General features: G+C 70.3%; 55 protein-coding genes (2 of these 55 running past the window's edge). 20 read left to right on the top strand and 35 right to left on the bottom strand.

What is annotated here, in order from left to right; all coding sequences use genetic code 11:
- The 3 genes from ACFVT5_RS28055 to ACFVT5_RS28045 all read right to left on the bottom strand — a co-directional run.
- Positions 1-1,036, bottom strand: the beginning of a protein-coding gene (locus tag ACFVT5_RS28055) for a SpoIIE family protein phosphatase (RefSeq protein WP_389893700.1). Its footprint begins 1,169 nt before the window's first position; 1,036 of the gene's 2,205 nt are visible here — the first part of the coding sequence; the start codon lies at positions 1,034-1,036; its stop codon lies beyond the left edge, outside the window.
- A 484-nt stretch (positions 1,037-1,520) separates the two neighbouring features.
- Positions 1,521-2,558 (bottom strand): AI-2E family transporter, encoded by a 1,038-nt coding sequence (locus ACFVT5_RS28050; RefSeq protein ID WP_389893698.1) that lies wholly within the window; start codon positions 2,556-2,558, stop codon positions 1,521-1,523.
- A gap of 65 nt (positions 2,559-2,623) precedes the next feature.
- Positions 2,624-3,637, bottom strand: coding sequence for a GlxA family transcriptional regulator (locus tag ACFVT5_RS28045; RefSeq protein ID WP_389893696.1), 1,014 nt, complete (start codon positions 3,635-3,637; stop codon positions 2,624-2,626).
- 104 nt (positions 3,638-3,741) lie between these two features.
- Here ACFVT5_RS28045 and ACFVT5_RS28040 point away from each other — a divergent pair, with 104 nt between their 5' ends.
- Positions 3,742-4,380, top strand: coding sequence for an HD domain-containing protein (locus ACFVT5_RS28040; protein ID WP_389893694.1), 639 nt, complete (start codon positions 3,742-3,744; stop codon positions 4,378-4,380).
- A 44-nt stretch (positions 4,381-4,424) separates the two neighbouring features.
- Here ACFVT5_RS28040 and ACFVT5_RS28035 read toward each other — a convergent pair whose 3' ends face one another.
- Positions 4,425-5,717 (bottom strand): M18 family aminopeptidase, encoded by a 1,293-nt coding sequence (locus tag ACFVT5_RS28035; RefSeq protein ID WP_389893692.1) that lies wholly within the window; start codon positions 5,715-5,717, stop codon positions 4,425-4,427.
- Positions 5,718-6,172: 455 nt separating this feature from the next.
- The gene (locus ACFVT5_RS28030) at positions 6,173-6,607 is read right to left on the bottom strand and encodes a DUF1801 domain-containing protein (protein ID WP_389893690.1); all 435 of its coding nucleotides are present in this window, start codon (positions 6,605-6,607) and stop codon (positions 6,173-6,175) included.
- Between the two features lie 127 nt (positions 6,608-6,734).
- Between ACFVT5_RS28030 and ACFVT5_RS28025 the strand changes: the two genes are divergently transcribed.
- Genes ACFVT5_RS28025 through ACFVT5_RS28015 form a run of 3 tightly spaced genes read left to right on the top strand, consistent with a single transcriptional unit; the run spans position 6,735 to position 8,417 of the window.
- A complete protein-coding gene (locus ACFVT5_RS28025; RefSeq protein WP_389893688.1) occupies positions 6,735-7,169 on the top strand; it encodes a helix-turn-helix transcriptional regulator in 435 nt (144 codons plus the stop codon).
- 20 nt (positions 7,170-7,189) lie between these two features.
- A complete protein-coding gene (locus ACFVT5_RS28020; RefSeq protein ID WP_389893686.1) occupies positions 7,190-7,600 on the top strand; it encodes a VOC family protein in 411 nt (136 codons plus the stop codon).
- 10 nt (positions 7,601-7,610) lie between these two features.
- The gene (locus tag ACFVT5_RS28015; RefSeq protein WP_389893684.1) at positions 7,611-8,417 is read left to right on the top strand and encodes a VOC family protein; all 807 of its coding nucleotides are present in this window, start codon (positions 7,611-7,613) and stop codon (positions 8,415-8,417) included.
- 195 nt (positions 8,418-8,612) lie between these two features.
- Here the strand turns inward: ACFVT5_RS28015 and ACFVT5_RS28010 are convergent, their stop codons facing one another.
- Positions 8,613-10,439 (bottom strand): acyl-CoA dehydrogenase, encoded by a 1,827-nt coding sequence (locus tag ACFVT5_RS28010; protein WP_389893682.1) that lies wholly within the window; start codon positions 10,437-10,439, stop codon positions 8,613-8,615.
- 161 nt (positions 10,440-10,600) lie between these two features.
- Between ACFVT5_RS28010 and ACFVT5_RS28005 the strand changes: the two genes are divergently transcribed.
- The gene (locus tag ACFVT5_RS28005) at positions 10,601-11,089 is read left to right on the top strand and encodes an SseB family protein (protein ID WP_389893680.1); all 489 of its coding nucleotides are present in this window, start codon (positions 10,601-10,603) and stop codon (positions 11,087-11,089) included.
- A gap of 152 nt (positions 11,090-11,241) precedes the next feature.
- Here the strand turns inward: ACFVT5_RS28005 and ACFVT5_RS28000 are convergent, their stop codons facing one another.
- A complete protein-coding gene (locus tag ACFVT5_RS28000) occupies positions 11,242-12,225 on the bottom strand; it encodes an alpha/beta hydrolase (protein ID WP_389893678.1) in 984 nt (327 codons plus the stop codon).
- A 218-nt stretch (positions 12,226-12,443) separates the two neighbouring features.
- On the opposite strand from ACFVT5_RS28000, the gene ACFVT5_RS27995 reads away from it, so the two are divergent.
- Positions 12,444-13,415 (top strand): pirin family protein, encoded by a 972-nt coding sequence (locus ACFVT5_RS27995; protein WP_389893676.1) that lies wholly within the window; start codon positions 12,444-12,446, stop codon positions 13,413-13,415.
- A 56-nt stretch (positions 13,416-13,471) separates the two neighbouring features.
- Here ACFVT5_RS27995 and ACFVT5_RS27990 read toward each other — a convergent pair whose 3' ends face one another.
- The 3 genes from ACFVT5_RS27990 to ACFVT5_RS27980 all read right to left on the bottom strand — a co-directional run bounded on the left by ACFVT5_RS27990 (position 13,472) and on the right by ACFVT5_RS27980 (position 14,921).
- Complete coding sequence (locus ACFVT5_RS27990; RefSeq protein WP_389893674.1) at positions 13,472-13,792, bottom strand: hypothetical protein; 321 nt, start codon at positions 13,790-13,792, stop codon at positions 13,472-13,474.
- A 51-nt stretch (positions 13,793-13,843) separates the two neighbouring features.
- The gene (locus ACFVT5_RS27985; protein WP_389893672.1) at positions 13,844-14,101 is read right to left on the bottom strand and encodes a hypothetical protein; all 258 of its coding nucleotides are present in this window, start codon (positions 14,099-14,101) and stop codon (positions 13,844-13,846) included.
- Between the two features lie 367 nt (positions 14,102-14,468).
- Positions 14,469-14,921, bottom strand: a complete 453-nt coding sequence (locus ACFVT5_RS27980) for a hypothetical protein (RefSeq protein WP_389893670.1) — start codon at positions 14,919-14,921, stop codon at positions 14,469-14,471.
- A gap of 183 nt (positions 14,922-15,104) precedes the next feature.
- On the opposite strand from ACFVT5_RS27980, the gene ACFVT5_RS27975 reads away from it, so the two are divergent.
- The 3 genes from ACFVT5_RS27975 to ACFVT5_RS27965 are packed head-to-tail and all read left to right on the top strand — an operon-like array spanning position 15,105 to position 16,393.
- The gene (locus ACFVT5_RS27975; protein WP_389893668.1) at positions 15,105-15,926 is read left to right on the top strand and encodes a Scr1 family TA system antitoxin-like transcriptional regulator; all 822 of its coding nucleotides are present in this window, start codon (positions 15,105-15,107) and stop codon (positions 15,924-15,926) included.
- Positions 15,923-16,132, top strand: coding sequence for a DUF397 domain-containing protein (locus tag ACFVT5_RS27970; RefSeq protein ID WP_389893666.1), 210 nt, complete (start codon positions 15,923-15,925; stop codon positions 16,130-16,132). Before ACFVT5_RS27975 ends, ACFVT5_RS27970 begins: the two co-directional genes overlap by 4 nt.
- A gap of 39 nt (positions 16,133-16,171) precedes the next feature.
- Positions 16,172-16,393, top strand: a complete 222-nt coding sequence (locus ACFVT5_RS27965; protein ID WP_389893664.1) for a DUF397 domain-containing protein — start codon at positions 16,172-16,174, stop codon at positions 16,391-16,393.
- Positions 16,394-16,507: 114 nt separating this feature from the next.
- Here ACFVT5_RS27965 and ACFVT5_RS27960 read toward each other — a convergent pair whose 3' ends face one another.
- Together ACFVT5_RS27960 and ACFVT5_RS27955 are read right to left on the bottom strand one after the other, a co-directional pair.
- On the bottom strand, positions 16,508-17,041 hold the full coding sequence (locus tag ACFVT5_RS27960; RefSeq protein ID WP_389893662.1) for a VOC family protein: 534 nt from the start codon (positions 17,039-17,041) through the stop codon (positions 16,508-16,510).
- 156 nt (positions 17,042-17,197) lie between these two features.
- Positions 17,198-17,581: a YybH family protein gene (locus ACFVT5_RS27955; protein ID WP_389893660.1), complete on the bottom strand. Its 384-nt coding sequence runs from the start codon at positions 17,579-17,581 to the stop codon at positions 17,198-17,200.
- Between the two features lie 63 nt (positions 17,582-17,644).
- Here ACFVT5_RS27955 and ACFVT5_RS27950 point away from each other — a divergent pair, with 63 nt between their 5' ends.
- Positions 17,645-18,043, top strand: coding sequence for a winged helix-turn-helix transcriptional regulator (locus ACFVT5_RS27950; RefSeq protein ID WP_389893658.1), 399 nt, complete (start codon positions 17,645-17,647; stop codon positions 18,041-18,043).
- Positions 18,044-18,198: 155 nt separating this feature from the next.
- Positions 18,199-18,714: a DUF6879 family protein gene (locus ACFVT5_RS27945; protein ID WP_389893656.1), complete on the top strand. Its 516-nt coding sequence runs from the start codon at positions 18,199-18,201 to the stop codon at positions 18,712-18,714.
- A gap of 24 nt (positions 18,715-18,738) precedes the next feature.
- Here the strand turns inward: ACFVT5_RS27945 and ACFVT5_RS27940 are convergent, their stop codons facing one another.
- Complete coding sequence (locus tag ACFVT5_RS27940; RefSeq protein ID WP_389893654.1) at positions 18,739-19,875, bottom strand: methyltransferase domain-containing protein; 1,137 nt, start codon at positions 19,873-19,875, stop codon at positions 18,739-18,741.
- A gap of 206 nt (positions 19,876-20,081) precedes the next feature.
- Between ACFVT5_RS27940 and ACFVT5_RS27935 the strand changes: the two genes are divergently transcribed.
- Both ACFVT5_RS27935 and ACFVT5_RS27930 read left to right on the top strand, forming a co-directional pair.
- Positions 20,082-21,050 (top strand): ATP-binding cassette domain-containing protein, encoded by a 969-nt coding sequence (locus tag ACFVT5_RS27935; protein WP_389893652.1) that lies wholly within the window; start codon positions 20,082-20,084, stop codon positions 21,048-21,050.
- Positions 21,047-21,838 carry an ABC transporter permease gene (locus ACFVT5_RS27930; protein WP_389893650.1) on the top strand — a complete coding sequence of 264 codons (792 nt, stop codon included), beginning with the start codon at positions 21,047-21,049 and terminating at the stop codon, positions 21,836-21,838. Before ACFVT5_RS27935 ends, ACFVT5_RS27930 begins: the two co-directional genes overlap by 4 nt.
- On the opposite strand, the gene ACFVT5_RS27925 is transcribed toward ACFVT5_RS27930, so the two are convergent.
- The 3 genes from ACFVT5_RS27925 to ACFVT5_RS27915 are packed head-to-tail and all read right to left on the bottom strand — an operon-like array spanning position 21,819 to position 27,407.
- A complete protein-coding gene (locus ACFVT5_RS27925) occupies positions 21,819-25,004 on the bottom strand; it encodes a BTAD domain-containing putative transcriptional regulator (RefSeq protein ID WP_389893648.1) in 3,186 nt (1,061 codons plus the stop codon). The genes ACFVT5_RS27930 and ACFVT5_RS27925 overlap by 20 nt on opposite strands.
- 28 nt (positions 25,005-25,032) lie before the next feature.
- A complete protein-coding gene (locus ACFVT5_RS27920) occupies positions 25,033-26,940 on the bottom strand; it encodes an NHL domain-containing thioredoxin family protein (RefSeq protein ID WP_389893646.1) in 1,908 nt (635 codons plus the stop codon).
- 23 nt (positions 26,941-26,963) lie between these two features.
- Complete coding sequence (locus ACFVT5_RS27915; protein ID WP_389893644.1) at positions 26,964-27,407, bottom strand: cupin domain-containing protein; 444 nt, start codon at positions 27,405-27,407, stop codon at positions 26,964-26,966.
- 52 nt (positions 27,408-27,459) lie between these two features.
- On the opposite strand from ACFVT5_RS27915, the gene ACFVT5_RS27910 reads away from it, so the two are divergent.
- Together ACFVT5_RS27910 and ACFVT5_RS27905 are read left to right on the top strand one after the other, a co-directional pair.
- On the top strand, positions 27,460-28,485 hold the full coding sequence (locus tag ACFVT5_RS27910) for a GlxA family transcriptional regulator (protein WP_389893642.1): 1,026 nt from the start codon (positions 27,460-27,462) through the stop codon (positions 28,483-28,485).
- Positions 28,482-28,976 (top strand): LURP-one-related/scramblase family protein, encoded by a 495-nt coding sequence (locus ACFVT5_RS27905; protein ID WP_389893640.1) that lies wholly within the window; start codon positions 28,482-28,484, stop codon positions 28,974-28,976. Before ACFVT5_RS27910 ends, ACFVT5_RS27905 begins: the two co-directional genes overlap by 4 nt.
- Before the next feature lie 13 nt (positions 28,977-28,989).
- Here ACFVT5_RS27905 and ACFVT5_RS27900 read toward each other — a convergent pair whose 3' ends face one another.
- On the bottom strand, positions 28,990-29,769 hold the full coding sequence (locus ACFVT5_RS27900) for a carbon-nitrogen family hydrolase (RefSeq protein ID WP_389893638.1): 780 nt from the start codon (positions 29,767-29,769) through the stop codon (positions 28,990-28,992).
- Positions 29,770-29,965: 196 nt separating this feature from the next.
- On the opposite strand from ACFVT5_RS27900, the gene ACFVT5_RS27895 reads away from it, so the two are divergent.
- Positions 29,966-30,790, top strand: coding sequence for a maleylpyruvate isomerase family mycothiol-dependent enzyme (locus ACFVT5_RS27895; protein WP_389893636.1), 825 nt, complete (start codon positions 29,966-29,968; stop codon positions 30,788-30,790).
- Positions 30,791-30,834: 44 nt separating this feature from the next.
- Entirely contained in the window at positions 30,835-31,374 is a 540-nt protein-coding gene (locus ACFVT5_RS27890; RefSeq protein ID WP_389893634.1) for a GNAT family N-acetyltransferase, read from the top strand.
- A gap of 58 nt (positions 31,375-31,432) precedes the next feature.
- Here the strand turns inward: ACFVT5_RS27890 and ACFVT5_RS27885 are convergent, their stop codons facing one another.
- Entirely contained in the window at positions 31,433-32,410 is a 978-nt protein-coding gene (locus ACFVT5_RS27885) for a helix-turn-helix transcriptional regulator (protein ID WP_389893632.1), read from the bottom strand.
- A gap of 168 nt (positions 32,411-32,578) precedes the next feature.
- Between ACFVT5_RS27885 and ACFVT5_RS27880 the strand changes: the two genes are divergently transcribed.
- Entirely contained in the window at positions 32,579-32,974 is a 396-nt protein-coding gene (locus ACFVT5_RS27880) for a RidA family protein (RefSeq protein ID WP_389893897.1), read from the top strand.
- A gap of 75 nt (positions 32,975-33,049) precedes the next feature.
- Here the strand turns inward: ACFVT5_RS27880 and ACFVT5_RS27875 are convergent, their stop codons facing one another.
- The 3 genes from ACFVT5_RS27875 to ACFVT5_RS27865 all read right to left on the bottom strand — a co-directional run bounded on the left by ACFVT5_RS27875 (position 33,050) and on the right by ACFVT5_RS27865 (position 36,077).
- A complete protein-coding gene (locus tag ACFVT5_RS27875; RefSeq protein WP_389893630.1) occupies positions 33,050-33,745 on the bottom strand; it encodes a DUF4232 domain-containing protein in 696 nt (231 codons plus the stop codon).
- A 323-nt stretch (positions 33,746-34,068) separates the two neighbouring features.
- Complete coding sequence (locus ACFVT5_RS27870) at positions 34,069-35,385, bottom strand: nitrate/nitrite transporter (RefSeq protein ID WP_389893628.1); 1,317 nt, start codon at positions 35,383-35,385, stop codon at positions 34,069-34,071.
- Positions 35,382-36,077, bottom strand: coding sequence for a GntR family transcriptional regulator (locus tag ACFVT5_RS27865; protein WP_389893626.1), 696 nt, complete (start codon positions 36,075-36,077; stop codon positions 35,382-35,384). Before ACFVT5_RS27865 ends, ACFVT5_RS27870 begins: the two co-directional genes overlap by 4 nt.
- 205 nt (positions 36,078-36,282) lie before the next feature.
- Between ACFVT5_RS27865 and ACFVT5_RS27860 the strand changes: the two genes are divergently transcribed.
- Positions 36,283-37,179, top strand: a complete 897-nt coding sequence (locus tag ACFVT5_RS27860; RefSeq protein ID WP_389893624.1) for a D-alanyl-D-alanine carboxypeptidase family protein — start codon at positions 36,283-36,285, stop codon at positions 37,177-37,179.
- Positions 37,180-37,256: 77 nt separating this feature from the next.
- Here ACFVT5_RS27860 and ACFVT5_RS27855 read toward each other — a convergent pair whose 3' ends face one another.
- From ACFVT5_RS27855 to ACFVT5_RS27840, 4 genes are all read right to left on the bottom strand, one after another.
- Positions 37,257-38,690 (bottom strand): dihydrolipoamide acetyltransferase family protein, encoded by a 1,434-nt coding sequence (locus tag ACFVT5_RS27855; protein WP_389893622.1) that lies wholly within the window; start codon positions 38,688-38,690, stop codon positions 37,257-37,259.
- A gap of 9 nt (positions 38,691-38,699) precedes the next feature.
- Complete coding sequence (locus tag ACFVT5_RS27850; protein ID WP_389893620.1) at positions 38,700-39,680, bottom strand: alpha-ketoacid dehydrogenase subunit beta; 981 nt, start codon at positions 39,678-39,680, stop codon at positions 38,700-38,702.
- Between the two features lie 2 nt (positions 39,681-39,682).
- Positions 39,683-40,849, bottom strand: coding sequence for a pyruvate dehydrogenase (acetyl-transferring) E1 component subunit alpha (gene pdhA, locus ACFVT5_RS27845; RefSeq protein ID WP_389893618.1), 1,167 nt, complete (start codon positions 40,847-40,849; stop codon positions 39,683-39,685).
- Between the two features lie 459 nt (positions 40,850-41,308).
- A complete protein-coding gene (locus ACFVT5_RS27840) occupies positions 41,309-42,865 on the bottom strand; it encodes a protein kinase (RefSeq protein ID WP_389893616.1) in 1,557 nt (518 codons plus the stop codon).
- Positions 42,866-43,199: 334 nt separating this feature from the next.
- Between ACFVT5_RS27840 and ACFVT5_RS27835 the strand changes: the two genes are divergently transcribed.
- A complete protein-coding gene (locus tag ACFVT5_RS27835) occupies positions 43,200-44,855 on the top strand; it encodes a protein kinase (protein WP_389893613.1) in 1,656 nt (551 codons plus the stop codon).
- A gap of 85 nt (positions 44,856-44,940) precedes the next feature.
- Here the strand turns inward: ACFVT5_RS27835 and ACFVT5_RS27830 are convergent, their stop codons facing one another.
- From ACFVT5_RS27830 to pdhA (ACFVT5_RS27785), 10 genes are all read right to left on the bottom strand, one after another.
- Positions 44,941-45,474 (bottom strand): bacterial proteasome activator family protein, encoded by a 534-nt coding sequence (locus ACFVT5_RS27830; protein WP_389893610.1) that lies wholly within the window; start codon positions 45,472-45,474, stop codon positions 44,941-44,943.
- Positions 45,475-45,644: 170 nt separating this feature from the next.
- Positions 45,645-46,202, bottom strand: coding sequence for a PadR family transcriptional regulator (locus tag ACFVT5_RS27825; protein ID WP_389893607.1), 558 nt, complete (start codon positions 46,200-46,202; stop codon positions 45,645-45,647).
- A gap of 107 nt (positions 46,203-46,309) precedes the next feature.
- Positions 46,310-46,804 carry a hypothetical protein gene (locus ACFVT5_RS27820; RefSeq protein ID WP_389893604.1) on the bottom strand — a complete coding sequence of 165 codons (495 nt, stop codon included), beginning with the start codon at positions 46,802-46,804 and terminating at the stop codon, positions 46,310-46,312.
- Positions 46,805-46,945: 141 nt separating this feature from the next.
- A complete protein-coding gene (locus ACFVT5_RS27815; RefSeq protein WP_389893601.1) occupies positions 46,946-47,926 on the bottom strand; it encodes an NAD(P)H-quinone oxidoreductase in 981 nt (326 codons plus the stop codon).
- Positions 47,927-47,961: 35 nt separating this feature from the next.
- Positions 47,962-49,059, bottom strand: a complete 1,098-nt coding sequence (locus tag ACFVT5_RS27810) for a potassium channel family protein (protein WP_389893598.1) — start codon at positions 49,057-49,059, stop codon at positions 47,962-47,964.
- A complete protein-coding gene (locus ACFVT5_RS27805) occupies positions 49,056-50,711 on the bottom strand; it encodes a molybdopterin molybdotransferase MoeA (RefSeq protein ID WP_389893595.1) in 1,656 nt (551 codons plus the stop codon). The genes ACFVT5_RS27810 and ACFVT5_RS27805 overlap by 4 nt, the downstream gene beginning before the upstream one ends.
- Complete coding sequence (locus tag ACFVT5_RS27800) at positions 50,708-51,649, bottom strand: NTP transferase domain-containing protein (protein WP_389893592.1); 942 nt, start codon at positions 51,647-51,649, stop codon at positions 50,708-50,710. Before ACFVT5_RS27800 ends, ACFVT5_RS27805 begins: the two co-directional genes overlap by 4 nt.
- A gap of 183 nt (positions 51,650-51,832) precedes the next feature.
- Complete coding sequence (locus tag ACFVT5_RS27795; RefSeq protein WP_389893589.1) at positions 51,833-53,215, bottom strand: dihydrolipoamide acetyltransferase family protein; 1,383 nt, start codon at positions 53,213-53,215, stop codon at positions 51,833-51,835.
- Positions 53,215-54,219, bottom strand: coding sequence for an alpha-ketoacid dehydrogenase subunit beta (locus ACFVT5_RS27790; protein ID WP_389893586.1), 1,005 nt, complete (start codon positions 54,217-54,219; stop codon positions 53,215-53,217). The genes ACFVT5_RS27795 and ACFVT5_RS27790 overlap by 1 nt, the downstream gene beginning before the upstream one ends.
- Positions 54,216-54,657: the 3' portion of a pyruvate dehydrogenase (acetyl-transferring) E1 component subunit alpha gene (pdhA, locus tag ACFVT5_RS27785; RefSeq protein WP_389893895.1), read on the bottom strand. 707 nt of this gene lie beyond the right edge of the window; the window shows 442 of its 1,149 coding nt (coding positions 708-1,149); its start codon lies beyond the right edge, outside the window; its stop codon occupies positions 54,216-54,218. The genes ACFVT5_RS27790 and pdhA (ACFVT5_RS27785) overlap by 4 nt, the downstream gene beginning before the upstream one ends.

Genomic DNA, 54,657 nt, shown 5'->3' with positions numbered 1-54,657 from the left:
CGACCTGAAGGCCGCCGCCGGTGGGGACATAGCGGGCGGCGACGCTCATGCCCGGGATCTGCGGGGCGAGCGTCGGCAGCATCGAGCGCTGCAGCCCGTCCGTCAGCTCCCGCTCGGTCTCGGCGGCCACCGCCCGCGACAGCGCCTGCGCGAGCATCCGCGCCACCGTCGTCAGTACGGACCGCTCGTCCGGTGTGAAGGTGACCCGGTAGGCGAAGGCGGCCATCCAGGCGCCTATCGTGCGGCCCGCCACGACCAGCGGGATGAACGCCCAGGACTGCCGCCCGAACCGCTGCGCCAGCGGCCAGGCCGCCGAGTAGCGGTTGCGGTACGCGGTCGGCGACGACAGATACACCGCCCGTCCCGTACGGCACACCTCGGCGGCCGGGTAGTCGGTGTCCAGCGGCATCGCCATGAACGGGCTCTCCTCGCCCGGTGCGTGCCCGTGGTGCCCGATGACGGTGAGATGGTCGCCCTCGACACCGAACACGGCGAGGCCGTCCGGCGAGAACCCGGGCATCGAGAGCCCCGCCGCGACCCGCAGCACCTCGGCCGTGGACCGCGCCTCGGCGAGCGCCCGCCCGGCGTCCAGCAGGAACGCCTCGCGCGAACGCCGCCAGTCGCCGGTGACGGGGGAACGGGCGGCGGCCCCCGGCGGCTGCTCGGTGACCTCCTGAAGCGTGCCGATCAGCTCGTACGAGCCGTTCTCGCGGTGGTACGTCGGCTTGGAACGGCTGCGGACGGTGCGGATCACCCGGCCCTGCTCGTCCATGATGCGCAGCCGGGCCTCGGCGAGGGTCTTCTCGGCGACGGCGAGGCTCACGATGCCGTCGATCTCGTTCCAGTCGACGGGGTGGAAGCGGGCCCGTACGGCGGACTCCGTCAGGGTGATGGCGTTGGCGGGCAGCCCGATGAGGCGGGCCGCCTCCGCGTCGAGGGCGACGGTCCCGGCGGCCGTGTCCCAATGCCACATTCCGGTACGGAGCGCGGACAGCACCTCGCCCACCGGGGGTAGGGACGAGGCTTCGGTGCGCATTGCCCCACTGTAGGAATATCCGCGGCGAAACGCCCACCGTGGCCTGGCGCCCAGCCTGACCGGGCCTCGGGCACCCGGTGCCCCCGGGGTACCGCTGCCGCGGAGCCGACCCTGACGGGCCCACGTCGCCGTGACGGCGGACAGGAACCAGGGCTGCGCCCTGAAACCCAGGGACGCGACCCCGTCGCCCCATTCCGCCGGACACTCAACGTCGTGGCTGCGCGCCGTGGCGGCGGAGAGAAGTCAGGGCTCCGCCCCGACACCCGGGAGTGCCACTGGCGTGGGCCCCGTCGTGGCTGCGCGCCACGGCGGCGGCCCCAGCCTGAGTCACGGGCTGCGCCGGGAATGGCCCGCGACCGATGCGCCCCCTCAGGGGCGCGGGGAACTGCGCAACCAGCCACGCACCGGCCCGCACCCGAAAACAAACCGCAACCGACCCGCCCCCTCAGGGGCGCGGGGAACTGCGCAAGACGGTTGCGCAACGTTACGGTCCCTGGCTATAGCGCGCGCGGAGCTCTGTCAGTACCCCGAACGCTGCTGCTGTTACCGGTACCGCGAGGAGCATGCCCAGGATGCCGGCGACGGAGGCGCCGGCGGTGATGGCCAGGAGGATTACCGCGGGGTGTATTTGGACGGTGCGGCTTTGGATCATGGGCTGGAGTACGTGCCCTTCCAGGAGCTGGACGGCGAGGACGACGCCGAGGGCCCACAGGGCGATCACGAACCCCCGGTCGGCGAGCGCGACGAGCACGGCGACGGCACCGGAGATGAAGGCCCCGAGATAGGGGATGTACGCCCCGACGAAGACGAGCGCCCCCAGCCCCACGGCCCCCGGCACGCGCAGCACCAGCAACCCCACGGTGATGCAGACCGCGTCGATGAAGGCGATCACCGTCGTCCCGCGCATGAACCCCTCGACGGCCTCGAAGGCCCGCCGCCCCATGGCCTCCAGGGACTCCCCGCTACCCCGCGGAGCAATCGCGTGCAGGGCCGACACGGCCCGCCCGGAATCCCGTAGAAAGAAGAAGACGAGCAGCAACGCGAGCACCCCCGTGGCGATCAGCTCCCCGACCACACTGATCCCACTGATCACCCCCGACGCGGCGGTCGACCCGAACTTGCCGATCAGATCCTTGGCATTGGTCGCCAGGTCGTCGAGCGAGGTCCCCGCCGCCCCGAAATGCGCGGCGAGCGACTTCGCGGCGTCCTTGAGCGAGGCCACGATCTGGTCCCCGCTGTCGATCAGCGCGGTGACGACGATGTACCCGGCCCCACCGACGACGGCGACGACGGCCGCACAGGTCAGCCCCGCCGCCAGCGACGCGTTGACCTTGGCCGCGACGAGCCGCCGGTACAGGGGCCCGAGCAGCGCGGTACCGAGCAACGCGAGCAGCACCGGCGTGACAGCGGTCTTGAAGGTCACGATCAGCCAGATCCCGACGGCGCCGACACCGCTGATCAGCAGCAACACCACACACCAGGCGGCGGTACGCCGGACGGGTTCGGGCAGCAGGTCGGGCACGCATTCAGACGATCACGCCCCGGGGTGGGCGGCCCGGAATGCGCGGCCGGGTGGGTGACAGACCGTCAGCTGTGGTGTCCGGTGCTGTGGTGTCCGGCGCGTGTGGTGGTGAAGCGTCGGCGGTACTCGGTCGGCGTGGTGCCCAGATGGCGGGCGAAGGCGCGGCGGAGGGTCTCGTCGCTGCCGAGCCCGCTGTGCTGCGCCGCCGAGGTGACGCTGTGCCCGTCGAGGAGCAGTTGCTGAGCGCGGTCGAGACGGACCCGCTCCACCCACCGGGCGGGAGTCGTATCGAGTTCGGTCTGGAAGAGCCGGGTCAGGTGCCGGGTGCTGACGGCGGCGGACGCGGCCATCGCGGGCAGGCTGTGATCGGCGGCCGGGTCGGCGAGCACGGACGCGGTCAGCTCACGCATCAGGCCGTTACGGGCCGGCGGAGTCACCAGTGCCGTCGAGAACTGCGACTGCCCGCCCGGTCGCTGCATGAAGACGACCAGTTCGCGGGCGGCGTCGCGGGCCGCTTCCGCCCCGTGGTCGTCCTCCACCAGCGCGAGGGCGAGATCGATGCCCGCGCTGATGCCCGCGGAGGTGAGATATCGGCCGTCCCGGATGTGCAGGGCGTCCGGCTCGACCTGGATACGGGGATAGCGGCGGGCGAGCGTCTTGGCGTGCCGCCAGTGCGTGGTCGCCCGGCGCCCGTCGAGCAGTCCCAGCTCGGCGAGGACGAACGCGCCGGCACACACCGACGCGACCCGGGGCGCCCGCTCCGCGAGGACGGCGGCTGCCGCCAGCAGGTCCCCGCCCATCGGCTCCTTGGCCAGTGACTCCTCGGCCAGCCGGTCGGCCCCGGCGACCACGAGCGTGTCGACCGGTCCGGCGTCGGCCGCCGCCGTGGTCGCCGCGAGCACCAGTCCCGAGGACGTTGTGACATCGCCCCCTGCCGGGGAGACCAGGACCGGCGTGTAGGGGTGAGCGGGCCGTCCCGCCTGGTGCAGCACCTCCAGGGGACCGCTGACGTCAAGCAGGGTCACCCCGTCGAACACCAGAAACGCGACCCGATGCGTCCGATACATCCGATACGTCATGTCTGAATCTGTGGGCTGTATGGCCTCAAGGACATGGCACCAGGGTACGGCAGCGGGCCACTGTGGAGAGCGAATCAACGGTCGACCAGAGGAGGACGGTCATCATGGGTGAATCGATCGCGGGGGTGGAGATCCCGGACAGCACACTGGCACGGGAGGCGACCGAGCTGGTACGGGACGTCGCCGCGCCACTGCTGTACGACCACTCCCGCCGGGTGTACCTGTTCGGGTCGCTGCGCGGCCAGGAGCAGGGCCTGAAGTTCGATCCCGAGCTGCTCTACGTGGGGGCGATGTTCCACGACCTGGGCCTGACCGAGCGCTTCCGCCGTACCGACCAGCGTTTCGAGATCGACGGCGCGGACGAGGCCCGCCGCTTCCTGCACGCGCACGGTGTGACCGGCGAGCCGGCCGACCGGGTCTGGACGGCCATCGCCCTGCACACCACGCCGGAGATCCCCCTGCACATGGCGCCCGAGGTGGCCCTGGTCACCCGCGGTGTGGAACTGGACGTCCTGGGCCTCGGCTACCACGCCGTCTCCGACGAGGAGCGCGCGGCCGTCGTACTGGCCCACCCGCGCCCGGACTTCAAGAACCGGATCCTCGCCGCGTTCACGGAGGGCATCAAGGACCGCCCCGACACGACCTTCGGCAACGTCAAGGCGGACGTCCTGGCCCACTTCGTCCCCGGATTCGTACCCGGCGACTTCGTGGAGGTCATCAAGAACTCCGACTGGCCGGAGTAACCCGGAGTGATACCGGCGCCGGGGCTGCGGGTCACGGGCCCGGGTCAGCCCTCCAGAAAGGCCGTCAAGGTGTTGGCCAGCATGTGCGGGTCGTCCGCCGCGCAGAGTTCGCGGGCGCTGTGCATCGACAGGATCGGTACGCCGATGTCGACCGTCTTGATGCCGTGCCGGGCCGCCGTGATCGGACCGATCGTCGTGCCGCAGGGCATCGCGTTGTTCGACACGAAGGACTGGTACGGCACCCCGGCCTTCTCACAGGCGGCGGCGAACATCGCACGGCCCGAACCGTCCGTGGCGTAGCGGTTGTTGACGTTCACCTTGAGGATGGGGCCGCCGCCCGCGCGCGGGTGGTGCGTCGGGTCGTGGCGCTCCGCGTAGTTGGGGTGCACGGCGTGCCCGGTGTCCGAGGAGAGACAGACCGTACCGGCGAGGGCGCGGGCGCGGTCCTCCAAGGAACCGCCGCGCGCGAACACCGACCGCTCCAGGACCGAGCCGAGCAGCGGACCGTCCGCGCCGGTGTCCGACTGCGACCCGGTCTCCTCGTGGTCGAAGGCCGCGAGCACCGGAATGTACGGGAGGTCCTCGGTGGCGGACACGGCGGCGAGCGCGGCCGTGGCGGCGTGCACGGACAGCAGGTTGTCCATCCGGGGACCGGCGAGCAGTTCCTGGTCACGGCCCAGATACGCGGGCGGCTCGATCGAGTGGGCCATCAGGTCCCAGCCGGCCACCTCGCCGACGCCGAGGTCGAACTCCTCCTCCAGGAACCGGATCAGATCGCCCTGACGGGCCTCGCCGAGACCCCAGACGGGCTGCGCGTGCCGCTGCTGGTCGAGCTTCAGCCCCTCGGTGTGGACACTGCGGTCGAGATGGATCGCGAGCTGCGGTACGCGCAGCAGCGGCCGGTCCACGTTCACCAGACGGGTCGTCCCGTCCCGCAGGGTGAGCCGTCCCGCGAGGCCCAGATCGCGGTCGAGCCAGGAGTTGAGCAGGGGGCCGCCGTAGATCTCGACGGCGATCTGCCGCCAGCCGTGGTCGCCCATGTCGGGCAGCGGCTTGACCCGCAGATTCGGCGAATCCGTATGCGCGCCGGCGATCCGGAACCCGGTGTGCGGGTCGGCGCCCTCGGGCACGTACCACGCGATGATCGCGCCGCCGCGCAGCACGTACTTTCCGCCTGCCGCGGCGTCCCACGCGTCGGTCTCGGCGACCTGTCGGAACCCGACCTTCTCCAGCCGCTCGGCAGCACTCGCCACGGCGTGGTACGGCGACGGACTCGCCGCCAGAAAGGTCATCAGGTCGTCGGTATGGGCGCGATCGAAGCGGGGGGATGTTCGCATGGCTTTTAGCTTAGCTACGACCGCCGTCAAGCCAGCTGCGCTGCCGCGCGACCGAGGCAGTAGAACCAGGGCTGCGCCCTGGACCCGGGGCTGCGCGGCGACGGCACCGCCGACATCCGCCATCGTGGCGAAGCACCGCTGCGGCGGAGAAAGACCAGGGCTGACGCCCCGGAGCCCCGGGCCGCGCGGCGACCGGCACCGCCGACATCCGGCATCGTGGCGGACCACCGCGACGGAAGAAGAACCAGGGCTGCGCCCTGGACCCCGGGTCGCGCGGCGACGGCACCGCCGACACCCACCATCGCGGCGAAGCACCGCCGCGCCGGAGAAAGACCATGGCAGACGCCCCGAACCCCCGGGCCGCGCGGCGACCGGCACCGTCGCCATCCGCCATCCGCCATTCGCCATCCGCCATCCGCCATCCTGGCGGAGCGCCGTCATCCGGGACCGCGACGTCAGGCCACGGCTGCCTTGACCAAGGTCGTGATCGTCTCCTCTGCCTTGTTCGTCAGTTCTGTCACCGCGTAGGACGTGGGCCACAGGCCGGTCGGGGCGTCGAGGTTGGCCGCGGGGGTGAAGCCGAAGGTGGAGTAGCGCTCCTTGTCGACGTGCCCGCTGCGGAAGAAGCACACGACCTTGCCCTTCCTGGCATAGGCCGGCTGCCCGTACCACAGCTTGGGCGACAGCTCAGGGGCGTTGGTGGTGACGATGACGTGGATGCGCTCGGCCACCGCGCGGTCCGGTGCCTCCATGTCCGCGATCTTCGACAGCACGTCGAGTTCTTCGGCGGCGGCCTTGTTGCCGCGACCACGGCTCGCCTCCTTCCTCAGTTCCGCGGCGCGCTCCTTGATGGCGGCGCGCTCTTCCTCGGAGAAGCCGTCCGTGCTCATCGCTGTCACCCTCCCGGTCGTGATCGGCGTATCCGTGTATCGGTGTGGAGTGCTCCCGACGCTAAGCGCGCCCGCGGGCCCGGCGCTTCTCGATTCGTGACCGATGCGACGTGCGACGATGGCGCGTATGGGCCTGGACCGTGCGGAGGCGCAGCGTTTGCGCGACATCGCCGTGATACGCCGTGTCCGTGACCGGATCGACCGTGAGTACGCCAAGCCGCTGAACCTTGAGGCCCTGGCCCGTGGGGCGCACATGTCGGTCGGGCACCTGAGCCGCGAGTTCCGCCGTGTCTACGGTGAGTCTCCGTACGCGTATCTGATGACCCGGCGGATCGAACGGGCGATGACGCTGCTGCGCCGAGGAGACCTCACCGTCACCGAGGTCTGCTTCGCGGTGGGCTCCTCGTCGCTGGGCACGTTCAGCACGAGGTTCACCGAGTTGGTCGGCGTACCGCCGAGTGTCTACCGGCGCGACCACTCCCAGGCCGGGGCCGGGATTCCGCCGTGTCTGGCGAAGCAGGTGACCAGACCGGTCAGGAATCAAGAAGCCCGCGTCCGGTAGCTCCGCTTAGCGTGATGCCCATGGACATCACGATTCACTACACCTTCCTCCCGCACACCGACGCCGAGGCCGCGCTGGGTTTCTACCGGGACATCCTGGGCTTCGAGGTGCGCAACGACGTCGGCTACGAGGACATGCGCTGGATCACCGTGGGACCGGCAGGCCAGCCCGGCACCTCCATCGTGCTGCACCCGCCGGCCGCCGATCCGGGCATCACCGAGGACGAGCGCCGCACCATCCTGGAACTCATCACCAAGGGCGCGTACACCGGCATCACCCTGGCCACCGACGACCTCGACGGGCTCTTCGAGAAGGTCCAGGCCGGGGGTGCCGATGTGGTCCAGGAACCCATCGACCAGGACTACGGAGTCCGCGACTGCGCCTTCCGCGACCCCGCCGGCAACCTCATCCGTATCAACCAGCTCACCTGAGGAGCCACCGATGGCGCTCACTCTCGACATCATCACGATCGGTGTGCCGCAGGTGGCGGCGGCACGTGCCTTCTACGCGTCCACGTTCTCCGCCGAGGCCACCGGCACGGACGACGGCCACACGGCCGGGCTCGACCTGCACGGCACCGGACAGCTCGACCTCCGCCAGATCGAAGCACTCGCCACCGACTCCGCCACGACCCCGGCGACCTCGGGCTTCCGGGGCTACGTCCTGTCCTCCATCGTCACCCGACCCGCCGAGGTCAAGGCCCTCCTCGACGCCGCCGCCGAACATGGCGCGACGGTGGTCAAGCCGGCGAAGAAGGAGTTCTTCGGCGAGTTCGCCGCCGTCTACCGGGCGCCGGACGGTGCCGTCTGGAAGCTGGCCGCCGCCACGAAGAAGGACAAGGATCCCGTCCCGGACCCTCCCAAGCCGACCGAGACCGCCGTCTTCCTGGGCGTCGCCGAGCCGAAGGCGTCCAAGGTCTTCTACGAGGCGCTGGGCATGCGCGTCGACCGTGACTACGGCGACAAGTTCATCGACTTCACCATCGCCGACGGCGTGTGCCGACTGGGCCTGCTCCCCCACAAGGCCCTCGCCAAGGACGCCGGCGTCGACGACCAGGGCGACGGCTTCTCCGCCCTGGTCCTCACCCACACCGCCACGTCCCGCACCGAGATCGACAACCTCGTAGCCACCGCGACCTCAGCCGGCGCCCACATCACCACCCCACCAACGGAAACCCCCCAGGGCACCTACACAGCCCACTTCACCACCCCGGACAACCACCACTGGAAACTCACCACAGCACGATGACGCACCCCAAGCCAAAGCGCCCCCGTCAGGGGCGCGGGGAACTGCGCGACCAGCCACACCCGACCCGCACCCGAAAACAAGCCGCACCACCCCGATCAGCCGACCGCAGGTCACACCGCGGGGAACTGCGCACCCAGCCACACCCGACCGGCACCCAAAAACGAACCGCACCAACCCCGATCAGCCGACCGCAGGTCAGAACGCTGACTCGTCCAGTTCCATCAGCTCAAGACCCACCCGCTCCGCCAACCCCCGCTGCACCGAAACATCCGGCAACACATTCCCGGCAAAAAACTTGGCCGCGGCGATCTTGCCGCTGTAAAAAGCCTGGTCCTTCACGGAAGCGCCCGGCAGCTTCTCAACAGCCACCGCCGCCCCCCGAAGCAGCAGGTACCCGACGACCACATCACCGGAAGCCATCAGCAACCGAGTCGTGTTGAGCCCCACCTTGTAGATGGACTTGACATCCTGCTCGGTCGCCGCGAGATCCGTCAGCATGACCCCGACGATCGCCTCCAGGTCACCGGCGGCCTGCGCGAGCGACTCCCGTGCCCCGGCCAGCTCCTCGCCCCCGGTACCGACGGCGAGGAACTTCTTGATCTCCTCGGCCAGTGAGTTCAGCGCGGCACCCTGGTTCCGGACGATCTTCCGGAAGAAGTAGTCCTGCCCCTGGATCGCGGTGGTGCCCTCGTACAGGGTGTCGATCTTGGCGTCCCGGATGTACTGCTCGATCGGGTACTCCTGGAGATATCCCGAGCCGCCGAGGATCTGGAGCGACTGCGCGAGCTGCTCGTACGCCCGCTCGGAGCCGTACCCCTTGACGATGGGCAGCAGCAGATCGTTCAGCGCGTGCTCCTGCGCGGCGTCCTCACCCGCCGCCTCCTTCGCGGCGATCGTGTCCTGGACCGACGCGGTGTGCAGGACGAGGGCGCGCATGCCCTCCGCGTACGCCTTCTGTGTCATCAGGGAGCGGCGCACGTCCGGGTGGTGCGTGATGGTGACCTTGGGCGCGGTCTTGTCCATGAACTGCGCGAGGTCGGGCCCCTGGACGCGCTCCTTGGCGTACTCCAGGGCGTTGAGGTACCCCGTCGAGAGTGTGGAGATCGCCTTCGTGCCGACCATCATGCGGGCGAACTCGATGATCCGGAACATCTGCCGGATGCCGTCGTGCCGGTCGCCGATCAGCCAGCCCTTGGCGGGGTGACGGTCACCGAAGGTCAGCTCGCAGGTGTTGGACGCCTTGAGGCCCATCTTGTGCTCGACGTTCGTCGCGTACACACCGTTGCGGTCGCCCAGCTCGCCGGTCTCGAAGTCGAAGAGGAACTTCGGTACGAGGAAGAGGGACAGCCCCTTGGTGCCCGGACCGGCTCCTTCCGGCCGCGCGAGCACGTAATGAAGGATGTTCTCCTCCATGTCGTGCTCACCCGAGGTGATGAACCGCTTCACGCCCTCGATGTGCCAGGAGCCGTCCTCCTGCGGGACCGCCCTGGTGCGCCCGGCGCCCACGTCGGAGCCCGCGTCGGGCTCGGTGAGGACCATGGTGGAGCCCCAGGTCTTCTCGACCGCTATCGAGGCGATCTTCTGCTGGACCTCATTGCCCTCCTCGAAGAGGATGCGGGCGAAAGCGGGGCCCGAGCAGTACATCCAGATCGCCGGGTTCGCCCCGAGGATCAGCTCCGCGTACGACCAGATCAGGGACGGCGGGGCCGTGGTGCCGCCGATCTCCTCGGGCAGACCCAGCCGCCAGTACTCGGAGTCCATGAAGGCGCGGTACGACTTCTTGAAGGTGTCGGGCACCGGCGCCGTGTTCGTCTCCGGGTCGAAGACGGGCGGCGTGCGGTCCGCGTCCGCGAAGGACTCCGCCAGCTCGTTCTCCGCGAGGCGGGTCAGCTCCGACAGGATGGCCCTGGCGGTCTCGACGTCCATCTCCGCGAACGGACCGGTGCCGTACAACTTGTCGCGCCCGAGCACCTCGAAGAGGTTGAACTCGATGTCGCGGAGATTCGACTTGTAGTGCCCCATGGCGACGACTCCGTAAATAGCTCGGGGAACAGGCGTCCTCGATACCAGCAAGTAGCTACGCTGATGATGCTACCCGTCGGTAATAAGACGCAACCCCAGACCGCCCAAGTGTGAGCAGGGTCTATCAACGGGACCCCGCCCGGCTCGGTACTCTTGCGCGCATGTACGGCTACGACCAGCACGCAGGCGGCACCGCCCCTGGGCAGCAGTACGCGCAGCCGCAGCCCCCGCCCCAGCAGCAGCAGATGCCCGGTGGGTACGGGCAGCAGCAGCCGCTCTATCCCGAGCCGTCCCCGCCCTCCCTCGCGGACGCCGTGCGGGCCTTCACCACGGGGTCCATGGCCGCCGAGGACTTCCAGCAGATCTTCGCCACCTCGAAGGTCTACTGCCCGCGCGGCGACAACCCGGGATTCCTCGCGCTGCACAACACCCAGCAGCCGGTGATCCCGATGTTCACCTCGCTCAAGGAGCTGCGCCGGTACGCCGGCAAGGAGTCCAAGTACTTCGTGATCACCGGCGCCGAGGTCATCGACCTGCTGCCCACGGGGTACGGCTTCGTCCTCGACATGGAGGGCGACCACCGGATGGTCTTCGACGCGAAGGCGGTCGAGCAGATGGTCGACTTCGCGATGCGCCGTATGTACGGCTGACCGTTCCCCGTGGGACGCGGTGACGTGCTCGATCGTGTGCCCGGTCGTGTGCCCGGTCGCGTGGTCAGGCGGTACCCAGGGCGGCGCGCAGCACGCTCACGGCCTGCGTGACGGCGGCCTCGGCGACCTCGGCGGCGAACCCTGCGCTGCCTCTACTTCTGCTCCGCCAACCCGTTCCGGAAGAAGCCGGTCAGCTCGGTGACGGCGGGTCCGACGTACTCCTCCTTGTCGTACAGGTCGACATGGCTCGCGCCCTCGATCCAGTGCAGCCGCTTCGGGCCGCCGGCCTTCTGGAACGCCGCGACGCTCAGCCAGGAGGTGACCGCCTCGCGGCCCACGACCAGGAGCAGCGGGCGCGGTGCGATGAGGTCGACGGAGCGGAGGGCGTCGTAGCCTGCCATGCGGTCGACGCTGGACCAGGTGAAGGTCTGCGCCGAGCGGGGGTGCTGGGCGCGGTCGGTGCGGTAGTACTCGAAGCCCTCGGCGCCGTGCCGACCGCCCGCCGCGCGGGCCTCCTCGATCGTGTCGGGGAAGAGCGTGAAGGACTGGTCGCCCTTGTCACCGGCCTCGGCGGTACGCGCCGCACCGGCGGCGTCCAGCATGCCCTGGAAGACAGCGGGGTCCTGGGTGCCGTCCGCGCCGAGGCGGAACTGGCGGGCGATGTCGAAGGCGGAGACGCCGCCGACGGCCTTGATCCGGTGGTCGGACGAGGCGGCGGTGAGGGCGTAGCCGCCGGCGGCGCAGACGCCGAGTACGCCGATGCGGTCGGGGTCGACCTCCTCGCGGGTGGTGAGGTAGGAGACGGCGGCCTTGAAGTCCTCGACCCGGTGGGCGGGGTCCTCCAGGCCGCGCGGCTCGCCCCCGCTCTCGCCCTGGTACGCGGCGTCGAAGGCGAGGGTGACGAAGCCCTGCTCGGCGAGGAGGCGCGCGTACAGTCCGGCGGCCTGTTCCTTGACACCGCCGCCGGGGTGGCCGACGACGATCGCCGGGAGCGGGCCGTGGCCCGCCGCCTCGGTGTCCGGGGTGTCCGGGGCCTCCGGGGTGTAGAGGTGTCCGGCGAGCTTGATGCCGTCGCTGGAGAAGGTGACGTCGGTCCTCATGGTGCTGCTCCATTCGTTCTGTTCCTTCGCGGCCATGTCTTCACGGTGGCGGCGGGGAGGGGGAGCTACCAGGGACGATGTGGCCTATGCGGCCCGGTACCAGGCAGCGCCTTGCCGAATGTCCTGCCCGACGCCTCGCCCGAAGCCTCACCCGACGCCATGCCCGGGGAATGTCCGAGGGACGGGCCGTGTTGTGGGTGGCAAGAAGTTCTACGTTCAACTAAACTCGGACCACGCACTGAGGAGGTACCGACATGCCAGCTGTGACCGTCGAGAACCCGCTGACCCTGCCCCGGGTGACGGCTTCGACCGATGCCGTATCGCGCCCCGTGCTCGCCGTGGTCGACGCGCCGAGCGGTTTCGAGGGAGAGGGCTTCCCGGTGCGCCGAGCGTTCGCCGGGATCAACTACAAGTACCTGGACCCGTTCATCATGATGGACCAGATGGGCGAGGTGGAGTACGCGCCGGGCGAGCCGAAGGGCACCCCGTGGCACCCGCACCGCGGCTTCGAAACGGTCACCTACATCATCGACGGCACCTTCATCCACCAGGACTCCAACGGCGGTGGCGGCACCATCACCAACGGTGACACGCAGTGGATGACGGCGGGCTCCGGGCTGCTGCACATCGAGGAGCCGCCGGAGGAACTGGTGGCGTCCGGCGGCCTGTTCCACGGCCTCCAGCTCTGGGTGAACCTCCCGGCCAAGGACAAGATGAAGGACCCGCGCTACCAGGACATCCGGGGCGGCCAGGTCCAGTTGCTGTCGACGGCGGACGGCGGCGCGCTGCTGCGGGTCATCGCCGGCGAGCTGGACGGCCACGAGGGTCCCGGCATCACGCACACGCCGATCACGATGGTCCACGCGACCGTCCGCCCCGGCGCCGAGGTCACGCTGCCGTGGCGCGAGGACTTCAACGGACTCGCGTACGTGCTCGCGGGGCGCGGCACCGTGGGTTCGGACCGGCGCCCGATCCACATGGGCCAGACCGCCGTGTTCGGTACGGGGTCGTCGCTGACGGTGCGCGCCGACGAGAAGCAGGACGGACACACCCCCGACCTGGAGGTCGTCCTCCTGGGCGGCAGCCCCCTGCGCGAGCCGATGGCGCACTACGGCCCCTTCGTCATGAACACGAAGGCAGAACTCCAGCAGGCGTTCGAGGACTTCCAGAAGGGCCGACTGGGCACGATCCCGGCGGTTCACGGGATGTCGGAGGGTGGTCTGTAACCCCTGGCGTTACGGGGCCCCGTCCGGAACTGGCGAATTCCGGGCGGGGCCCTTCGCTATTCGTACCGCTCCCAGGAGTGGCCGGTGCGGTGGTCGTTGGGCAGCCAGCAGGCGGTTTCGCCGGAGGGGCTCTGGGAGGGGCAGATCTCCAGAACGCTGACGCGGGCCTGAGGCGCGCCTTCCTCGGTCCCCTCGGCTTCCTGGGTCCACGCGATCCATACGGCCCGTGGGGGTGTGCCCTCGGTCTCGTCCACCTCGTCCACGTAGGCGTGGTGATCTCCGTTCGCGTGCTGGTCGAAATCACAGACCAGCCAGTCGAAGAAGAAGGTGTCCGGCGGCAGTTGGGCGAGGATTCCGGCGCGTAGGTCATCCGTCACTCGGATCCTCGCGGGGCATTCGGGCATGGCGTTCTCTCTCCTGCTGGTCGCTTACGCGGCGCCCGGCCACCATTCGGGCATCTTGGGCCGGAGTTCGGTGGGGTGCATTTCGTCGGCGACGGGGCCGATCGGGGCGTCTATGACGTGGATGGGGCAGGCGTAGACACACTCGCAGTCGCCGGTGGGGCTGACGACCTCGTCCCGGATCCGTACGGCGGCTTCGGTGGGCTGCCCGCACACGGTGCAGACGGGGATGGTCGCGGGTGCGGCTCTGTGTCCGGGTCCGAGTCCGGGTCCGGGTCCGGTCATACGGCGGCCTGGAGCCGGGGCGGGTCCCCGCCGGGGGTGAGGTGGATTCCGTGGATCACCGGGGGCCCGGCGTCCAACCCCCTGACGGCCATGTCCAGTTCCCACCGGCGATGCGCCTGAGCCCGCTGCTCCGGGGTGAGACGGGGTCGTGGCGCGGCGTCGAGGTAGGGCCGGACGAGAGGCAGCCGATCAATGAAGGGACGACCGGCTTCCTCGGCGTACGGGCTCTTGTGCGCGGGTAACCGGCGGGGGGTGTGGGGGGTGGTGGCGCCGGGCGGATGCGGGGCGGATTGAGGGCGGCGGCGCTTCCCGGTGGCGGGGAGAACGAGTCGGCACAGAGCCGAAATCAAGCGCGGAACACGACCGTTCACGTGCGTCGGCTCCCTGAGGTCGAGGGACCACGCCCTGTGGCGGTCGGGATCAGGCATGCCGCGAGACCGCCGGTGGGGCACACGGACAGGAAGCGCACTGGTCGGACCGTCCACTCGACCCACGCGTCCGCGCGGTTGAGGGAGAGTCCGCACGGCTCACCCCGGTGCAGCGCCGCCAGCGCCCCCAGGCAACCGCGCTCGTTCGCCCACGCGAAGGCCCGTGCCATCTCGCGTGGCGGGAGAGATGACGCCAACACCCTTACCTCGACACGGATCCTGCGGATGGCCTGGGCCGGGTTCGTGGTGGCGTACGTCGCCATGGACGTGACGGAGTCGACGGCGAGCGACCGATAGGTGATCCGCTCGCACCAGAAGCCCGGTCTCGTCCCCGAAGCCGACGCGTCACCAAGCGCGAGGTCCTGGCCGGCCATCCGGTCGACAGGTGTCATGGCTCTGTCCGTCATAGGTGCTCCGCTTGTCTCCGGCCGCCGCCCTACTCGGGCGGTCATTACGGTGGGTGATTTCAGGATTGCGCTGCGGAATCACGTATGGCCAGGTAGAACGGCATGACAGAGATGTGGTCATGACGGACCGTCATGACTGGCCCATTGTCATGGTGTTGGAGGTTGAACATGACCGTCGAAGCTGACTCCGCGCCCGATCCCACGTCGTCACTCCTGGCCTTCTTCGGCTCGGAACTTCGGCGTATCCGGACCAAACTCGGCCTGACCCAGGAGGAAGCGGCCCAGAAGGCTCACACCACACAGTCGATGCTGTCGAAGATCGAGGCCGCCAAGAGGGTTCCGTCGGAGGATCTGGCACGGGACCTGGACGTCGCGTTCGGTACGGACGGGCATTTCCAGCGCTTATATCCGCTGGTCATCCGGTACGCGTATCCGTCGTGGTTCCTGCGCATCGTGGAGTTGGAGAAGCAGGCGACGTCGATCCGGTCGTTCCAGACCCAGGTCATCCCTGGTCTGTTGCAGACCGAGGGCTACGCGCGGGCCATGCTCTCGGAGGTCCGGCCGGACAACCTCGAAGACCTGATTGCTGCCCGCATGACTCGGCAGGAACTCTTCGAGCGGCAGACGCCGCCCCGGAGCTGGTTCATCATCGATGAATACGTGCTACTCCGGCACATTGGGGGTGCGGCGGTGATGCGCCTCCAGTTCGAACGCCTGCTGAAGGCAGGCCAAGACCCTCGCATCGTGATTCAGGTCGTCCCTCGGACGGCTCCCGCCCACCCTGGACTGGCAGGCCCGTTCATGGTGCTGGGGTTCGACGAAGGCCCTGATGTTCTCCACGTGGACGGCTTCTCGCAAGGGCGAACAGCCCTCGATCACAGCGAGGTGGCGGAAGGGGAACGCGTCTATGATTTGCTCAGGGCGGTAGCCCTATCGCCCGGCGCGTCAGCCGAGTTGATCGGCAGATACTTGAGGGAGCTGGACAAATGATCAGCGCAAGCAAGCTGCCTGTCGCGTGGCGCAAGAGCAGCTACAGCAGCACCAACGGTGGCGACTGCCTCGAAGTCGGGGAAGGACTCACCGCTGTCGTCCCCGTCCGCGACTCCAAGGACCCCCAGGGCCCGGCCCTGGTCTTCGGGCACTCGGCATGGACGGCGTTCGTTTCGGCTGTGAGCGCCGAAGGCGCCGGGGCCTGAACCCTGGCATGTGAGACACCGCCACGAGGAGGCACGCCCATGAACACGTCCGCAGACCTCGGCCACCCGGTCACGGGCTGGCTCAAGTCCTCGTACAGCGACGCCTCGCAGGGACAGTGCGTCGAGTGGTCACCGTCGTACGCGGCAGCCCACGGCGAGGTCCCGGTCCGCGACAGCAAGATCCCTGGCGGACCGGTCCTGATGGTGACCCCCGCCGGCTGGTCCGGACTGCTGGGCCTCGCCCGCCGGTCCGACATCTGACACCAAGGCGACGCGGCCTCCTTCCGACTCTCCGCGCGGGAGAGTCGGCGGAGGCGGCTGGCGTGCACCGCGCCGTCACGGCACTCAAGAACGGTGCCACCCCGACGTCATGGGTCAGCCGGTTGTCCTGACGGGTGCGCTGCTGCGTCCGTGGTGGCGACCGCTGAGTTCGGCGTCGAGCGTTTCCTGAGCCACGCGCATGGCCTCGGCGTATACGGGGTCCTGAAGCCGCTGCCACATCTCGCTCTCGGAGACCTCCTCAACGCGGCTGACCACCCACCAGATATTGCCGAAAGGGTCCTTGATACGCCCTCCGCGCTGCCCGAAGGCGTCGTCCGCCACAGCGGTGACGACACGACCGCCGGCGGCGACGGCTTGGGAGAACGCCTTGTCCGCGTCGGCGACGAACACACGCAGCAGGCTCGGCATGGTGGGCCACTCCGCGCGTCGGTCGAAGGCCAACACGATGGTGTCACCGACTCGGATCTCGGCATGACCGATCAAGCCGTCCTCGGTCGACACCCGCCCGAGTTCCTCGCCCCCGAACGCCTGGGTGACGAAGTCGAGGAAGGCCCCCGTGTCATCAGTGACAACCCAGGGCGCAACGGTGGTGTAGCCCTCCGGCGCGGCGTTGGTCTGCTCGGGCATCGCGGTCCTCTCGCTGATGGCGGCTGCCGACAGCGACGGTAGGTGCGATATAGGTCCCCTCTTGTCCTAGATATCGCCCTCGACGGCATCGCGAGGTGGTGGCCGAGATCGGGACCTCGAATCTGCCACCTCTGGAAACCGCACTCTGGCGGGCCGCTACCGGGAACGCGGGCCGAAAGGGTTGTCGATGACGTACCGCCAGCGGCCGTCCGAGCCCCGCCGCGCGACATCGGTGGCCGTGCCCTCGACATGTACGGTCTCGCCGTCGCGACCGGTGCCTTCGATGGCCCAGTCCACTATCAGCAGTGCCAGGTCGACGTTGCGATAGACGTGTCGTGGGTGGACCGCGATGGGGACTCCGAGCTGCTGCAGGCGGCTGTTCGCGGTATGAACGTCCGGACCGGTCAGGGGAGTTCCCACCGCCGCGACCAGCACCGCCGTGTCCTCGTAGACCTCTGCCAGGGCGATGGCGTCACCGCTGTTGAACCGCTCGGCGAACACCGCCGGTACTTCTTCGGGCCGATCGGCCAGTTCTCGCATGATCGACAGATGTCCTTTCGGGCCGGGACAATCGACGTGTCCCCCACGTTAGGAGGCGACCTCGTGGCTCACCGAACGGTTGGTCACCGGCCCGGACTGCCCGACGACCCGCACACGTCCGTCACGGCGCCCACTCCCGCCTGCCCGGTGGAGATCACGCTGGCAGCCCTGCACGGCCGCTGGACGACACTGGTGATACGCGAACTGCTGCGCGGTGACCGCTCGTACAGCGAACTGCGCGCGGCCCTGCCCGCACTGTCGGACAAGGTGCTGTCCGACCGACTGGCCCACCTCGCCGAGGCCGACGTAGTCCACCGTGACCGCCGCGCGGGCTGGCCACCACGAGTGCGCTACGCCCTCACCGACCAGGGCCGGCGACTCGGCCCCGTCCTCCAAGCCCTGTGGGACTGGGGAGCAGACGCGACGGTCCAAGAGCCAGGGTTGAGACAGCCACCACCTTGACTGGACCGGGGCCGCGCTTGTGAACGGGGTATAACCCTCCGTAGCGTGCTGCCGCACCGGCGAGGCCGACCACTGCGGAAACGGTGAGTCGCTCGTGCTGGTCCCCATGAAGATCCTGAAGGAGGCGACCCGTGTCCGTGGATGACTCTGGTCCGGTGAGTCCCGTACTACTCGACGGTGACGAATGGCAGGCGTATTTCCGGGACTTCACTCGCTCCGCGTTCCGGCTGGAGGTCCACCAGACGTACACCATGCCGGCGGAGGCTGAGACGGTACGGGACTTTCTGGCCAGGGCCGCCATGCCGGAGGGCTTCAATGCCGAGTGGCATCGGACCGTTCGGCGGAATCGGGATTCCGGGCGGACGATGACCCGCGCAAAGATCGTGCGTCGGCCTCTTTCCCCGTACAGCCGCTATCTCTTCGAGTGGTGCATCCCGGGGAACGTCGCGGCCGGTGAGGACTACGAGCTGGTCGACGTGACCGACCGGCCGATTCCCGGGCTGCCCGAACAGGACTTCTGGCTCTTCGACGAAACGACCGTCGTCCACCTCAACTACCGCCCCGACGGGACACAGATCAACCGGGAACTGATTCAGGACCCGGACCTGGACATGTATCTCGGCTGGCGCGACCTCGCACTGGGGAGCGCCGTACGTTTCGACGGCACGTGAGGCAACGTAGCGACCAGGGTGCGGTCAGCCGTAGGTGGCCGACCATTTGCCGCGGGTGAAGTGGCATACGCCGTCTGGTGTGATGGTCACGCGACTGCCGTAAATCGGTAGTCCGCCCTCGGCGTTGAGCCGGTGCCGGATGCGTTCCAGAGCCGTCCACAAGCGCCGAGGGCCGCCCTGGTGGACCGTGGGCGCATCGATCCACGTCGCCGAGGCGCGCGCCCATGACCCGTCGGTATGCACCAGCCACGCCGTGCGCTGCTCGCCGCGCTCCTCGTAGAAGGTCTCGATCCCGGGCGCGGCGAGTTCGAGCATGGCGCGTACGTCCCACGCCTCCGCCACGTTGAGCACCGGATAGCGGCCCTCCGTCACGGCGTCGCCTGCGCGGTCCCGTACGGCCGCGAACAACTCGCCCGCCCCGGGCGGGTAGTCCGCCCCGGTGCGGGTGCTCATGAACCCGGCACGGTCCCACTCGACCACCCCGCGGGCGCCGCCGTCCGTGTCTTTGTCGGCAGTGACGATCACGTTCATGCGGGCGAGGGTCGTCACCAGCCGTCCGCCGGGGCGGAGCGCGGCCAGCACCGTGGCGAGGTTGCGCAGCGCCACCATGGACACGATGCGGTCGAAGTCCCCCGGGAGCGGGCCCGTCGCGTCGCAGGTGATGACCTGGGGGGACAGTCCGAGCGCGGCGAGCCGCGCCGCCGCGGCCTCATTGAGGTACGGGTCCACGTCCATGGCCATGACGTGCTTGTCCCCGAGGCGCCGCGCCGCGAGGGCGGTACTGGCTCCGGTGCCCGTGCCGATCAGGCCGAGGTCCGCCCCGTCGTACAACTGCCCGTGCCGCAGCATCCGCACCACCAAGCCGGGCATGGTGCCCGACGACGTGGGCACTCCGTGCGGCTCGTCGTCGGGGCGCGCGTCGTCGGCGTGCGACGGACCGACCCGGGTCACCAAAGACGTGTCCGAGTAGGCCGCGCCCAGCCATGCCGACTCGTCCGTCGGCCCGTCGCGCAGTGTCCACGTGCCGGTGCCACCTCCCGCCCTCTCCCACCACCGGGGCACAAAGACGTGCCGGGGAGTGGAGGCGACGGCGTCCCGCCACCGCGAGACGGGCGGAGCAACCTCGGCCGCGAGCCGTTCGGCATGCGGTTTCCAGTCCATCAGCGGCCTCACTCGTCGTACTCGATGCACCACCCTCGCACGGGCCCTCCTACCCGAGTTCAAGGCGTACACCGGGGCGCAAGGCGTGTCCGACCTGCTTGAACTTGCCGGGACCGGCTGACGACCGCCGGGTGCCACCTCTCGGTTCCAGGGACCTGAAACCGCCTTGAAACCGCGCTGAATGCGCCCTCCCGCACTCTCCTCCCATGACGACAACAACCCCGCACCCACTCGCCATCTCAGCCACAGGGCTACGCAAGTCCTACGGCGACAAGACCGTCCTCGACGGGATCGACCTGGCCGTGCCTACCGGCACCGTCTTCTCTCTGCTCGGGCCGAACGGTGCCGGTAAGACCACCGCCGTGAAGATCCTCTCCACCCTCGTCACCGCCGACGGCGGGCAGGCCCAGGTCGCGGGGCACGACCTGAGCGGCGCCCCGCAGGCCGTGCGGGGCGCTATCGGGGTCACCGGGCAGTTCTCCGCCGTCGATGATCTGATCACCGGTGAGGAGAACATGCTTCTCATGGCGGATCTGCACCACCTGTCCCAGCGGGAGGGGCGGCGCACCGCCGCCGAACTCCTGGAGCGGCTCGACCTCGTTGACGCCGCGAAGAAGCCCGCCTCCACCTACTCCGGCGGCATGAAGCGCCGCCTCGACATCGCCATGACGCTGGTCGGCGACCCCCGGATCATCTTCCTCGACGAGCCGACCACCGGACTCGACCCGCGCAGCCGCCACAACATGTGGGGCATCATCCGCGAACTCGTCTCCGGCGGCGTCACCGTCTTCCTCACCACCCAGTACCTCGACGAGGCCGACGAACTCGCCGACCACATCGCCGTACTCAACGACGGGAAGATCGCCGCCGAAGGCAGCGCCGGCGAGCTGAAGCGGCTCGTCCCGGGCGGGCACGTGCGGCTCCGCTTCTCCGATCCGGGCGCCTACCAGTCCGCCGCCGTCGCGCTGCGTGAAGTCACCCGGGACGACGAGGCACTGTCACTCCAAATCCCCAGCGACGGCAGCCAGCGCGAGCTGCGCTCCATCCTCGACTGGCTGGACACCGTCGGCATCGAGGCCGACGAACTCACCGTGCACACCCCCGACCTCGACGACGTGTTCTTCGCCCTCACCGCCACCACCGTCCCCAACCAGTCCAAGGAGAACGTCCGATGAGCGCCTTTTCCCTCGCCGTCCGCGACTCGCACACGATGCTGCGCCGCAACCTGCTGCACGCGCGCCGCTACCCGTCCCTCACCCTGAACCTGCTGCTCACGCCCATCGTTCTGCTGCTGCTCTTCGTCTACATCTTCGGCGACGTGATGAGCGCCGGCATCGGCGGTGGCGGCGCCGACCGCTCCGACTACATCGCCTACATCGTCCCGGGCATCCTGATGATGACCATCGGCGGCACCGTGGTCGGCGCCGCCGTGTCCGTCTCCACCGATATGGCCGAGGGCCTCATCGCCCGCTTCCGTACGATGGCGATCCACCGCGGCTCCGTGATCATCGGTCACGTCGTCGGCAGCGTGCTCCAGTCGATCGCCAGCGTGGTCCTCGTCGGTGCCATCGCCGTGGCCATCGGTTTCCGGTCCACGGACGCCACCGCCCTGGAGTGGCTGGCCGCGTTCGGACTGCTCACGCTGTTCGCCCTCGCGCTCACCTGGATCGCGGTCGGGATGGGCATGTCCAGCCCGAACGCCGAGGCGGCCAGCAACATGGCGATGCCGCTGGTCCTCCTGCCCCTCATCTCCAGCGCCTTCATCCCGGCCGAGACGATGCCGGGCTGGTTCCAGCCGATCGCCGACTACCAGCCGTTCACCCCGGCCATCGAGACCCTGCGCGGACTGCTCCTCGGCACTGAGATCGGCAACAACGGATGGCTCGCGCTCGCCTGGTGCGTCGCCCTCACCGCGCTCGGCTACCGCTGGTCGACGGCGCTGTTCAACCGCGGCCCGAAGTAACCGACATGAGCACGCGGGCCGCGTCCCGCAACTCGTCCCGCCGCAGGGCGGCGTACTCCGACACCGCGTCGGCGTACGCCGCCCCATCGGCGTTCTCGACCGCCTGCCGGGCACGCGCCGCCGACATCGTCGGCTGGAACTCCCGTAGCACCCCGAGCCGTTCGGCCAGCGCGATCATCCGCACGGAGACGGAGGCGGCACCGGAAACGGAAACGGCACCCGCACCCACACCCCCGTCCCCAGACGCCAACCCCGCCATCCCCAGCGCATGCAACACCGTCCCGAACACCGGCAACTCCATAGGCGAGCGCGACGGATCGCTGAGCAGCGTTCGCAGCGCCCGCCCCAACCGCTCGACCGGCTCCGCGACCAGTTCGAGACGCCCGGCGTGCGCGTGCGCCGTCACCGCCGCCGACTGGACCTGAAGTGCCCACGGGTCCAGCCAAGGGTCGCTGCTGTGCGGCGATTCGACCTCGGGCAGTTGCTCCGCGACGCTGCGCCACAGGCCGAGCCCGACCTCCGTCAGCCCCCGGGTGAGCGCGATCTCGGCGCGCCCGCCGAGTTCGGGCCGGTAGAAGGTGTCGTGCTGCGGGGTGGTGTCGCTCTCCGCCTGCCGCAGCCAGTACTCGGCCTCGTCGGGGTCGCCGCGCTGGAGGCAGGCGAGGACGAGAGCCGCGCGGATACCGAGATAGTCGTGCCCGTCGCCGAGCCGAGGCAGCACGTCGAGCGCCGCCTTGAGATGCTCGTACGCTTCCCCGCCCCGCCCCGACCGCAAGCACAGGTCGCTCAGCCGGGCATGCCCCGTGAGCTGCATGGACGGGTTGTCGACCGGAGCCAGCGCGGCGATCATCCGGCGGGACGAGTCGAGCGCGCGGTCGGTCTCCTGCTCGTACTCCCAAACATAGGTGGCGACGCACTCGGCGATACCGGCGACGAGCGGCTGGTCGCTGTCGCAGAGCCCCCGCAGCACGCCGTAGTCGGGAGGCAGCATCTCGGGGACCGCGCTCAGCACGACCGCGGTGGCCCGCAGCAGCGTGTCCGGCGGGGCCGGGGGCAACCGCCGGAGGGTGACGAGTTGGCGTACGGCGTGCACGCCGTAGGCCATCAACAGGGTCGCCGTGCACAACGCCGCCGCGGCGCGGGCGACTTCGACGTACTCGGGCCCGGGGTGATAGTGCGACAGCGGGGGACCGGTGTCCGTGGCGAGGGCGGCGAGGCGGGGAAAGTTGGAGGCGGTGGACCACAGAGCGGCGAGTGCGGCGGTGAGGGCGGCGATGGCGGGGCCTTCGGTACGGGCCAGGGCGTACCGAAGGGCCAGGACGAGGTTGTCCTGCTCGGCCCTGATCCGCTCCCAGGCGGCCGACTGTTCCGAGCCGAAGACCCCCTCGTGGTGCGCGACCCCGAAGTCCCGCGCCCAGTCGAGGAACCGGCCGACAGCCGCCTCGTCCTCGCCCGCCTCCGCACACCGGGCCGCGCTGAACTCCCGTACCGTCTCCAGCATCCGGAACCGCACCCCGACCGGCGTCTCGGCGACGGTGAGCAACGACTGACCGGCCAACTGCTCAAGCAGGAACAGCGCTTCCTCGCCGAGTACCTGCTCCGCCGCTTCGCCCGAGAAGCCACCGGGGAAGACGGACAGCGTGCGCAACGCGGCCCTGGCGTCCTCCGCGAGCAGGTTCCAGCTCCACTCCACGACCGCGTGCAGCGTGCGATGGCGCTCCGGCACGTCCCGCACCCCGCCGCGCAGCAACGCGAACCGGTCGCCGAGGCGGCGCGCTATCTCCGGCACCGACAGGACCCGTACCCGCGCCGCCGCCAGCTCCACGGCGAGCGGCAGCCCGTCGAGGTGGCGGCAGAGCCCGGCCACCGCGTCCGGCGGCAGCTCCACACCGGGCCTGGCGGCACGGGCCCGCTGGGTGAACAGCTCGACGGACGTGCCGAGGCCCAGCTCCGGCAGCGCGTACACCGCCTCCGACGTCAGACCGAGCGGGGCCCGGCTGGTGGCGAGCACCCGCAGATCCTGCGAGGACGAGACCAGGGCCTGTACGAGGTCGGCGGCGCCCCGGACGACCTGCTCGCAGTTGTCCAGGACCAGCAGCGCGGGCCCGGAACCGAGCGCGCCGAGGATGCCGGACACCGGGTCCGCCAGGACCGGGCGGCTGCCGGGCCGTCCCTCACCCTTGCCGAGCGCGGAGGCCACCTCGGCGGCCACGTCCTCGTCCGCCGTGACACCGGCGAGCGGCACGAAATACACCACGCGCTGCTCCGCCCGGCGGCTGACTCCGTGCGCGAGCCGGGTCTTGCCGAGGCCACCGGGGCCGACGACGGTGACGGCGCGGGACGCGCGCAGCAGCCGCTCCACCGCCGCGATGTCCCCGTCCCGGCCGAGCAGCGGGTTCGGCTCGTGCGGCACGCCGTGCCTGACCACGGGGGACTCACCGCTCAGCAACTCCCGCTGTACGGCCTTGAGTCCGGCGCCCGGGTCTGTTCCGAGCTGATCGCGCAGCTCACGGCGGTACGCCTCGTACCGTGTCAGCGCGGCGGACGGGCCCGCCGTCGCCGCCTCGGCGCGCAGCAGTTCGGCGAGCACTTCCTCGTCGTGCGGACGCTCCACGGCGGCCACGGCCAGCGGCCCGGCCGCCTCCGCGTGCCGCCCGAGACGGGCGAGCGCGAGCGCCCGCGCGCGTACGAGCGTGCCGTGGACCGGGGCGCGCTCGGCGCGCAACGCGGCTACGGGGTCGTCGGAGTCGCCGGACCCGTCAGGGGTGCCCTCCCACAGCGCGAGCCCGGCCTCCGCCGCCGCCAGTGATCCCGCGTGGTCCCCGGCCCTGGCCCGGTCCGCGCCGGCGGCGGCGTGCAGCAGCAGCGCGGAGCTGTCGACCTGGTCGGCGGCGAGTGCGAGCCGGTAGCCGGTCGGCGTGCTGACGAGGACGTCGGCGTCCAACTGCGCCCGCGCCCTGGACACCAGGACCTGCACCGCCTTCCCCGGCCGCTCCGGCAACTCGTCCGGCAGCCACAGCCCTTCCACCAGCCGCTCGGTACTGCACCCCGTACGCAGGTCGCCCGCGAGCAGCGCGAGAAGACCACGGAGCCGGGGCGCGGTGACCTCCTTGCCGCGATAGGCGACACGCGGCAGGAGCGTCAGGTCGGTCAGGTCGGTGGGCATCCGTGCAGATTAGGGCACCTGACGTCGGCTACGCCTCGTCCATCCCCGCCAGAACCAGCGGCAACCGGTCCGCCCCGTTCGGGGTGAGGCGGAGCGGGACGCCCCAGTCCTGCTGGTGGACATGGCACGCCGGGTACTCGTTCGCCGGGTCGTCGTCGCAGGACGCCGCCATCGCCGCGACATGCAGGACACCCTCCGGCACCTCCGGGTTCAGCTCCAGGGTGCGGGCGAGGTCCGTGTCGGCGCCCTCGCCGGAGAGGAGCAGTTCGGGCGGGGTCGCCGAGACCAGCAGCCGGGTCGACGGGCCGTACCGGGTGTCGAGTTTCTGTCCCGCCGGTGCCTGGAAGATCACGTCGAGCCGCAGCTTCCCGGGCGCGACCTCGGTGGCCGCCCGCCGGGTCCGGTGCGCGACGGACTCCACGCGGACCGCCTCCTCGGGCAGCCGCAGCCGGGTCAGCCGGTGCCGCCCCGACTCCACGACCACGATCTCGGGCACCCCGTCGCCGACGGGCCCCCCACCACCGGCAAGCCCTCCGCCACCGGTGGCCCCTCCACCACCGGCAAGCCCCCCGCCACCGACGAGCACCGCGTCCGACGGCTCCCGCAGATCGGTCGCCAGCGTGGTGACCTCACCGGTCGCGGGGTCATAGCGGCGCAGCGCGTGGTTGTACGTGTCGCTGACGGCGACCGAACCGTCCGGCAGCGCCGTCACACCCAGCGGATGCTGGAGCAGCGCCTGCCCGGCGGCGCCGTCGCGGTGCCCGAAGTCGAACAGGCCGGTACCGACCGCCGTGTGCACGGCGCCCTCGGTGTCGACCCAGCGCAGCGCGCTCGTCTCGGAGTCGGCCACCCAGAGCCGGTCGGCGGTCGCCGCGAGCCCGGACGGCTGGGCGAACCACGCCTCGGCCCCCGGCCCGTCGACCAGACCCTCGTTGGTGGTGCCCGCCGCGACGGCCACCGTCGCGTCGGCCGGGTCGTACGTCCACAACTGGTGGACGCCCGCCATCGCGATCCACACCCGGCCCCCGAACACGGCCACGTCCCACGGCGACGACAGGTCCACCTCGCGCGCCGGACCACTGGTCGGCGAGCCCTGCCACCACTGCCGTCCGGTGCCCGCGAGCGTCGTCACGGCGCCGGACGCCAGGTCGAGGGCGCGCAGCGCGTGGTTCACGGTGTCGGCGACAACGACGACGCCCTCGTCAAGCAGCGCAAGACCCTGCGGCTCGCTGAAGGTCGCCCGGTCACCCGGCCCGTCCGCGAACCCGCGCTCCCCGGACCCGATCCGCCGGACCACCGTCTCGCCGTCCGCCTCCAGCTCCACGAGCTGGTGCCGGGTCGTGTCCGAGACGAGCAGCCGCCCGGACGGCAGCGCGAGCGCCTTGCCGGGGAAACGGAGGTCGGTCGCGACGGGCTCCGGCGCCACATACGGGCCGTCGCCGCGCCGCAGCGTGCCCTTCGCGCCGTGCTCGGCCTCCAGTTCCTCGACCAGCTTCGCCAGCGCGTGCGCGTGCCCCTCTCCTGCGTGCTGCGCGACGACATACCCCTCGGGGTCGATCACCACGAGCGTCGGCCAGGCCCGTACCGCGTACTGCTTCCAGGTCGCCAGCTCGGGATCGTCCAGTACGGGATGCTCGACCCCGTACCGCTCCACGGCGTCCACGACGGCCTGGTGCTCGGCCTCGTGCACGAACTTCGGCGAGTGCACCCCGATGATCACGACCGTGTCCCGGTGCCCCTCCTCCAGCTCCCGCAGCTCGTCCAGGACATGCAGACAGTTGATGCAGCAGAAGGTCCAGAAATCTACAACAACGCACTTACCTCGCAAATCCGCGAGGGTGAGTTCCTTCCCACCCGTGTTCAGCCAGCCACCCTTGCCGATCAGCTCGGGGGCACGGACTCGGGTACGGCGGGGAGCGGGAGAGGCAGCGTTCATGGGGTCAAGGGTGCCATCACCGGCTACCTCACCGGTCGGCGGAGTTCGTGCCCGGTGGTGGCGTCCACATGGGACGGGACCTCGTCGTGGTGGTCGCCGACCGTGGAGGTGCCGGACGGTTCCAGGAGCAGGATCGCGGTGCCGTCGGACGCGGACGGCTTGTGCCAGATGCCGCGCGGGACCGTGAAGACGGAACCCCGGGGCAGGGTGACCGCGCGTTCCCCGGCCGCCTCGCGCAGCGCGATCGTCAGCTCACCCTCGATCACCAGGAAGAACTCGTCCGTGTCGTCGTGCACGTGCCACACATGCTCGCCCGCCACCTTGGTCACGCGCACGTCGTAGTCGTTGACCCGCGTGACGATACGGGGGCTCCAGAGAGCGTCGAAGGAGGCCAGGGCGTCGGACAGTGCCGTGGGGGTGGGTGCCGTGGGAATGGGTGCGGTGGTGGGTGCCGTGTCGTCGGTCATGACGGCATCGTCCGCCGTGGCGCACCCCCCGTACGAGTGCTAGAAATCGCATATGCCGCAAGATTCCTCGCAGCACCGGCACCCGAACCCGGACCCGGGGAGCCCGCGCCCGCACCGCGTCGTCGTGATCGTCGACGAGAACTCCAACCCCTTCGAGCTGAGCTGCGCGATCGAGGTCTTCGGACTGCGCAGGCCCGAACTGGGCCGGGACCTCTACGACTTCCGGCTCTGCGCGGCAGCGCCCCGTACCCGTATGCGCGACGGCTTCTTCACGCTCACCGATGTCGCCGGGCTCGACGCGGCCGAGACCGCCGACACCCTGATCGTGCCGAACCGGCCCGACACCGACACACCCCGCACCCCGGACGTCCTCGACGCGGTCCGCCGCGCCCATGCCCGGGGCGCCCGGCTCGTCGGCTTCTGCAGCGGTGCCTTCACGCTCGCCGAGGCCGGGCTGCTCGACGGGCGCCGGGCCGCCTGCCACTGGATGTGGGCGGACTCCTTCCGCGCCCGTTTCCCCGGGGTACGTCTGGAGCCGGACGTCCTGTTCGTGGACGATGGTGACCTGCTCACCGCGTCCGGCAGCGCCTCCGCGCTCGACCTCGGGCTGCATCTGGTCCGCCGCGACCACGGCGCCGAGATCGCGAACGCCGTCTCCCGGCGCCTTGTCTTCGCCGCCCACCGCGACGGCGGCCAGCGCCAGTTCGTGGAGCGGCCGGTGCCCGACATCGCCGACGAGTCCCTCGGGCCGCTCCTCGCCTGGGCGCAGGAACGGCTCGGTGACCCCCTCACCGTCACCGACCTCGCCGCGCGCGCCGCCGTCAGCCCCGCCACGCTGCACCGCCGTTTCCGCGCCCAGCTCGGCACCACGCCGCTGGCCTGGCTCATCGGTGAGCGGGTCGCCCTGGCCTGCCGGCTCATCGAACGCGGTGAGGAACGCCTCGACGTCGTCGCCCGCCGCAGCGGCCTGGGCACCGCCGCCAACCTCCGCGCACGGCTGCGCCGCGAGACCGGACTGAGCCCGTCGGCCTATCGCCGGCGTTTCGGACCCGCTGCCGGGGAACCCCTGTCGGTATGAAATTTCTGGTACGCGAACGATTGCTCGGTTTCGGTGAGGACTCCTGGATCGAGAACGAGCGCGGGGACAAGATCTTCCTCGTCGACGGCAAGGCCATGCGCCTGCGGGACACCTTCCAGCTGAAGGACCGGCAGGGGCGGGTGCTGATCGACATCCACCAAAAAATGTTCGCGCTGCGGGACACCATGGTCATCGAGCGGGACGGCGCCTCCCTCGCGATCATCCGCCGCAAACGCCTCTCCCTGCTGCGCAACCACTATCGGGTGAGCCTGGTCGACGGCACGGAACTCGACGTCAGCGGCAAGATCCTCGACCGCGAGTTCGTGATCGAGTACGAGGGTGAGGTCCTGGCGGTCGCGTCACGTCGGTGGCTCCGGGTACGGGAGACCTACGGGGTGGATGTCACCCGCGACGACATGGACCCGGCACTGATCATCGCGGTGACGGTGTGCGTGATCAACCTCGCGGACAAGGAAGGGGAGGAGAACTGACCACAGCGCGTAGCTACCGAAGTCGGCGGTCCTTCAGTGCCGGGAACTGCTCCCGGGTGGTCCCGACCCGCTCCGTGTCGATCCGTACCGTCAACACCCCCTCCTCGGCGTGCGGCAGCTCCCCCACCACCTCGCCCCAGGGATCAACGACCACACTGAACCCGGCCTGCGGCACCCCGGCATGCGCGCCGGCACTCCCGCACGCCACCACGAACGCCTGGTTCTCCACAGCGCGCGCCCGCGCGAGCAGCGACCAGTGCTCCCGCCGCCGCTCCGGCCACCCCGCCGGAATCACCAAGGTCTCGGCACCGGCGTCGACCAGCCCCCGGAACAGTTCGGGAAACCGCAGGTCGTAGCAGGTGGCGAGGCCGAGTGTGGTCTCCGGAAGGCGGACGGTCACCAGGTCGTCGCCGGCGCTCATCAGCACGGCCTCGCCCTTGTCGAAGCCGAAACGGTGGATCTTGCGGTAGAAGGCGGCGAGTTCACCGTCGGGCGAGAAGACGAGCGAGGTGTTGTAGAGGTGCCCCTCGGCGTCCCGCTCGGGGATCGAGCCCGCGTGCAGCCAGACGCCCGCGTCCCGGGCCGCCTTGGCCATCACCTCGTACGTCGGCCCCTCCAGCGGCTCGGCCTCCGCGTCGAACGACTCGTAGGCGAAAGCGCCCGTCGTCCACAGCTCGGGGAGGACCACGAGATCGACTCCGGCCTGATCGTGTACGAGTGAAGCCACCCGTACACGACGGGAATTGACCGATTCGCTCGCGTCTGCACCGATCTGGATGAGGGAGGCGCGCACACTACCACCGTCCTGGCATTCGAGCCGTCAATACGGGCCTACGATCGTCACACGAAAGCACTGCCGGGGTGCCTGCAAGCAGCGTACTGTCCTTTCCGGGGGAGCCCCCGGACCCCCGGAAGCGCCGAGCCAAACCTGCCGACCGCCCGCACGCCCAACCGCAGCCCGCCGCACGCAACAACGCCCGAGGGGTCTCGTGAGTCTCCATCCCAGCCTTCAGAACTACGCCGACGCCTGGACCCACTCAGTGGATGCGATATCCGAGCTGGTCCAGCCGCTAGTGGAAGGGGAGTGGAATCGGGCGACGCCCTGCCCGGCCTGGTCGGTGCGGGACATCGTGTCGCACGTGATCGGTCTGGACTGCGAGATGCTGGGCGACCCGCGGCCGATCCACACGCTGCCGCGCGACCTCTACCACGTGACGAACGAGCACGAGCGGTACATGGAGATGCAGGTCGACGTGCGCCGCCACCACACGGCGCCGGAGATGACATCGGAGCTGGAGTACACGATCATCCGCCGCTCACGGCAGCTGCGGAACGAGTCACGGCAGCCCGACACGAAGGTACGGGGGCCGCTCGGGACCGAGGTGACGCTCGAAGACGCCATGCGCAGGCGGGCGTTCGACGTGTGGGTGCACGAGCAGGATCTGCGGGTGGCGCTCGGCCGGCCCGGCAACCTGGACTCCCCCGGCGCGCACGTCACCAAGGACGTCCTGATCGAGGCCCTGCCGAAGGTGGTCGCGCACAAGGCGGGCGCCCCTTCGAACTCGGCGGTCGTCTTCGACGTGCACGGCCCGATCGAGTTCCTGCGCACGGTACGGGTCAACGCGGACGGCCGCGGCAGTGTGGACGGCGCCCCTTCGCTGGGCCCCCTGGTCACCCTCAGCCTCGACTGGGAAACCCACTTCCGCCTGGCCTGCGGCCGGACCACGCCGGAAGCGGTGGCGGACCGGATCAAGACGGAGGGCGACCCGGAACTGACGGCGGCGATCCTCCGCGAATTCACGATCACCCCCTGATAAGTGGTTTGCCGCCGGCCGACCCGGTCGGATAGGAAGCTCGCATGCTGAGGGGTAACAAGGTCGGGCTCAGGGCCCGGCACGAGGACGACATCCCGGTCCTGCGGAGCGAACTGTACGACGACGTGGTCAACGGCTCGCGGGCCGATGGCCGGCCGTGGCGGCCGATCACGCCGGGTTCGAAGGACTCGCGGCTCGTGGTGGACGACACGGTGGAGGGGCACGTCCCGTTCTCCGTGGTGGAGCTGGACGGCGGCACGCTGGTCGGTACCGCGACGCTGTGGGGCATCGACAACCACAACCGTGGCGCGCACATCGGGTTGGGGCTGCGGCCGTCCGCGCGCGGCAAGGGCTACGGCACCGACGTGGTCGCCGTGCTGTGCCACTACGGATTCGTCGTACGCGGTCTGCGGCGGCTGCAGATCGAGACGCTGTCGGACAACACCGCGATGCTGCGCTCCGCCGAGCGCAACGGCTTCGTCCGCGAGGGCGTGCTGCGCTCCTCGGCCTGGGTGCTGGGCGAGTTCCTCGACGAGGTGCTGCTCGGGCTCCTCGTCGAGGACTGGAAGCAGGACTCCCGCTGACGGACTCCCGCTGACGGACTGCAACTGACGGACTGCGACTGATCGTTGAGCCGGGTCGTCACTCTCCGGACGGGGCTCCGTAGCGGGTGGCGATCGCGGCGGCGCGGTCGCGCAGCGAGGTGCGCAGCGACTGCGGGGTCAGGGCTTCCGCGTCCGTGCTGAGCTGCCACAGCGCCCATTCGGCGTGCCAGGAGTCCTGGAAGGTCACCTCAAGCCGCAGCCAGCCGTCCGCGTCGGGTTCCTCCGCGCGGACGGCCAGCGCGGAGTCCAGCAGGTCTTCCCGCCGCGCCGGGTTCACCCGTACCAGCACGATGATGTGGTCGTCGGAGAGAAACCGCGCGGCGCGTTCCCGCCAGATCCGGTCCAGATCGACCCGGCTCGGTCGCTCCGCCGTTTCGGGGAGTTCCTCGGCGGCCAGCATCCGCGACAGCCGGTAGGTGCGGTCCGCGCCGGATCTCGTGGCCAGCAGGTAGCCCCGGTCGCGCACGGTGACCAGGCCGATCGGGTCCACCGTGCGCCACTGCGGTGCCCCGCCCGTGGCCGCGTAGTGGATACGCAGCTTGTGTCCGGCGAGCACCGCGCGCCTGACCTCGATCATGGTGGTGTCGGGTACGTCCTCCATGACCAGCCGGCGTGAGAGCAGATCGGTCTCCGGGTCGACGAGAAATCGCTGCGCCGCGTCGCTCGCGGTGGCCCGGTGACTGTCGGGCAGCGCGTCGACCACCTTCCGCATGGCCGAGGTGAGCGCCGAGCCGAGGCCGAACACCTGCTCGCCGCGCGCCGATCCGGCGGTCAGCAGGGCGAGGGCCTCGTCGTGGTTCAGCCCGGTCAGCTCGGTCCGGAAACCGGGCAACAGGGCGAAACCGCCGTGCCTGCCGCGTTCGGCGTAGACCGGGACGCCGGCCGTGGACAGCGCCTCGATGTCGCGCAGCACGGTGCGGGTGGACACCTCCAGCTCGCGGGCCAGCGTGTCCGCCGTCATCCGACCGTGCCGGCGCAGCAGGAGCACCAGGGAGACCAGCCGGTCGGCACGCATACGAGAACGCTAATGGATTACATGACTGAGGGTGTCATGTTTTGTTGCGAGGCTCGTTGACGCGACGTCACAGCCGGCGGCTACCGAGCCGATGGCCCGATGGACGTCCGTACACCCGATGCGTCGAATGGAGCTGAAGTGGCATCTGATGTGGTAGCTGATGTGGCCGTGGAACGAACGGCGGTCAACCCGGTGAAGTGGTCGGTGGCGATGGGGTTCAACCAGGGTGAGGTCGTCTCCGGGCACACACGGACCCTGTACATCTCCGGCCAGACCGCGATGAGCGGCGACGGAAAGCCCCAGCATGACGGTGACATGGCGGCGCAGTTGGCGCTGAGCATCGACAACCTGGAGGCCGTGCTCGGCGAGGCCGACATGTCTCTCACGAACCTCGTCCGGCTGAATGTCTACACGACCGACGTCGATCTGCTTCTCCAGCACTACGGCGTGCTGGCGGCGCGGTTGGGCGCCGCCCAGGTGGCGCCGACGTCCACGATGCTCGGGGTGACGCGACTGGCGATACCCGGCCTGCTGGTCGAGCTTGAGGGAACCGCCGTCGCCTGACGCGGCCTCGCCGCCCCTGCTCGCCGCCCCGGCCGGCCATGATCCTGGCCGGCTCGCGGTACCGGGGGGTGCGGGTCAGCCCTCGCCCTGGCCGGCGCTGCCGATCGGGCCGACCTTCACCGGGGAGCCGGAGCCGTCCGTGACGGGCAGCGTGGCGGCGCCCGGCCAGTCGAGGGTGACCGTCTTCGTCTCGTCCGGCGGGGTCACCAGCAGCCCCGTGACGCGGACGCCGGAGCCGCCCGAGTCGTTCATCGGGTAGTTGATGCCGAAGCTCACCGTCTTGCCGTTCTTGAGGATCATCGAGATCGTCTCCTGACCGGTGCGCTCCGCGGACAGCGAGCCCGAGCTGGTCTTCAGGTCGACGCCCGGGTACCCGGAGATCGCGCAGTCCCGGCCGCTGCTGTTCTTCAGGTCCACCGCGACGCTGCCGTCGGGGTCACCGTCGATGGTGTTGTCCATCGCGGTGATCTCCAGGTCGGCGGTGCGGCACTTGCCGACCTTGCCGTTCGCGTGGGAGCCGTTCGCGCTGGAGCCGTTCTCGTTCGAGCCGGTCCCGGCGGTCGTGTCCTGCTGCCCGCCGGAGGTCTCGCCGGCGGAGTCCTTCCCGGCGCCCTCATCCGAACCGCCCGAGCCCGAACCGCCGCCCGAGGAAGACGCGGTGGACTCGGCCGACGGGTCGCCCTGTCCCATGACGTCGTCGTTCTGGCAGGCCGTCAGCGAGAGAGTCGCGGCAACGGCCAGGGCGGCGAAGGTGAGCTTGTGAACGCGCATCGTTTCTTCCTCAGGATCGGTGGGGGGTGTCGGCTGCTCGGTACGAGCGAGCGTTTCTGATCACCAGGACCGGTCCGGCCCACCGAACCGTTCCGCCCCACCACCTCGTAATACATCCCTGTTACACGCACAGCCGGGCCCAACCCGCGCCACCACAGGGCACAACCCCGCCCGCACCCGCCGCCCGGCGGGCCAGGACGGCGGTTCCGGTCACCGTTCCCGTATCTGCCCGCGGCCCCCGTCACCCACCGCCCGCTGGGACAGACCCGTAACTCGGCGGATCTTGACCCGAACCGGTGGAATGGCCTCCTCAACCCGCACCGCTACGCCGGCACATGCACCGTGGTGACCCGGCTCGCCACCAACCGCTCCCGCTCCCTGCGCACAGCCTCCCGCCGCAACCGCAGGATCTGCCAGAGCCCCACCGCCTCCAGCACGAACACCGTCGAGAACGCCACCCGGTACTCCCCGCCGGTCGCGTCGAGCAACACCCCCACCGCCAGCAAGGTCGTCATCGAGGCAACGAAACCGCCCATGTTGACGATTCCGGAGGCGGTGCCCTGCCGCTCGGGCGGATTCGCGGGCCGGGCGAAATCGAAGCCGATCATGGACGCGGGGCCACACGCCCCGAGCACACAGCACAGGACCACCAGCAACCACAAAGGCGCCCTCCCTGAACCCCCGGAGGGATACGCGAGGACCGCCGCCCATGTCACCGCCGTCACAGCCACCGTGCCGAGCGCCAGCGGGAGCCGCGCCGCGTGGTGCCGGGCGACGACCTGCCCGTACACAAGGCCGACGACCATGTTGGACAGCACCACCAGCGTGAGCAGATCACCGGCGGTCGCCCGGGACAGTCCCTGCGCCTCGACCAGGAACGGCAGCCCCCACAGCAGCAGGAACACCATCGCCGGGAACTGCGTGGTGAAGTGCACCCACAGCCCGAGCCGCGTCCCGGGCTCCCGCCAGGACGCGGCTATCTGACGCCGTACGTAGGCGGCGCCCCGATGCGTCAGGGGCTCCGGCTCGTACCCCTTCGGGTGGTCCTTCAGGAACACCAGCATCAGGACGAGGACGACGACCCCGGCGAGCGAACTGCCCGCGAACGCGGCGGTCCAGCCCACGCCGTGCAGCAGCCGGGCGAGTACGAGCGTCGAGACGAGGTTGCCCGCCACTCCGACCAGACCCGCGAGTTGGGCGACGAGCGGACCACGGCGGGCCGGGAACCAACGGGTGCCCAGGCGCAGCACGCTGATGAACGTCATCGCGTCACCGCACCCGAGCAGCGCGCGGGACGCCAGCGCCATGCCGTAGGTGGGGGACAGCGCGAAGCCGAGCTGCCCGGCCGTGAACAGGACGGCGCCGATGGTCAGCATCGTCTTGGTGCCGAGCCGGTCGACCAGGAGGCCCACGGGTATCTGCATGCCCGCGTACACGAGCAGTTGGAGTATGGAGAAGGTGGACAGGGCGGAGGCGTTGACGTGGAAGCGGTCGGCGGCGTCCAGGCCCGCGACGCCCAGTGAGGTGCGGAAGATGACGGCGACGAAGTAGACGCCGACGCCGACCGACCAGACGAGGACGGCGCGTCGGCCGCCCGGCGGGTCTCCGGGGAGGGCGAGCGGCGAGGCCGACGCGCTCATCGGACCTCGCCCCGGGCCAGGTTGGAGAACCAGCTCACATGCCGGTGCACGATCGCGACCGCCGCTTCGGCGTCACCGGCGCGCAGTGCTTCCAGGATCTCCTCGTGCTCGGTGAGCGTCTTGGCGATCCGGTCGGGATGCGAGTGCAGCACGGCGACACCCATCCGCAACTGCCGGTCGCGGAGCTGGTCGTAGAGCCGGGACAGGATGTCGTTGCCACCGCTGCGGACGATCTCGGCGTGGAAGCAGCGGTCCGTGACGGCCGCCTCGGCGAGGTCACCGGCGGCGGCCTGCTCCTTCTGCTGTTCGAGCAGCTCCTCCAGACGGGCGATCAACAGCGGGGACGCGGGGACCGCCTTGCGGGCCGCGTGCTCCTCGACCAGCTGACGGGTCTCCACGACGTCCGCGATCTCCTGCGCCGAGACCGGCAGGACCAGCGCGCCCTTCTTCGGGTAGAGCTTGATCAGCCCCTCCACCTCCAGGCGGAGCAGTGCCTCGCGCACGGGGGTCCGGGACACCCCGACGGCGTCGGCCAGCTCCCCTTCCGTGAGCAGGCTCCCGCCCTCGTAACGCCGTGCGAGAACGCCCTGCTTCACATGCCGGTAGACGCGGTCGGCGGCGGGCGGGGGCTTGACGGGGACGGACGTGGGGGCGGGAGAGGAGGCGGGGGCTGCAAGGGGGGCTGACGGCATGCGCACAGCATAGATACATCACGTACCCAAGAGGAGAGCCGTCCATATCGCGGGACGGAATTCCCACTTCCGGCCGCGGAATTCCCCCCTCCGGACTTTCAGAAAAAAACTCTCTCCCCGTACATCCATCCCGCCCCTTCGCGAGTCTCCACAGGGAGCGGCATCTTCATGTAGCCGCATTCCAGGGGCATTTGGAGCGTTCAAGTTGAGAACTGGCATTAAAGGCATTCGCCGCGCCTCGGCCGTTACGGTGACATTCACCGCGGGCGCCGTCCTCGTGGGCGGCGCGTTCGCCACCGGCGCGCAGGCCGCAACCCCGGCGCCCCCCACGATCGTCGCCAAGGGCGGCTATGTAATGAACAACGGCACGGGATCGAGCCTGTTCACCAAGGCCGCGGACACCCGACGTTCCACCGGCTCCACCACGAAGATCATGACCGCCAAGGTGGTGCTGTCGCAGCCCGGCCTCAACCTGGACTCGAAGGTCACGATCCAGAAGGCGTACAGCGACTACATCGTCGCGAAGGGCGCCTCGTCGGCCCGGCTCATCGTCGGCGACAAGGTCACCGTCCGCCAGCTCCTCTACGGGCTGATGCTGCCGTCCGGCTGCGACGCGGCATACGCCCTCGCGGACAAGTTCGGCTCGGGTACCACGCGGGCGGCGCGGGTGAAGTCGTTCATCGGCAAGATGAACGCCGCCGCCAAGAACCTCGGTCTGAAGAACACCAACTTCGACTCGTTCGACGGCATAGGGAATGGGTCCAACTACTCGACGCCGCGTGATCTGACGAAGATCGCCAGCAGCGCGATGAAGAACTCCACGTTCCGCTCGGTCGTGAAGACAACGACGACAAAGCAGAAGGTCACCACGAAGAGTGGCGGCTACCGCTATATGAACTGGACCAACACCAACAAGCTGCTCGGCACCTACTCCGGTGCGATCGGCGTCAAGACGGGTTCGGGCCCGGAGGCCAAGTACTGCCTGGTCTTCGCCGCCACCCGCAATGGCAAGACGGTCATCGGCACGGTCCTGGCCTCCACCTCGGAGACCAACCGCACGGCCGACGCGAAGAAGCTGATGGACTACGGCTTCAAGCGGTAACGCTCCGCGTGCGGACAGGAAAAGGAGGAGGGCCCGGCCACAGGGATGTGGCCGGGCCCTCCTTCTGTGATCGTTGGTCACGCCCAGGCGATGAGCCTCTTCGGCTGTTCCAGGACCGCCGCCACATCGGCCAGGAACTTGGAGCCGAGTTCGCCGTCGATCAGGCGGTGGTCGAAGGAGAGGGCGAGGGTGGTCACCTGGCGGGGCTTGACCTTGCCCTTGTGGACCCACGGCTGCAACTTGATCGTGCCGACCGCGAGGATCGCCGACTCACCCGGGTTCAGGATCGGCGTACCCGTGTCGACGCCGAAGACGCCGACATTGGTGATGGTCACCGTGCCGCCCTGCATCGCGGCCGGTGAGGTCTTGCCCTCGCGGGCCGTGCTCACCAACTCGCTGAGGGAACGGGACAGTTCGGGCAGGCTCTTGTCGTGCGCGTCCTTGATGTTCGGCACGAGCAGACCGCGCGGGGTGGCCGCGGCGATGCCCAGGTTGACGTAGTGCTTGAGGACGATCTCCTGGTTCGCCTCGTCCCACGCGGCGTTGACGTCCGGGTTCCGCTTGATCGCGACGAGCAGGGCGCGCGCGATGAGCAGCAGCGGATTCACCCGCAGGCCCGTCATGCCGTAGGTGTCGGGGTCCCGCTTCAGCTCGTCGACGAGCTTCATGGTGCGGGTCACGTCCACCGTCACGAACTCCGTGACATGCGGCGCCGTGAACGCCGAGCCGACCATCGCCTGCGCGGTGGCCCTGCGGACGCCCTTGACCGGGATACGGGTCTCCCGCGCACCGGCCGCGACCACCGGGACCGGCGCCTCGGCCACGGGCGCGGCGACCGGGACCGCCGGTGCCTGCGGCGCGGCTGCGGCGTGGACGTCCTCGCGCGTGACGATCCCGTCGGGACCGGTCGGCGTGACCGTGGCGAGGTCGACGCCGAGGTCCTTGGCGAGCTTGCGGACCGGCGGCTTGGCGAGCGGCCGTGAGCCGTTGGCGACGACCGGCTGCGCCACAGGTGCCGGTACGGGAGCGGGAGTGGGTGCCGGTGCGGGTGCCGGTGCCTGCGTCCGGGTCGCGGCTGCCGGTGCCTCCGGAGCGGGCACCGGCTTGCGCGCCCGACGCTTGGTCGAGGACTCGGCGACCCCGTATCCCACGAGCACCGGTGTGCGCGCGGCGGGCGCCTGGGGCGCCGGCTCCGAAGGGGCCGGCGCGGCGGCCTCCGGAGCGGCCGGACCCGCGCCGCCGGCGTCCCCGCCGGAGACGTCCACCGCGATGATCACCTGCCCGACATCGACGGTCGTCCCCTCGGCGAACCGCAGCTCCCTGACCACTCCGTCATACGGAATCGGCAGCTCCACCGCGGCCTTCGCGGTCTCCACCTCGCACACGACCTGCCCGTCGGTGACCGTGTCACCGGGCTGCACGAACCACTTGAGGATCTCCGCCTCGGTGAGCCCCTCGCCCACGTCGGGCATCTTGAACTCGCGTACGGACGCGTCAGTCATCGTCGTCACGTCCTCTCCTCAGTACGCAAGCGAGCGGTCGACGGCGTCGAGCACCCGGTCGAGACCCGGCAGGTACTCGTCCTCCACGCGGGCCGGCGGGTACGGCGCGTGATAGCCGCCGACCCGCAGCACGGGCGCCTCCAGGTGGTAGAACGACCGCTCGGTGATCCGCGCGGCCAGCTCCGCACCCGTACCCAGGAACACCGGCGCCTCGTGCACCACGACCAGCCGCCGGGTCTTCTCGACCGAGGTCTGCACGGTGTCGAAGTCGATCGGCGACATCGAGCGCAGGTCCACCACTTCGAGGGACTTGCCCTCCTCCTGCGCCGCCGCCGCTGCCTCCAGGCACACCTTCACCATCGGCCCGTACGCGGCGAGCGTCACATCCGTGCCCGCACGCGCCACGCGCGCCTTGTGCAGCGGCCCGGGGATGGCCTCGGGGTCGACCTCGCCCTTGTCCCAGTACCGCCGCTTCGGCTCGAAGAAGATCACCGGGTCGTCGCTCTGGATCGCCTGCTGGAGCATCCAGTACGCGTCCGACGCGTTCGAGGGCGAGACCACCTTCAACCCCGCCACATGCGCGAACAGCGCCTCAGGGGACTCCGAGTGGTGCTCGACGGCGCCGATGCCACCGCCGTACGGAATGCGGATGACGACCGGCATCTTGATCTTGCCGAGCGCCCGCGCGTGCATCTTCGCGAGCTGCGTGACGATCTGGTCGTACGCCGGGAAGACGAAGCCGTCGAACTGGATCTCCACCACCGGCCGGTACCCGCGCAGGGCGAGGCCGATCGCGGTGCCGACGATGCCCGACTCGGCGAGCGGGGTGTCGATGACCCGGTCCTCGCCGAAGTCCTTCTGGAGCCCGTCGGTGACCCGGAAGACACCGCCGAGCTTGCCCACGTCCTCGCCCATGACGAGGACCTTCGGGTCGGTGTCGAGCGCCTTGCGCAGGGACTCGGTGATCGCCTTGGCGAGCGGAAGCTTCTGTACGGCCATGGTCAACGCACCTCTCCTTCCGCGAACGACGCCTGATAGGCGGCGAACTGCGCCCGCTCCTCGTCGACGAGCGCGTGCCCGTCCGCGTACACATTCTCGAAGATGGCCAGGGGGTCCGGGTCCGGCATCGCCCGCACCACCTCACGCACCCGCTTTCCCAACGCTTCGCTCTCCGCTTCGAGTTCCGCGAAGAATCCCTCATCAGCGTGGCCTTCGGACTCCAGATACGTCCGCAGCCGCGCGATCGGGTCCTTGGCCTCCCAGGCCACCCGCTCGTCGTCGTGGCGGTAGCGCGTCGGGTCGTCCGACGTGGTGTGCGCGCCCATCCGGTACGTGAACGCCTCGACGAGCGTCGGCCCCTCGCCCCGGCGGGCCCGCTCCAGGGCCCACTTGGTGACGGCGAGGCAGGCGAGGACGTCGTTGCCGTCGACGCGGACGCCCGGGAAGCCGTAGCCCTGCGCGCGCTGGTACAGCGGCACCCGGGTCTGCTTCTCGGTCGGCTCGGAGATCGCCCACTGGTTGTTCTGGCAGAAGAACACGACGGGCGCGTTGTAGACGGCGGAGAACGTGAACGACTCCGCGACATCGCCCTGGCTGGAGGCGCCGTCGCCGAAGTACGCGATCACGGCCGAGTCGGCGCCGTCCTTGGTGATGCCCATGGCGTAGCCGGTGGCGTGGAGCGTCTGCGAGCCGATGACGATCGTGTACAGGTGGAAGTTGTTGGTGTTGGGGTCCCAGCCGCCGTTGTTCACGCCGCGGAACATGCCGAGCAGATTCGTCGGGTCCACACCGCGGCACCAGGCGACGCCGTGCTCACGGTAGGTCGGGAAGACATAGTCGTCCTCGCGGGTCGCCCGGCCCGAGCCGATCTGCGCGGCCTCCTGGCCGAGCAGCGACGCCCACAGGCCCAGCTCGCCCTGGCGCTGGAGGCTGGTGGCCTCGGCGTCGAAGCGGCGGGTCAGGACCATGTCCCGGTAGAGCCCGCGCAGCTCGTCGGGCGTGATGTCCTCGACATATCCGGCGTACTCGGCGATCTCCGGGTGGCCGGCGCTCTTGACGCGCCGCCCCTCGGGGGTCAGCAACTGCACGAGATCAGGCTGCCCGCCCGGTGGCTTCTTCGCAGCGGTGCGCTTGCGCGGCTTGCGCGCGGCAGTGCTCTCCACGGTCACGTGTGCTCCTCCGTCGGTCCGGCCCCCGGGGTCACCGGGAACCAGTGCGGCTCGCCTGGTTCCCCGCCTGCGCACGGGGTGGGTGCGACCAGGTCCGGAACAGGCGTGTCAGGTGCCCCGGCGAGCACCCTGCAAGAGGCACGTTACCCAGTGCTACGCCCCACGGCGAAACCCCACCTGACCTGCAATTTTGCTTGGATTACCAAGTAAATCGCCATTCGGCGGAAACGCCCTGGTCACAGCACCGGACAGCGCCCCCTGGGGAGGCCGGAACAGGCGAACGGTATCCCGCGGATGCCGGACAACGGAAGAGTTCGTGTCCGACACCGAAATCCGTGCGCGAACGGGGAGAAACCGGGGAGAAGTCACCGCATCGCCGTCGCCCGGACACACGCACACGCGCGGGGAGCCCCTTTTGAGGCTCCCCGCGCGCGTGGATGACGTTTTTGGCCGGGCCGGTCAGCCGCCGAGAGTTCCGCCCGCCGTATCGCCGCCCGTCGGCGGGGTCTGCGGGTCCGTCGGCGGGTCGGTCGGCGGGTCCGGCGGCTCCTCGCTCTTGGTCGGCGTCGGCTTCGTCGGCTCGTCGGTCGGCTTGTCGCTGGGCTTGTCGCTCGGCTTGTCCGACGGCGTCGTGTCGCCGGTCGGCGGCTTCTCGGACGGGGTCCAGCCGCCGCCGTTGCCCGCGGTCGTCCCCGAGTCCGTCGACCGCTCGGCGGTCGGCTCGTCCGAACTCTTCGTGGGGTCGTCCGACTGCTGCGACTTCGTGTTCGTCGGCTTGTTGGTGTCGGGCTGACCGCCACTGTCCCCGGCACCGCGCACCGCGAGGGCCACGCCCACCGCGATCGCGATGACCGCGAACACGGCGAGGATCCACAGCTTGCCGCGGCCCTTGCCGCCCCCGCCGGACCGCCCACCGTCGAAGCCGCCGTCGTCGCCGCCCGGCGGGCGCAGCATCGGCCGCGGGATCTGCGCGGTGCCCGAGTCGGGGTGCGGCAGCGCGGTGGTGCCCGCGACGCCCATCGCCGGGGTGTTGCCGCCCTCGTGCATGTCGACCGGGCCGGTGTTCCAGGTGCCGGTGTGCCCGCCCTGCTCGTACAGCATCTGGAGGCTGTACTGGACCAGGCCGCGCATCTCCTCGGCGGTCTGGAACCGGTCGTCCGGGTCCTTCGCGAGGGAGCGCATGACCAGGCCGTCCAGCTCCGGCGGCACCCCGTCCGACGCCTCCGACGGCGGTACGGGGATGTCCTGCACATGCTGGTAGACCACGGACAGCGGGGTCTCACCGGTGAACGGCGGGCGCAGCGCGAGGAGTTCGTAGAGCATGCAGCCCGTCGCGTACAGGTCGGACCGGTGGTCGACCGTCTTGCCGAGCGCCTGCTCGGGCGACAGATACTGCGGGGTGCCCATGACCATGCCGGTCTGCGTCATCGTCGACTGCGCGCCGTGCAGGGCGCGCGCGATGCCGAAGTCCATGACCTTCACGGCGCCGGTCTGGGTGATGATGACGTTCGCGGGCTTGATGTCGCGGTGCACGATGCCGTGCTGATGCGAATAGGCGAGGGCCTCCAGGACACCGGCGACGATGATCAGCGCCTGCTCGGGGCCCGGCGCCTCCGCGTTGATCAGCAGATCGCGGATCGTGCGGCCCTCGACGATCTCCATCACGATGTACGGGACCGTCCGGTGCCCGACGATGTCCTCGCCGGAGTCGTACACCGCCACCACCGCGTGGTGGTTCAGGCCCGCCACCGACTGGGCCTCACGTGTGAAGCGGGCCTTGGACACCGGGTCCTCGGCGAGGTCGGAACGGAGCAGCTTCACCGCGACCGTGCGGCCCAGGCGCACATCCTCGGCCGCGAACACCTCGGCCATACCGCCCTGGCCGAGCCTGCGGGTCAGCCGGTACCGGCCGTCACCGACAAGCCCGCTGTTCCCCCACATTTCCGGCGCGTCCGACATATCGCCGCCAGCCGGCTCGGGGTCGGACGGGCCCTGAGCGCGCTGCGTCTGTGCCATCGGTCCTCGCCGTCGTTTCTGTCCCGCACCCTCGGAGCTACCCGCGGTGGTTGTTACGGTCTCCGTCGGGCCACGCTACAGCCTCCGTGCGACGCCCCGGTCCGGGTGGACGGGCCATCCAACCCGCAGCGGGTACCCGGGTGCAAATCCTGTGTGCCGCTAGTACGTCGGCTGTAACGCTTCCGCGACGCTTCCTTCGCGTACGGTCACGGAACGGGCACCGAGCTTGACGTGTCACTGCCCTCCGGCAGACTTGGCCGGGAATGAGACAGTCGATCACGACCGCGGGAGCCACTCAGCCGCTACCGCCCGCGCCAATGGGGGACGCAGAAACATGAGCCAGGACGGCGGACACGGCCGGTACGCGGGGCGTTCGGTGGCCGGCGGACGTTATCAACTGCGCGATCTGCTCGGCGAAGGCGGCATGGCCTCGGTCCATCTCGCGTACGACGCGGTGCTCGACCGGCAGGTGGCGATCAAGACCCTGCACACCGAGCTGGGGCGCGAGCCGGCGTTCCGCGAGCGGTTCCGCCGCGAGGCCCAGTCGGTGGCGAAGCTCACGCACACCAATATCGTCTCGGTCTTCGACACCGGCGAGGACGAGCTGAACGGCTCGGCGACCCCGTACATCGTCATGGAGTACATCGAGGGCCGTCCGCTCGGCTCGGTACTCGACGCGGATGTGGCGCAGTTCGGCGCGATGCCGACCGACAAGGCGCTGAAGATCACCGCGGATGTGCTGGCGGCGCTGGAGATCAGCCACGAGATGGGCCTGGTCCACCGCGACATCAAGCCCGGCAACGTGATGATGACGAAGCGCAATGTCGTCAAGGTCATGGACTTCGGCATCGCGCGCGCCATGCAGTCGGGCGTCACCTCGATGACCCAGACCGGCATGGTCGTCGGCACCCCGCAGTACCTCTCCCCGGAACAGGCACTCGGCCGGGGCGTGGACGCCCGCTCCGACCTGTACTCGGTCGGCATCATGCTGTTCCAACTGGTCACCGGACGGCTGCCGTTCGAGGCGGACTCACCGCTGGCCATCGCGTACGCGCATGTGCAGGAGGAGCCCGTCGCTCCGTCCTCCATCAACCGCTCGGTACCGCCGGCGGTCGACGCGCTGATCGTCCGCGCGCTGAAGAAGAACCCGAACGAGCGCTTCCCCAGCGCCGAGACGATGCGCGACGAATGCCTGCGGATCGCGCAGTCGCTGCACTCGATCGCGCCGAGCATCGTGCCGGGGGCGCAGACGTCGAACGGTGCGGGTGTCGGGTCCGCGGTGTTCCCGCCGATCGACCAGTCCACGCCGATGCCCTCGGGCCCTGTGCAGACGCCGTACCAGCCGGGTGCGTACGGTCCGCCGACGCCGAACCCGAACCCGACTCCGGGGTACGGCTATCCGCAGTCCCAGCCGCAGCAGGGTGGCTACCCGACGCCGGTCGCCCCGGCCTCGTACCAGCAGCATCAGCAGGGCTCGTCGACGCCGCCGCCGTACACCATCGCGCCGCAGCACACGGGCGCGCCCGGCGGGGGCTCTGGCGGCGGTAAGCGGAACATGCCGGTGATCGTGGGCTCGATCGTGGTCGCGCTGCTCGCCGTCGGCGGCCTGATCCTGGCGCTCACGCTGAACGGCGGCGACAAGAAGGGCGGCGACGAGGCGAAGGACTCCTCGTCCCCGTCGGTGACGGCGGTCCCGGGCCACCGGGGTCCCGATACGACGAAGACCATCGAGCAGACGGAGTGCACGGAACCGCAGACGTCGTACAACGACGAGGACAAGGTGAAGATGCCGAACTTCACCCTCAAGAACATCGACTCGGTGAAGTCGTGCCTCCAAGCGGCGAGCTGGGGCTACGACGAGAAGACCACGGACGAGAACACCTACGGCGAGGGGACGATCATGGAGCAGTTCCCGGCCCCCGGAACGGACTTCGACCCGAAGGACCCGCCGCAGCTCCAGCTCAAGGTCTCCACCGGCAACCCGTCCTGAACCTTCCCCGTACGCACGAGGGCCCGGCACGCGGTGCGTGTGCCGGGCTCTGTTCGTGAGTTCTCGTGAGTCAGAGGTACGCGGGCTACAGGTAGGGGCCCCCGGTACGGCCGCCGGGGTGGCCCATCTCCTCGTCGCCGACACCCGGCGGCAAGGCGCGCCGCATCTGCTCCAGTTGGGCCCGTGCCGCCATCTGCTGGGCGAACAGGGTCGTCTGGATCCCGTGGAACAGGCCCTCAAGCCAGCCGACCAACTGGGCCTGCGCGATGCGCAGTTCCGCGTCGCTCGGGGTCCCCTCGTCGTTGAACGGGAGGGACAGCCGCTCCAGCTCCTCCACCAGCTCGGGCGCGAGACCGTCCTCCAGCTCCTTCACGGAACTTGAGTGGATCTCCTTGAGGCGCTGCCTGCTCGCTTCGTCGAGAGGAGCGGCCCGCACCTCTTCGAGCAGCTGCTTGATCATGCTGCCGATCCGCATGACCTTGGCGGGCTGTTCCACCATCTCCGTCACGGGCACCTCGCGGGAGTCCTCGTCTCCGCCGCCGCCCAACGCCATCCCGTCCTGGCCCACCACCAGCACCTGGGGGCTGTCCGGCGACCTTTCGTTCCTCGGCATCTCCATGGGGCCATTGTCTCCCACGGGCCGGGTTCCGTCGGGGCGGGGTGACTTCTGGGCGGGGTTTCGGGGTCGGTCAGGGCGGGGGTTCGGTCGGGTCGGGGGTTCGGGTTCGGTGAGGCCGGGGTTCGGGTTCGGTGAGGCCGGGGTTCGGGTGCGGTCAGGCCGGGGTTCGCTCAGGCCGGGGGATCCGTGGCCGCTGCCTCCGCCTCGCGTACGAGGCGTGACTCGCAGTGATCCAGCCAGCGGACCTCCGCCTCCGCACGGAACACCAGCTGTTCCAGGACCAGCAGGCGGGCCACCTCGTCACGGTGCGAGGATCCCGCCGCCATCGCCCGGGTCCGTTGCCGCGTGTGCTCGCGCAATATCTCCAGGACGTGTTGCCGCTGGCCCTCGATCACGGCCCTGATGTCCACGCCCGGCACACCCATGGCCATCACCAGCTTGATCGCCAGCTCGTCGCGCGGCGGGCTCTCCCGGTCCACGGGCCGCTCGAACCAGTCCCTCAGCTCGGCCCGCCCCGCGTCCGTCAGCGCGTACAGGATCCGTCCCGAGGCGTCCGTGCCGCGCTGCTCGACCATGCCGTCCCGTTCCAGACGGCCGAGGGTCGTGTAGACCTGCCCGACGTTGAGCGGCCAGGTGGTTCCCGTACGCGCCTCGAACTCGGAACGCAGCCGTGAGCCGTAGCGCGGGCCGTGGTCGAGGAGGGCGAGCAGGCCATGGCGTATCGACATAGTCCGTAGACATACCTGGTGGGTGGCGCGGAGGCCAAGACGACCCCCGTCAGTCGGGGGGTCCGGGGGTGGGGCCGGGGGGCGGGTCGGCTCGGGTCGGGGTGCGATCAGTCGCGGCGGAGCCGCACGGCGAGGAAGGCCAGGCCCAGGCCCATCAGGACCAGACCGGCACCGAGCGGCAGGACCCGGACGTACTGCCCGTACGGCTGGGCCACGGGTTCCTGGGAGGTCCGGGGGGCGTTGTCCACCGCGGGGTCGATGAGCGTGGAGGCCGAGGTTTCGGAGGTGGGGTTCCCGGAAGGGGACGCGGGGGGCTGGGGCGTGGGCCGACCCGAGGGCTGCGGCACTGTGTCGTCACTGTCGGTGGCATCCGTCGGTGAGGGGTCCGGGCGACCGGGACGCTCACGGCCCTCGGAGGGGCGGGTACCCGCCCGGGACTCGTCGGGTACGGGAGTGAGCGCGGGTGGGAGACCGGGTGCGGTCCGGTCGGCGCGCGCCGTGGGATCGGCCGCGCGAGCCGGTGCTTCCCCGGCGAGCGGGGCCAGGAACAGGAGCGCCGTGAGCAGTCCGGCCGCACCGGAACCGCGAAGCCGTGGAATCACGCCGGTCACCCTCCGGGTAGAGCCGATCCGCGAGAACCTGTGAATCCAGCGTCACACGCTGTCACACATCCGGCATCTCGACCGCCGCTCGCCCCGGAGGGTGCCCGCATTCAGGGGGCGGCGCTCACTCCCGTACCGGGGTCACTCCCGTACCAGAAGGACCTTGCCGACGTGCCCGCTCTCCTCCAGGACCCGGTGCCCGGCGGCGGCGTCCCGCAGCGGAAGCGTGCGGTCCACGACCGGCCGGACCTGCCCGGCGGCGATCAGCGGCCACACATGCTCCCGTACGGCCGCGACGATCGCTGTCTTCTCGGCGACCGGACGGGCCCGCAGCGAGGTCGCGGTCACGGCGCCGCGCTTGCCGAGGAGCGTCGCGATGTTCAGCTCGCCCTTCACCCCGCCCTGCATCCCGATGATCGCGAGCCGCCCGTTGACGGCGAGGGCGTCGATGTTCCGTTGCAGATACTTCGCGCCCATGATGTCGAGGATCACATCGGCGCCCGCGCCGTCCGTGGCGGCCCGGATCTCCTCCACGAAGTCCTGCTCGCGGTAGTCGATGAGGATGTCCGCGCCCAGCTCGGCACAGCGCCGGAGCTTCTCCTTGCCGCCCGCCGTGACGGCGACCTTGGCACCCACGGCCTTCGCGAGCTGGATCGCCATGGTCCCGATCCCGCTGGCGCCACCGTGCACAAGCAGCGTCTCGCCGGGGCGCAGATGGGCGATCATGAAGACGTTCGACCAGACCGTACAGATCACTTCGGGCAGCGCCGCCGACTCGACCAGCCCTACACCGGCCGGGACGGGCAGCAACTGACCGACGGGTACGGCTACCTTCTCGGCGTAGCCACCGCCGGCGAGCAGCGCGCACACCTCGTCGCCGACCGCCCAGCCGGACACATTGGGGCCGAGCGCGGCGATACGGCCCGCACACTCCAGACCGGGATAAGGGGACGCGCCCGGTGGGGGGTTGTAGAAACCCTGGCGCTGAAGGATGTCCGCGCGGTTGACGGCACCGGCCGCCACCTCGATCAGGACCTCACCCTCGGCGGGTACGGGATCGGGGACCTCCACCCACACGAGTGCCTCGGGTCCACCGGGTTCGGAGACGGTGATCGCATACATGTGCCGAGGCTACTCCGTACCCCCTTCCGGGCGGCTCAGTCCCGGGGCAGGGGACGGATGTCCGGCGCCACCTGCGACACCGTTGACGCCCGCACGATCGTGATCAGACGGTCCATCAACTGCAAGGTGCCGATGGCCGGATCGTCGTAGCCGAGCACCCGGTGCCCCCGCACCACGCTCACCACCAGATCCTCGGTCTCCCGGACCCCGAGCCCCACCTCGGCCTTTATCACGGGGCGTTCGACCAGATCGAGACCGCTGCCCTGCTGGATCAGGTCCTCCATCACCATGCCCGCGCTGGGGCTGAGTACCGACAGGCCCAGGAGCCGTCCGGCCGCGCTGGCACTGGTGATCACGGCGTCGGCGCCCGACTGCCTCAGCAGCGGAGCGTTCTCCTCCTCCCGGACGGCCGCCACGATCTTGGCCTTCCGGTTGAGCTGCCGGGCGGTGAGCGTGACCAGCACGGCGGTGTCGTCGCGCTGGGTGGCGATGATGATCTGACGGGCCTTCTGCACCTCGGCCCGGATCAGCACATCGCTGCGGGTCGCGTCACCTATCACCCCGACGAACCCTTCCGCCGTGGCCGCTTCGATGACCTTGCCACTGGGGTCGACCACCACGACCTGTTCCTTCTTCAGCCCCGTCGCACAGACGGTCTGAATCGCCGAGCGGCCCTTCGTACCGAAGCCCACGACGACGGTGTGGTCACGCAAGTTGGACCTCCAGCGATTCAGCCGCCACTCCTCCCGGGTGCGTTCGGTGAGCACCTCCAGCGTCGTACCGACCAGGATGATCAGGAAGAGCACACGCAGCGGCGTGATGACAAGGATGTTGGTCAGACGGGCACCGTCACTGACCGGAGTGATGTCGCCATAACCCGTGGTCGAGAGCGTGACGGTCGCGTAGTAGAAGGCGTCGAGCAGATCGACCGAGCCATCGGAGTTGTCGCCGTACCCCTCACGGTCCGCGTACACGATGAAGGCCGTCCCGACGAGTACGACGAGCGCCATCAACAGCCGCTTGGCGACCTGCCACAGGGGCCGTTCGACCACCCGTCGGGGCAGCTTCACCCGGGATCTGACGAGGTGTTCGTCGGCCTGGCGGGCAATCGCGTCATGGCCGGGAAGTTTCACGTGAAACACTCCCCGGTCCCGGACAGCGCCCACGGCAGGTCAAGGATCTCCAGCTCCTGACCGGCCCGCGCCCCACCGGGCGGCACGACCGCGAGCCCATCGGCGCCGGCGATCCCGCGCAGCATCGCGGGCCCGTTGTAGTGCAACGGCACGGCCCGCTCGCCGCGCAAGGTCACGGGAACCAGCCGGGTGTCGTACGGGTGCCCGTGCACCGCGTCCCGCACGGGTGCCGTGTACGGCTCCGGCGCCAGACGTCCCGCGAGCGTCCTCAGCAGGGGTTCAGCCAGGGTGAGCAGCCCGGACACCGCGGCCAGCGGATTGCCGGGCAGCCCGACGAGGAACTGGTCCTCCTTCGTACGCGCCAACAGCATGGGATGCCCCGGACGCACCTTCACCCCGTCCACGAGGAGTGCGGCACCGATCCGGTCGAGCGTCGGGTGCACATGGTCGACGGGCCCCGCCGCCGTACCGCCCGTCGTCACGATCAGGTCCGCGCGGGAGGTGGTGATCGCCTTGCGCAGAGCCGCCGCGTCGTCGCCGAGCCTGCGCACCGCGGTCACCTGGGCACCCAGTGCGCGCAGCCATGGCGGCAACATGGGACCGAGCGCGTCCCGGATCAGCCCGTCCTTCGGCAGCCCTTCGGTCAGCAACTCATCGCCCAGGACCAGCACTTCGGCGGTCGGACGCGGAACCGTCAGCAGTTCGTCGTACCCCGCCGCCGCCGCGAGCCCGAGCACCGCCGGGGTCACGACGGCCGAGGGCGGCAGCAGTTCGTCGCCGCTGCGGCACTCCTGACCGCGCGGCCGGATGTCCTGGCCCTGGTGCACCTCGCGTGTGGCGTGCAGCCGCCCCTTGTCGTCCAGGCGGCCGTGCTCGCTGCGGATGACGGCGGTGGCGTCCTTCGGGATCCGCGCACCGGTCGCGATGCGCACGGCCTCCCCGTCACTCAGCTCTGCCGGCTCCCCGTGCCCCGCGAGCACGCCCTCGCCGCGCACCTCCCACGGTCCCGGCCCCGCAACCGCGAACCCGTCCATCGCCGAGGTGTCGAAGGACGGCAGGTCGGTGAGCGCGGTGAGGGGCTCGGCGAGAACCAGTCCTAGCGCGGCATCGAGCGGTACGCGGACCGGGGTGCGGGACCTCGCGGTACGGGACCTCGCGGTGTGGGCCGCGAGGGCGCGGGCTTCGGGCCAGGCGGTGGCGGTGCCGGGGGCGGTGCCGGGTGCCGTTCCGGTGCCGGGGGGTGTTCCGGGTGCCGGTGTGGTCGCGTCGCCGGGTGGGTGCTTCTGGTCCTGGTCGTAGTCGTAGGGCTGGTCTTTGGCGGTGGGGGGCGGGGTGGCCGGGGTGGGTGTGCCTCGGCCGGGGATGCCGGGGGCGGGGGTGCCGGGGGCGGGGGTGCCTGGGCGGTGTGGGCCTGGAGGGGGTGGGGGGTTGCCCGATCCGTACGGGGTGCCGGTGCCGTTGCTCTTGCCGGTGCCGGTGCCGTTGTTCGTGGTTCTGCCGGCGTCGCGGTCCGCCCTGACCAGGGCCAGTGCCTCGTCCACGTCGAGGTCGTCGAGGGGTCCGGCGACCATGCCCGTGCCTCCCCTGGTGTCCCGTGCGTCGCCGCCGAGCCCGGTGCTCCCTACGGACCGCGGGGCGTTGGTGCCGGTCATCCGGTCTCCGGGTGTGCGTCGGGTTTTTCCTCACCGGACACGGCATCGCCGGCACCGTCCTTGGCCGGTTCTCCCTTGCCCGGTTCTTCCTTGGCCGCGTCGTCCTCGGCGGCCCAGCGGAGGGCGAGTGCCGCCGCCCTGTGGGCCGCTTCGGCCACCGCCTCGGGGCCGCCCTTGCCCTGCGCCGCCGCGTACCCGACGAGAAACGTCGTCAGCGGCGCCGCGGGCCGGGCCACCCCGTGCGCCGCGTCGCGGGCCAGATCGAGCAGTACGCCGATGTCGACGTCCAGGTCGATGCCCAGTTCGTCCTTGACCGCTGTCATCCATTCGTCCAACACGTGCCCATGCTCCCTGATACGTGACCGGGCGGCTGCGATGTCGTCCCAGGTGTCGCAGTCGAAGGACGCGACCGGGTCGGAGATACGGGTGAGGTCCAACGCGCCGACCAGCAGCCGCAGCGGCAGACCGGTCAGGCCACCGCGCTCGGCGGTCAGCGCGGCCAGTGCGCGACGGACCGGCGCGGCGCGGTACGCGGCGACCAAGGGCTGGTCGCGTCCGTCGGCGTCGGTGAGCAGGACCCCCTCGGCGTCGCCCGCGCGCAGGGCGTCCAGGAGTCCCCGTACCGTCTCCTCGCCCAGGAACGGCAGGTCCGCCGAGAGCACGACCACCTTCTCGGCCGTGGTGCGGCGCAGCCCCGCGTCCAGCGCGGCGAGCGGACCGGCGCCCGCCGGTTCCTCGCGCGCCCAGGTCACCGGCCGGACGGTGGGGCGCGAGTCCGCCACGACAACGGTCGTGTCCGCGCCGGGGCAGGCCGCGAGGACACGGTCGAGCAGGGCGCGCCCGCCCACCCGCACCCCGGGCTTGTCCGCCCCGCCGAGCCTCTTCGCGGCGCCCCCGGCGAGGACTACGGCGTCATACGCGACGTCATACGCGGTCATCCCCCGAGTATGAGCGCCCGAAGGATCATTGCCACCCCGCCGGCCGAACGGGCCGACGAAGATTTCGTCACACACCGGCGTCCCTGACCGGCAGCCCTCGCCGGAACCTGGCTGGTACCGGCGCTTATATCGGGGCTGGTACCGGCGCTGGTACCGGTTCCGGACAGTGGCTCACCGGGCGCGCTACAGGGTGCGCAGGAGCACCGCCGGCTGTTCCACGCAGTCCGCCACAAACCGCAGGAAACCGCCCGCCGTGCCTCCGTCGCACACCCGGTGGTCGAAGGTGAGCGACAGCTGCACCACCTGCCGGACCGCCAACTCCCCCTCGTGCACCCAGGGCTTGGGGACGATCCGGCCGACGCCCAGCATGGCCGCCTCGGGGTGGTTGATGATCGGCGTGGATCCGTCGACCCCGAACACCCCGTAATTGTTCAACGTGAAGGTCCCACCCGTGAGTTCCCCGGGAGTCAGCCTTCCTTCCCGTGCCACTTCGGTGAGCCGTCCGATCTCGGCGCTCAGCGACTCCGCGTCCCGCCGGTGCGCGTCCTTGACCACCGGCACCACGAGACCGCGCTCGGTCTGCGCGGCGAACCCGATATGGACGGCGTCGAGCTGGACGATCTCGCGCGCCGCCATGTCCACGGTGGAGTTGAGTTCGGGATGCCGGGCCAGGGCGGCCGTGCAGATACGGGCGAGCAGCGCGAGCAGGGAGATCTTGGGGCCGCCCGACGCGTTCATCGCGGTGCGCGCACGCATCAGTTCCGTCGCGTCCGCGTCCACCCAGCAGGTGGCCTCCGGTATCTCACGGCGGCTGCGGGCCAGCTTGTCGGCGACGGCACCACGGACTCCTCGGAGGGGGATTCTGGTACCGACTCCGTGGGGCGCGGGGGTGGGTGCCGACGTGGGGGCGGGGGCCGGCCGTTCCGGGCGCGGGACGGTGCGAGGGGGAGCGGTGGTGGTGGATGCCGTGAGTGAGGTGGGTGCGGTGGGGTGTCCCGCGGCCCGTACGGCGTACTCGACGTCGGCCCGCAGGATCAGCCCGTCAGGCCCCGACCCCGTCAACTCGGCCAGATCAAGCCCGTGTTCGCGGGCCAGCTTGCGGACGAGCGGGGAGATGACGGGGAGTGGGCCGCCGGGTGCCGGGGCCAGTGTCAGAGGAGTGGGTGCCGGTGCCGGTGAAGTCGGTGCCGGTGCCGGTGCCGGCGTGGCCGGGCGGACCCGGCGGCGGCGCGCGGGTGCGGCGCCCGTCCCGTACCCGACGAGCACATTGCCGGAGGTCTCGTTCCCGTCGTCTCCCGAGGTCCCGACGCCTTCGGCCGGCGCTCCCACGGCGACCGTCAACAGCGGTGCGCCGACGGGCAGTTCGGTGCCCTCCTCGCCGAACCGGGCCGTGACCACGCCCCCGTACGGGCAGGGCACCTCGACCATCGCCTTGGCCGTCTCGACCTCGACCACCGGCTGATCGATGGCGACGACATCGCCGACCTGGACGAGCCAGCGGACGATCTCCGCCTCGGTGAGCCCCTCCCCGAGGTCGGGCAGCTTGAATTCCAGCACCTGTGCCATCAGCTCTCCGCCTCCCACTGAAGCCGCGCCACGGCGTCCAGGATCCGGTCGACGCCCGGCAGATGGTGCCGTTCGAGCATCGGCGGCGGATACGGGATGTCGAACCCGGCCACGCGCAGTACCGGAGCCTCAAGGTAGTGGAAGCAGCGCTCGGTGACCCTGGCCGCGATCTCACCGCCCGGACCGCCGAAGCCGCCCGACTCGTGCACCACCACCGCCCGTCCGGTCCGCCGCACCGACGCGCACACCGTCTCGTCGTCGAAGGGCACCAGGGAGCGCAGATCGACCACTTCGAGATCCCACCCCTCCGCTCGCGCCGCCTCGGCCGCCTCCAGACAGACGGGCAGCGAAGGCCCGTAGGTGAGGAGGGTCGCGCTGGTCCCCGCACGCCGGACCACCGCCCGGCCTATGGGTTCAACGGACACCGGGTGCCCGGGGTTCCAGTCCGCCTTGGACCAGTACAGGCGCTTGGGCTCCAGGAAGACCACCGGGTCGTCGGAGGCGATGGCGGCCCGCAGCAGCCCGTACGCGTCGGCGACCGTCGCCGGGGTCACGACCGTCAGACCCGGCGTCGCCATGTAGTACGCCTCGGAGGAGTCGCTGTGGTGTTCGACGCCGCCGATCCCGCCGCCGTAGGGCACGCGCACGGTGATGGGCATCGGCATGGCGCCCTTGGTGCGGTTGCGCATCTTGGCGACGTGCGAGATCAGCTGCTCGAACGAGGGGTACGCGAAGGCGTCGAACTGCATCTCCACGACGGGCCGCAGCCCGTACATCGCCATGCCGACGGCCGTCCCGAGGATGCCCGCCTCGGCGAGCGGGGTGTCGGTGCACCGGTCGTCGCCGAACTCCTGGGCGAGGCCGTCCGTGATCCGGAAGACACCGCCGAGCGTGCCGACGTCCTCGCCCATGACGTGCACGGTGGGATCGTCGGCCATGGCGTCCCGCAGGGCGCGCCCGAGTGCCTGCGCCATGGTCGCCGGTTTGGCCGCGACGGTGGTCATCGTCCGGCCCCTTCCGGGTGGTCGTCCTGGCCGTCCGCCGCCGCGTCGAGTTCGGCGCGCAACTGGGCCGCCTGCTCGCGCAGTTGTGTGGTCTGCTCCGCGTACACGTGCGTGAAGAGGTCCATCGGGTCGAGCACCGGGTCCTGGTTCATCCGCTCACGCAGGTCGGCGGCCATCGCCTCGGCGTCGTCGCGCACGGCCCGTATCCCCTCCTCGTCCAGGAGTTTCCGCTCGGACAGCTCCCTTTCGACGAGGGCCAACGGGTCGTGGGCCCGCCAGGCTTCGACCTCGGTGTCCGTGCGGTAGCGGGTGGCGTCGTCGGCGTTGGTGTGCGCCTCCAGGCGGTAGGTGACCGCCTCCACGAGCGTGGGGCCACCGCCCTCGCGCGCGTGGCGCACGGCTTCGGTGAGGACCTCGTGCATCGCCAGTGCGTCGTTT

It is taken from the genome of Streptomyces sp. NPDC058001 (assembly GCF_042886315.1).
Lineage (GTDB): Bacteria > Actinomycetota > Actinomycetes > Streptomycetales > Streptomycetaceae > Streptomyces.
Note: the sequence above shows the minus strand (reverse complement) of the source record. Positions and strands in the feature narration are given on the sequence as shown.

What these genes read in the sequence shown, in the direction of transcription:
- ACFVT5_RS27840 (WP_389893616.1), bottom strand. Translation starts at nt 42,865, where the DNA reads ATGGCACAGACGCAGCGCGCTCAGGGCCCGTCCGACCCCGAGCCGGCT.
- ACFVT5_RS27935 (WP_389893652.1), top strand. Translation starts at nt 20,082, where the DNA reads ATGACGACAACAACCCCGCACCCACTCGCCATCTCAGCCACAGGGCTA.
- ACFVT5_RS28005 (WP_389893680.1), top strand. Translation starts at nt 10,601, where the DNA reads ATGTACGGCTACGACCAGCACGCAGGCGGCACCGCCCCTGGGCAGCAG.
- ACFVT5_RS27960 (WP_389893662.1), bottom strand. Translation starts at nt 17,041, where the DNA reads ATGCCCGAGCAGACCAACGCCGCGCCGGAGGGCTACACCACCGTTGCG.
- ACFVT5_RS27790 (WP_389893586.1), bottom strand. Translation starts at nt 54,219, where the DNA reads ATGACCACCGTCGCGGCCAAACCGGCGACCATGGCGCAGGCACTCGGG.
- ACFVT5_RS27890 (WP_389893634.1), top strand. Translation starts at nt 30,835, where the DNA reads ATGCTGAGGGGTAACAAGGTCGGGCTCAGGGCCCGGCACGAGGACGAC.
- ACFVT5_RS27955 (WP_389893660.1), bottom strand. Translation starts at nt 17,581, where the DNA reads ATGCGAGAACTGGCCGATCGGCCCGAAGAAGTACCGGCGGTGTTCGCC.
- ACFVT5_RS27930 (WP_389893650.1), top strand. Translation starts at nt 21,047, where the DNA reads ATGAGCGCCTTTTCCCTCGCCGTCCGCGACTCGCACACGATGCTGCGC.
- ACFVT5_RS27970 (WP_389893666.1), top strand. Translation starts at nt 15,923, where the DNA reads ATGATCAGCGCAAGCAAGCTGCCTGTCGCGTGGCGCAAGAGCAGCTAC.
- ACFVT5_RS27830 (WP_389893610.1), bottom strand. Translation starts at nt 45,474, where the DNA reads ATGGAGATGCCGAGGAACGAAAGGTCGCCGGACAGCCCCCAGGTGCTG.
- ACFVT5_RS27925 (WP_389893648.1), bottom strand. Translation starts at nt 25,004, where the DNA reads ATGCCCACCGACCTGACCGACCTGACGCTCCTGCCGCGTGTCGCCTAT.
- ACFVT5_RS27995 (WP_389893676.1), top strand. Translation starts at nt 12,444, where the DNA reads ATGCCAGCTGTGACCGTCGAGAACCCGCTGACCCTGCCCCGGGTGACG.
- ACFVT5_RS27920 (WP_389893646.1), bottom strand. Translation starts at nt 26,940, where the DNA reads ATGAACGCTGCCTCTCCCGCTCCCCGCCGTACCCGAGTCCGTGCCCCC.
- ACFVT5_RS27835 (WP_389893613.1), top strand. Translation starts at nt 43,200, where the DNA reads ATGAGCCAGGACGGCGGACACGGCCGGTACGCGGGGCGTTCGGTGGCC.
- ACFVT5_RS27875 (WP_389893630.1), bottom strand. Translation starts at nt 33,745, where the DNA reads ATGCGCGTTCACAAGCTCACCTTCGCCGCCCTGGCCGTTGCCGCGACT.
- ACFVT5_RS27870 (WP_389893628.1), bottom strand. Translation starts at nt 35,385, where the DNA reads ATGAGCGCGTCGGCCTCGCCGCTCGCCCTCCCCGGAGACCCGCCGGGC.
- ACFVT5_RS28045 (WP_389893696.1), bottom strand. Translation starts at nt 3,637, where the DNA reads ATGACGTATCGGATGTATCGGACGCATCGGGTCGCGTTTCTGGTGTTC.
- ACFVT5_RS27905 (WP_389893640.1), top strand. Translation starts at nt 28,482, where the DNA reads ATGAAATTTCTGGTACGCGAACGATTGCTCGGTTTCGGTGAGGACTCC.
- ACFVT5_RS27885 (WP_389893632.1), bottom strand. Translation starts at nt 32,410, where the DNA reads ATGCGTGCCGACCGGCTGGTCTCCCTGGTGCTCCTGCTGCGCCGGCAC.
- ACFVT5_RS27985 (WP_389893672.1), bottom strand. Translation starts at nt 14,101, where the DNA reads ATGACCGGACCCGGACCCGGACTCGGACCCGGACACAGAGCCGCACCC.
- ACFVT5_RS28035 (WP_389893692.1), bottom strand. Translation starts at nt 5,717, where the DNA reads ATGCGAACATCCCCCCGCTTCGATCGCGCCCATACCGACGACCTGATG.
- ACFVT5_RS27910 (WP_389893642.1), top strand. Translation starts at nt 27,460, where the DNA reads ATGCCGCAAGATTCCTCGCAGCACCGGCACCCGAACCCGGACCCGGGG.
- ACFVT5_RS27965 (WP_389893664.1), top strand. Translation starts at nt 16,172, where the DNA reads ATGAACACGTCCGCAGACCTCGGCCACCCGGTCACGGGCTGGCTCAAG.
- ACFVT5_RS27940 (WP_389893654.1), bottom strand. Translation starts at nt 19,875, where the DNA reads ATGGACTGGAAACCGCATGCCGAACGGCTCGCGGCCGAGGTTGCTCCG.
- ACFVT5_RS27800 (WP_389893592.1), bottom strand. Translation starts at nt 51,649, where the DNA reads ATGACCGCGTATGACGTCGCGTATGACGCCGTAGTCCTCGCCGGGGGC.
- ACFVT5_RS27805 (WP_389893595.1), bottom strand. Translation starts at nt 50,711, where the DNA reads ATGACCGGCACCAACGCCCCGCGGTCCGTAGGGAGCACCGGGCTCGGC.
- ACFVT5_RS28015 (WP_389893684.1), top strand. Translation starts at nt 7,611, where the DNA reads ATGGCGCTCACTCTCGACATCATCACGATCGGTGTGCCGCAGGTGGCG.
- ACFVT5_RS27850 (WP_389893620.1), bottom strand. Translation starts at nt 39,680, where the DNA reads ATGGCCGTACAGAAGCTTCCGCTCGCCAAGGCGATCACCGAGTCCCTG.
- ACFVT5_RS28020 (WP_389893686.1), top strand. Translation starts at nt 7,190, where the DNA reads ATGGACATCACGATTCACTACACCTTCCTCCCGCACACCGACGCCGAG.
- ACFVT5_RS28010 (WP_389893682.1), bottom strand. Translation starts at nt 10,439, where the DNA reads ATGGGGCACTACAAGTCGAATCTCCGCGACATCGAGTTCAACCTCTTC.
- ACFVT5_RS28000 (WP_389893678.1), bottom strand. Translation starts at nt 12,225, where the DNA reads ATGGCCGCGAAGGAACAGAACGAATGGAGCAGCACCATGAGGACCGAC.
- ACFVT5_RS27815 (WP_389893601.1), bottom strand. Translation starts at nt 47,926, where the DNA reads ATGTATGCGATCACCGTCTCCGAACCCGGTGGACCCGAGGCACTCGTG.
- ACFVT5_RS27975 (WP_389893668.1), top strand. Translation starts at nt 15,105, where the DNA reads ATGACCGTCGAAGCTGACTCCGCGCCCGATCCCACGTCGTCACTCCTG.
- ACFVT5_RS28025 (WP_389893688.1), top strand. Translation starts at nt 6,735, where the DNA reads ATGGGCCTGGACCGTGCGGAGGCGCAGCGTTTGCGCGACATCGCCGTG.
- ACFVT5_RS27915 (WP_389893644.1), bottom strand. Translation starts at nt 27,407, where the DNA reads ATGACCGACGACACGGCACCCACCACCGCACCCATTCCCACGGCACCC.
- ACFVT5_RS28030 (WP_389893690.1), bottom strand. Translation starts at nt 6,607, where the DNA reads ATGAGCACGGACGGCTTCTCCGAGGAAGAGCGCGCCGCCATCAAGGAG.
- ACFVT5_RS28040 (WP_389893694.1), top strand. Translation starts at nt 3,742, where the DNA reads ATGGGTGAATCGATCGCGGGGGTGGAGATCCCGGACAGCACACTGGCA.
- ACFVT5_RS27795 (WP_389893589.1), bottom strand. Translation starts at nt 53,215, where the DNA reads ATGGCACAGGTGCTGGAATTCAAGCTGCCCGACCTCGGGGAGGGGCTC.
- ACFVT5_RS27825 (WP_389893607.1), bottom strand. Translation starts at nt 46,202, where the DNA reads ATGTCGATACGCCATGGCCTGCTCGCCCTCCTCGACCACGGCCCGCGC.
- ACFVT5_RS27865 (WP_389893626.1), bottom strand. Translation starts at nt 36,077, where the DNA reads ATGCCGTCAGCCCCCCTTGCAGCCCCCGCCTCCTCTCCCGCCCCCACG.
- ACFVT5_RS27980 (WP_389893670.1), bottom strand. Translation starts at nt 14,921, where the DNA reads ATGACACCTGTCGACCGGATGGCCGGCCAGGACCTCGCGCTTGGTGAC.